Here is a 57,671-nt window from a genome sequence, read left to right on the forward strand (position 1 = left end):
TCTCTGCTCATGCTTGAGGCGTTTATTTATTCGTCTGATTTTTTGTGTTTTGTTGATGTTTTTGTAAACATCTCCATTGCTGATGATCGCAAAATCTTTAATCCCTAAGTCAATCCCGATCCCATAAGGCAAAACTCCCATACTTTGTTCAAAATCTTCATCGACTAAGATGCTGACATAATATCGTCCGGCTTGGATTGAGATTGTTCCACTCATTACTTTTGAATTTGTTGGAATATAACCCTTTTCTTTTAACCGGACAAACCCAAAAGTTGGAATTTTTAACCGATGACGTTCAATTGTCCAGTCTGTCTTGTTATTTTTAGGGAAATAGGCTTTAACATTGCTGCTTCCTTTTTTCTTGAATTTTGGAAAGCCTGATTGCTTTTTGAAAAATCGCCTGAAAGCTGTGTCAGCATTCATGATTGATTGCTTGACTGCCTTGCTGCTGACTGACTTGATCCACAGATATTCAGGATTATTGGGAATAAATTCATTGTTAAGCCATTTTGAAAAATTATATCCAGACACAAAACGTTGTTCTTTTTCATATACTTCTTTGTTGTGAGCAAGGTAAAAGTTGTAAATAAAACGGCATACTCCAATGGTTTGACGGATTTTTAGTTTTTGTTCTTCCGCTGGGTTGATTTCTGTTTTATAGGTTCGCATAATCCTTCATCCTCCTTGATTTTGGATTTGTATTTACGAAGGCCATATATTCGACAGCTAAAAACATGAATGATGTTGATTAAGTCTTGAACCATTTCTTCTTCAGGAGAAAGTTTTTCATAATATACTCCTTCTTTAATAAATAAGCACATTATGCCACATTTGAACACATTTGTTAATACGTTTTATTGCAGTTTAGGATCTCCTTTATATATGCTTTTAATCCGTTGACGAGGGCATCGATGTCAGTGGTTTCATTAAAATAACCGATTCCGATACGGCAGGTGCCGCGAGTGACGGTGCCGATCAGGCGATGGGCACTGGGGGCACAGTGCAGGCCGGAGCGAATCATCACATGGCATTCCTGATCCAGGTAAAAGGCGATTTCTTCCGGCAGGTGGCCGGCGATATTAAACGGGATGACGCCAACTGTTTTGGCTGAATCCTGAGGGCCATACAGTTCGATACCGGGGACTGTTCTGAGTGCATTTAAAGCGTAGTCCACCAGGCGGTCCTCTTTACGGCGAATGTTTTCCAGTCCTTCGGTTTCCAGAAATTCCAGGGCGGCTCCGAGACCGATAATCCCGCTGACATTCAGTGTGCCGGCTTCCAGATGATTGGGATAATAATCGGGTTGGTATTCATAAGCGGAGTCACCGCCAGTTCCGCCCGAGATCAGGGGATGAATATCCACCGCACAGTTTACAACCAGCCCGCCGGTTCCCATGGGACCCAAAAGGCTCTTATGTCCGGTGAAGGCCAGCAGATCAATCTGCTGAGCCTGAACATCAATGGGGAGAACCCCGGCGGATTGAGCGGCATCGACAAGAAACAGGATTTTTCTGCTGCGAGCCAGATCACCGATGGCAGCGATGGGCTGGATGGTGCCCAGAACGTTGGAAGCATGGGTAAAAACGATGAGCCGGGTTTCGGGCCGGATGGCGGCTGCGACATCTTCGATGGCTGTTTCGCCCTGAGCATTTGCCGGAACAATTGAAATTGAAATGCCACGATCGCGCTCCAGCGTTTTGAGACAACGCCAGACAGCATTGTGCTCTAAAGCACTGGTGACGACATGATCACCGGGCTTTAAAATACCCTGCAGGGCAAGATTTAAAGATTCGGTAACGGATGAAGTAAAAATGACGGTCTTTGGATCGGGATGGTTAAAAAGTCCGGCTAAACGTTTGCGAACCTGGAAAACCAGTCCGTCAGCCAGCATGGCTTTTTCGTATGCACCTCTTCCGGAAGTACCACCATTGTTGACGATGTAATCATAAATTCGATTAGGGACGACTGATGGCTTGGGATAGGTTGTTGCAGCATTATCTAAATAAACATCCATTTACAGGCTCCTTTTATAACAATATAATGATATACTTAGCTACTGCTTTAATCATAGCTTTCGTGGCAGCATTCGTCAATAAAATAAGGGGGTAGATTTTTGCTGGAAATAACGGTTGACAAAAACAATTGAACGGAATATCATATGAGCATAAAGTTATGTGATTGTTTAGGAGTGTGAAAATATATGACAGCAGTTGAACTATTTAAAATTTTATCCGATACGAATCGCCTGAGGATTTTGAATCTTCTCTACGCGGATGAATTGTGCGTATGTGAGCTGGAGTATCTGTTGGGCATTTCCCAGTCAAACTTGTCAAAGCACTTGCGACTGATGAGTGACGCGGGAATTCTGGAAAGCCGGCGACAAAACAAGTTTGCATATTATAAAATTAAAGATGAAGAGATAAAGAAACACGAATTTTTAAAAAGTGTCTTTGAAATCGAACTGAAAAAAGAAGATTTTTTAACAGAAGAATTGGAAAAACTAGGTCAATATCAGCAGAGTGATATCACCTGCCAGAGTATTACAGCTTTGATTTGTGAAAAGGCAAAAAGTTAATCATCGGTTTGCCTTTAATTGACTGCCGCCTGAAAGGTGAACAATTCACCCAAGGCGTTGTTTATTGTTGAAAAAAATGAGAATGAGTAATGAGGGGGAAGTATGAAAATTCTGGAAGAACAGATGAAAGCCCAAAAGGCCGGAATGCCGTATGCACTGTTGACCGTCACCGAAACAGAAGGCACATCGCCCTGTAAAGTTGGCAAGAAAATGTTGCTGCTTAAGGACGGTACAACATTTGGGACCGTGGGCGGTGGTGAATTTGAACGACAGGCGATTGAAGAGGCCAAACAGGCAATTAAAGACAGAAAGAGTTTTTATAAGCGGTATGCGCATTTACCCACCTATGAAGCAACGGGGCTTGGGTGCACGTTTAACACAAGCTTGTTTGTGGAAGTCGTCAGCCCCAGATTGCAGCTGGTGGTCTGCAATGGCGGTCATGTCGGCAGTGCGGTACTCCATTTTGCAAAACTTCTTCATTTTGAGACGACACTGATTGATACCCGCTCGCCAGAGCAGATACCGGACAAGATCGCTCTTGCAGATCATTTTGTTTCGTGCGAGACATTTGAAACCGGTATACTGGAGACAGATATCCCTGATGGTGCCTATTATATTTGCTGCGCATCAACGCATACCCAGGATAAATCGGCACTCAAAGGGGCAATGCAGAAGAAATTTGCCTATGTCGGGATGCTGGGGAGTATAAAAAAGACAAAAGAAATGTACCGGCAACTGGAAGAAGAGGGGATCACCAGGGATTTGCTTGAGCAGGTCCACACCCCGGTCGGTTTGGACATCGGCGATCCGTCGCCGGAAGAAGTCGCTTTTTCCATATTGGCCGAGATCTTGATGATAAAAAATGGCGGAACGGGAAAACCCTGCCGCGAGCGCAGGCATTAGCGATCAGCAAAGTGAACCGAAAACGGCCGGTGGCGGATGGATAATGAAACCCTGAAATCTTGATAAATTAATGTTCAGTAATCCCGTTTTGAAAGGGCATATCGTCTTGGTGACTAATCGTTACGAAACGATATGTCCTTTTTTCGAACGGTACAGAATAATTGATGATCAAAAAATAAGCGAATGGTCAAATTACGAACATCTTCAAACGACAAGAATGCTCAAAATATAAACACACTGATGATTCGCAGGATCAAGAATCGCCGGAATTTGGCTTTTTAAATGTTGGCACAATAATTGCTAAATATTAACACACAGAAGCGTGACATCATAAAGATTTGTTATTGTATTTTGCCCAAACCTTGTTTTACTGCATTCCTGAGAGAATGAAAAGTTAATGAAACATGAAATTTTTGTGAAAGAATTAGTTTACAATGGTTTCGTTTAGAAAAACAGGGTAATAATAGCAGGTAATGAATTTTATGGTCGCCGAACCAGTGTAAATTCACAGAGACGATGCGGGCAGGTTGTTATGACTGCAAAGGGTTTCTGAATGGATGGTTCGCCAAAAGTTAAACCTGGAAATTTGTTCAATTGTGAATTTGGCAAGGGTGAACTTTTAGGCTTCCCAAAGAGGTTTATTGTATCCAATATTTTAAGGAGGTATTCAACGTGGAAAAAAAGACTTTGTTTATTAATGGGATTCAGAGGACTGTGATTGACGATCCTGAAACAACCCTGGCAAATGTAATCAGAAAACAACAGGGTTTAACAGGAACAAAGGTAGGTTGCGGTAAAGCAGAATGTGGCGTCTGTTCAGTCATATTAAATGGCAAGGTGGTACGATCCTGTGTTACAAAAATGAAACGAGTTGATGACGAATCTCAAATCATCACCATTGAAGGCGTGGGAACAAAGGATAATCTTCACCCATTGCAGTTGGCATGGATGATTAATGGAGCTGCTCAGTGTGGATTCTGTACACCTGGTTTTATTGTTTCGGCAAGCGCTTTATTGGAAGAGAATGCTGATCCGACTCGACAGGAAGTAAGAGACTGGTTCCAGAAACATCGTAATGTCTGTCGTTGTACCGGATATATTCCGATCATTGATGCCGTTATGGATGCGGCCAAATTAATGCGTGGCGAAGTTAAAAAAGAAGATCTTTGGTACCAGTTAAAAGAAGGCGATTCCATCATGGGATCGAAGATGGTCCGTCCTTCTGCGCTAGCAAAAGTTACAGGAACATGGGACTTTGGTGCGGATTTAGGCTTAAAATTACCAGCAAATACCTTGCACATTAAACTGGTCCAGGCACAGGTATCTCATGCAAACATTATTTCTATTGATACCTCTGAAGCGGAAAAAATGGAAGGCGTTTTCAAAGTATTAACCTATAAAGATGTTCCGGGAACAAACCGTATTAATGGTTTGGCGTTTCCAACGAATTTAGGCGATGGACTGGAACGACCGATCTTATGCGATAAGAAAATCTTCCAGTTTGGGGATGCAATCGCCATGGTATTGGCCGACACACCTGAGCAGGCTGAAGCAGCAGCCGCAAAAGTTGTTGTAGAAATCGAAGAACTACTTCCTTACATGAGTGCTCCGGCCGCCATGGCAGATGATGCCATCGAAATTCATCCGGGAACACCAAATGTTTATTTTAAAACAAATGTTGTCAAAGGCGAAGAAACAACTCCATTTATGGAAAAACTTCCGAATATTATCGAAGGCGACTTCTATGTTGGCCGACAACCACATTTGCCATTGGAGCCAGACGTAGGATTTGCATACTTCGATGAAGAAGATAATTTGATGGTTCATTCCAAGAGTATTGCTCTTCACTTCCATCAGTTAATGACAGCAGAAGCCATTGGCGTGGATCCAACCAAATATTTCATTGTTCAAAACCCAACCGGTGGAACATTCGGTTATAAATTCAGCCCAACCATCGAAGGTTTATTGGGTGTAGCGGCATTAGTTACTAAAAGACCAGTTTATCTGGAATTCAATATGTACCAACAGATTACCTATACCGGAAAACGTTCGCCGTTCTGGATGAATGTCAAAATGGGTGCGGATGAAAATGGTATCCTGCAAGCGATGGAAACCGACTGGTCTTGCGATCATGGTCCATACTGTGAATTCGGTGATCTGGTAACCACCCGTGGTTCTCAGTTTATCGGTGCCGGTTATGATATTCCGAACATTCGTGGCGAAGGCCGCACCGTTGCCACCAATCATGGCTGGGGATCAGCATTCAGAGGTTATGGTTCACCACAGAGTCTGTTTGCCTCAGAAACATTGATTGACATGCTGGCAGCGCAAATGGGCGAAGATCCATTGGAACTGCGTTACAAGAACGTATATCGTGAAAACAGAGGATCGACAACACCAAACGGATGTAAACCGGATGTTTATGTTCTGGAAGAAGCAATTGATAAAATCAGACCGATTTATAAGGATGCCAAAGCAAAAGCCGAAGCGTTGAATGCCGAAGGCGGCGATATCAAACACGGTGTTGGTATTTCATTGAACATCTATGGTTGCGGACTTGACGGCCCAGACTCTGCCGAAATGTGGATTGAATTAACCAAAGATGGTGTGACTGTCGGCGATTCATGGGAAGATCATGGTCAGGGAGCTGATATGGGTACATTAACCTTTGCTCACGAAACATTAAGACCATTAGGAATCAAACCAGAACAGATTAAACTGGTTATGAATAACATGAAGCTGACTCCAAACAGTGGACCAGCCGGCGGTAGCCGATCGAATGTACTAGTTGGTAATGCCATCAAAGTCGGTTGTGAAAACTTACTAGCCGCCATGAAAAAAGCAGACGGCAGTTTCAGAACTTATGATGAAATGGTCGCTGAAGGTTTGCCATTACGATATGATGGCGTCTGGACAGCACCTTGTACCGCACCATCGGTTGAAACAAGTCAGGGAAATCCATTCCCGGTTTACATGTACGGTGTGTTATTGTCAGAAGTTTCTGTCGATACGACAAACGGAAAAACACATGTCGATAAATTGACCCTGGTTTCAGACTGTGGTACCATTACCAATAAGATCGTTCTTGACGGTCAGTTGTGGGGCGGCTTGACTCAGGGGATTGGTCTGGCATTGAGCGAAGACTTTGAAGATCTGAAAAAACATACAACTTTAACCGGTTGTGGCATTCCGCAGGTCAAAGATGTGCCTGACGAAATCGTTCTGATTCATCAGGAAACACCACGTCCGCTGGGACCATTTGGAGCTGCCGGTTCTGGAGAAATGCCATTGTCGGCACCGCATGCATCGATCTGTAATGCGATTTATAATGCCTGTGGCGTACGTATTACACATTTGCCGGCTTATCCGGAAAAAGTGCTGGCAGGTTTAAAAGATTTACAAAAGTAGTCTGAACATTATAACAAAGGGGCTGTTGCAAACTCGAAAAGCCGATTAAAGGTATCTACTCAAATCGGTTAATTGTCCGAACTTGCCAATGATCCACCACGCGCTGGAGCGAATATCCAAACGGGTATCCGCTCTCATGCCGGGCGGAAATGCTGGCTGGGTGCGATCAATTAAAACGGAGTTTTGTAACAGCTCTATTTTAAATTAGAAGGGTAGCAGAGAAAATGAATTTAGACAAGCTATTGGAAACGGGGGATCGGTGCATTTTTCTGGAGCCTCCAACTTGTACGGCCAATTGTCCGGTTCATCTGGAAATAATAGAATTCATATCAGAAATTGAAAAAGGGGACTTTCAAAAAGCCTATAAGCTGATGGAAAAGAAGCTTCCGTTTCATAAAATTATCGGTCGGATTTGTGATCACCCCTGTGAATCAGTCTGCGTCAGAAATGAGGCCGGTGGAGCCATCAGCATTTCCGAACTGGAAAAATCAGTTCTGGAATACGGCGCTGCCAAACCTAAAAAAGTATGGCCGGTTCCTAAGAAAAAGGGTAAAATTGCGGTAGTTGGCAGCGGTCTGAGCGGGCTCACGGCGGCGGTTGATCTCGATAAAAAAGGGTATGAAATCGTTCTTTATGAAAAAACCGACCGTCTGGGTGGGCGTCTGTGGAATCATATTGGTGATTCGCTGAAAGAAAAAACCCTGTCAGAAGAGCTAAAGCAAGTAGAAGACAAGGGCATCAGCATTCAGTTCAACCGGTTGATCGATGAAAACAGCTTATCGGATTTGCTCTCGGAATATGATGCGGTGTATCTGGGTGCCAGTGATTGGACTGCGCCGCTGGAAATCGATAAAATAACCTTCCAGGTGGGAGAATTAAACCTTTTTGCTGGCGGTGCAATGGTCACGCAAAACGACTCGGTTATTTTTTCGGCCAGCTCAGGAAGACGAGCTGCCCTCTCCATCGAACGCTTTTTATCAAAGGTATCCCTGACTGATTCGCGAGATCGAGAAGGCATTTTTGAAACGCCGCTCAAACAGGATGTAAGTGAAACCGACGTTTTGCCAAAGGTTGAAAAACAGGCTTCTGTATACAGCCAAGAAGAAGCAATCCAGGAAGCAAAACGCTGCATCAAATGCCAGTGCCGAAAATGCATGGATGGATGCAACCATCTGAGAAAATATGACATCTCACCCTATGCCTATATACGCCAGATCAACCACAGTGAGCGGATTATCTTAGGAACCCATTATGCCAATAAAATGATCAATTCCTGTACCGAGTGCGGGTTGTGTCAGGAAGAATGCTTTTTAGATATCAGTATGAAAGATGTGATCCAGGAAACGAGAGAAAGCATGGTGGAAAGAAATAAAATGCCGGTCAGTGCCCATGATTTTGCCCTGAAAGATATGGCGTTTTCAAACAGTTCACGCTTTTCACTGGTTCGCAAACAACCCAGTAAAGAGGCATCCAAAGATCTGTTTTATTACCCGCTTATTTCCTTTTCCGATTATGTGAAAGGTTTGTATCATGGTACCGGAAAAACCGAATATCTCTTTTACCCGGGCTGTCAGCTGCCGGCATCCTATCCCGATGACATCAAGGGAATTTACGAGTATCTGGTCGGACATATGAAGGGAGACGTCGGTATTTATCTCGGATGCTGTGGTGCTCCGGCAGACTGGGCCGGCCGGCAGGATCTGATGGGCGAGAACGTCGCAGCCATTAAAAAAGTCTGGGAAGAGATGGAACGGCCAACCTTTATACTGGCATGCTCCAGCTGCATCCGCGTTTTTGAGAAGTATTTACCGGAAATAAAAGTCCGGTCGCTCTGGGATATTTATCTCGAGAAGGGTTTGCCAAACAAAAACTGGATTAAAAGCCCACAAACATTAAGTGTTCATGATGCCTGTGGAACGAGAGAGAACAGCGAACTCCAGGAGAGTATCCGAAAGATTGCTGAAAGCCTGGGTTATACCATCGAAGAGATGAAATACAGCAAAGAAAAAACAAAATGCTGCGGGTATGGTGGCCTGGTCTACTACGCCAACCGCGAACAAGCGGACGGTTTTGTCGCCGAACGGATTCAGGAAAGCCCGCATGATATTTTGGTATACTGTACAATGTGCAAGGATTTATTCGTTTCCGGCGGGAAAAGAACCTATCATTTGTTGGATCTGATTTATCCCAAAGACAATGAGGATGGTGCGGTAAAAAAAATGCCAACCCTGTCAGAGCGTCATCAGAACCGAAGCCTGGTAAAACGCTCACTGTTGAAAGAAATTTGGCGGGAAGATGTCGACGAACCAGTGCCAGATGATTATCAGCTTGTTATCCCAGAAACAGTTCGCCAGAACATGGAGGACCGCTATATTCTGCTGGAGGACGTTCAGGCTGTTATCAAAAACGCTCAGGAGATCAGAAAACGTTTTTATAATCCGGACAGCGGCGACTATTTAGCGAGCTTGAAAATTGAACATGTCACTTTTTGGGTGCAGTATGCTCAGGAAGATGACAAGTTTTTAATAAAAAGCGTCTACAGTCATCGCATGGAAATAGTGGAGGAATAAAATGTATCAAGAAAAAGAAGACTATCAATCCTGGATCTGTGATAAATGTCAGAAAGAATTGGAATTGTCAAAAGTCAAAGTCCGCTATTTGGAAGGAGAATTTGAAGTGGAGCTGCTGAATTGTCCGACCTGTCATCAGGTGTTTGTCAACGAGTCCCTGGCTTTGGGCAAAATGCTGGAAGTTGAACAGGGACTGGAGGACAAATAGTTGTCGGGGAATTGTGCTTACGAAAGTCCCGCGATGTCCTGCCTTCTGGGCGGAACCCTGCGGCCGGGTGGATTTGATCTAACCGAAAAAGGCATTGAATTTTGCCAGTGGACCAAAGCAGACCGGCTGCTGGATTTGGGCTGCGGACAGGGTGCAACGGTGGCTTATCTGTCGGAAAAACATGGCCTGAAAGCGGTGGGGATTGATCCGTCGAGGGTTCTATTGGAGATCGCCCGGGAAAATAATCCGGAGCGGGAATTCCATCTCGGCCGGGGCGAATCCATTCCGTTTGAGGATGCTTCTTTTCAGGGCGTCCTGTCTGAATGCACCCTGTCCCTGATGGATGATCTGAAAACAACATTGAAGGAAGTGCATCGGGTTCTCAAAAAGCAGGGGTGCTTTTTCATTACGGATGTGTATGCCAGAAGACCGGAGTTCCTTCATTTGTTGGAACCCTATGCCTTCTCCAGCTGTATGCGGGGTTTGTATGATATCCGGCAGCTGGAGACTGATCTGGAAAACAGCGGTTTTGAAATCATGCTCCTGGAAGATCATAGCGACTTGCTGAAACAGCTGCTGGTGAAAACCATTTTTGAGCATGGTTCGATGAAGGCGTTCTGGCAGAAAACGACGGGTTCCGGGGCAGCGGATTTTCAGGAGCAGTTGCAGCGGTGTAAACCGGGTTATTATATGATGATAGCCGGAAAGGTGGAATAATTAATGAATGAAGGAGCTTTTGAACTATTTAAACTTGTTTCAGATGGCTTTTGTTGCAGTCAGATCATGATGAAATTGGCGCTGGATATGGAAGAAAGCGAAAATGAAGATCTGATTCGTGCAATGGGCGGCTTTTGTGATGGTATCGGGGGTACCCAGAAGGAATGCGGAGTTCTCACCGGTGGAATCGGCATTATCGGTTTATACGCCGGAAAAGGTAAAGCAAAAGAATGGACAAAAGAAGATTATGGCAGCATGGTGAGAGAATATATGGACTGGTTCGAGGAGCGCTTCGGCAGTTTGGAATGTGTGGATCTGATTGGGGTTTATCGTTTTGAGGATGAAAACAACCGAAGTTATCCGGTAAAATGCGGGGATACGATACTGGAGAGCTTCGGCAAAATTCAGGAAATTCTCCAGGAACATGGTTATGAACTTGGCAGCCGGGAATAGCATGAAGCGTGTCATTGCCAAAACAGAAAGCCTTTGTCCGGTTTGTTTAAAAAAGATACCGGCGATAAAATGGAACCGGAATGATGAAACCTATATGGAAAAATCCTGCCCCGAACATGGCCGGTTTACAACGCTGCTCTGGCGGGGCAGCACCCCAATGGAAAAATGGGTGCGAAATAAAGTGCCGGCCAGGATTAAAAACCCCAATACACCAGTTGATCAAGGCTGCCCCTATGATTGCGGCTTGTGTGCGGATCATCGCCAGCATACCTGCACGGCGCTGATCGAGGTGACGCAGAACTGTAACCTGAAATGCGCATTCTGCTTTGCCAGTTCGGAAGGCAGCCATCAGGAAGACCTTTCGTGGGAGACCATTGAGGCCATGTACCGAAGTGTGATGGCAACATCCGGGAAGTGCAACATCCAGCTTTCCGGTGGCGAGCCGACCTTAAGAGATGATCTGCCGGAGATCGTCAAAATGGGGCATGAAATCGGATTTCCCTTTATTCAGGTCAATACAAACGGGATTCGTTTGGGTGAAGATGAAAACTATGTTAAACTGTTGAAAGAAGCCGGGCTGGATTCGGTTTTTCTGCAGTTTGATGGAACAAACGATCAGATTTTCCGAAAACTAAGAGGAAAGCCGCTATTCGAAATAAAAATCAAAGCACTGGAAAACTGCAAAAAATACGGGATCGGCGTGGTGCTGGTGCCAACCCTGGTTTCCGGTATCAATGATCAGGATATCGGAAACATCATTGATCTTGCGCTGAAATGGATGCCCACGGTAAAGGGTGTACATTTTCAGCCGGTCAGCTATTTTGGACGAATCCCCGGTTTTCCGGAAAATGAACAGCGCTTGACCCTGGGAGAAGTCATGGACAGGATTGAAGAACAGACTCACGGCAAGTTCAAAGTGAAAGATTTCAATCCGCCGGGATGTGAGAATGCCCTCTGTTCGTTTCATGGCAATTATATCTATCAGAAAAATAAAGAACTGATCAGTTTAAAAAGAAATGTTTCCTGCTGTGGCAGTGAAAAAGCTGAAGCGGGCGCGGATAAAACCAAAGCCTACGTCGCCCGCAAATGGTCGGGCGATCAGGAAACAACTGATCCGTTTAAAGAAAAAAACAAAACCGAGGAGCTTATTGCCCAGGGCTTTGATGAAATTCTCGATCGGATCAACCGCTATTCTTTCAGTGTTTCGGGCATGGCTTTTCAGGACGCCTGGAATCTTGATTTGGAACGCGTCCGGGACTGCTGTATCCATGTCGTCAACACCAGGGGGCAGTTAATACCGTTTTGCATGTATAATCTTACAAACAGAGAAGGGCAATCGTTATATCGAGGTCAGTGAGGCATAAAATGAAAAAAACACCACTTGAAGACTGGATCGTCAACCGAACAGGCATAGCGGCAGGTAATCAGGCCGAACTGGAAGCCTATCAATTGAAAAAAATCCTGGAAACAATGGACTATGCCAGAAAAAACAGCGCTTTTTATAAAAATCATCTGGCGGTGATCGGACCGGGCACCATTAATTCTCTGGATGATGTAAAAAACATCCCCTTTACCACTGCTGAGGCGTTACAAAAGGCGCCATATTCCTTTGTCTGTGTGCCGCAGCAAAAAATCGACCGGATTGTAACCCTCAATACCTCTGGTACCAATGGAGAAAGAAAACGTCTTTTCTTTACCGATCAGGATCTGGAAAGAACCGTTGATTTCTTTAATTACGGTATGCGCTCACTGACCGACCGCAGCGATCGGGTCCTCGTTTTATTGCCGGGAAACACCTATGGCAGCATCGGTGATCTACTCAAAAAGGCACTGGCACGGTCCGGCGTGCCCTGCACGGTATTCGGTCTGCTGACCGATCTTGACGAAGTGGAAAAAACCATTGAGGCGAATCAGATCACCTGTATTGTCGGAATTCCGATTCAGGTTTTATACTTAAGCCGCATGAAAAGTGATGTGTTTAAAAGGCGGATAAGAAAGCTCTTGTTAAGTACGGATTATGTACCGGCTGCGATGGTCGATGAGCTGCATCTGAAGTTCAACTGCCAGGTATTTACGCATTACGGCATGACCGAAATGGGGTATGGCGGCGGCGTCGAGTGTGAGGCTCAAAACGGCTATCACTTGCGTGAAGCCGATCTGTATGTTGAAATAGTCGATCCTTATTCAGGAGCGCCGGTGGAAAACGGGGAATATGGAGAGGTTGTTTTTACCAGCCTGACCCGGGAAGCGATGCCGTTAATCCGATACCGTACCGGTGATATTGCTGCATTTTCTGAGAAAAGCTGTCCCTGCGGTACATTTTTAAGAACGCTGAAAAAAGTGGAAGGGCGATTTAACAATCGGATAGAACTTGATGATGACGCTTTTATTGAGCTGAAACGGCTGGATGAAATGATTCTCCGGTTCGAAGAAATTGTCGATTATCAGGCGGTTCTGGATGATGATAACCGTCTTAATATTGAAATAGCGCTTTATAATGAAAGCCATGATGCACACATCAAAGAAAAATTAAGCACCATGATACAGGAATATATAAAAAACAGCTTTTCAATTACGCTTGAAGTGAATGTGAGTGCAAATCAGGAAAAAAAGCCCAATCAGTTAAAAAACAGTATGTTTAAAAGAAAGATTTACGACATGCGAAAGGAAAGAAGAAATGAATGACGTTTTAATGTCTGCAAAAAGGATCATTGACAACCATGAAAGCCTGGTTCTGGCAACGATTTTGAAAAAGTCCGGTTCTGCTCCCCGTGGCGAAGGAAGCAATATGATGATCAGACCGGACTTTACCATTGAAGGAAGCATCGGCGGCGGGCTTGTTGAAGCGATGATCATCAAATCGGCGGCGAAAGTTTTTAAAGATAAATCATCCTGCGTCGAGAATTTTCTTCTTTCGACTGAAAATGTTGTCAACGTCGGAACGAAAGGTAACGGCAATCTGAAAATCCTGTTGGAATACATCGATTGTCAGGATCAGCTGGCGAATGATTTTTACGGTGAAATAACCAAGTCAATGGAAAAGAAAAAGGATTTTGTGATTATAACAAAAATCCCGGAAGCAAGCCAAAAAGAATCAGGCCTGAAAAAATGGATTTGTACCGAAACCGGATTGTTCGGAGCAGAATGCGATGAAATAATCAGCCTGATCCAAGAAATCAGAGAAAATTTCCACGAAATGAAACACCGGGAAGCTTACTTCCATGACGATACGTATTTCATCGAGCCTTTTTTTACGACTGAAAATGTTGTCATATTCGGAGCCGGACATATTGGCAAAGTGCTGGCGGATCTTTGCAAAGTGCTGGGGTTCTATGTGGTCGTTGTCGATGATCGTAACGAATTTGCCAATGCCCAGCGCTTTGAAACGGCCGATGAAGTGATTGTGGCTGATTATTTTGACCGGGTAACGGATCGGGTGAAAATTGATCAGCATTCGTTTGTGATCATCGTCACAAGAGGTCACATCTACGACAAAGAGGTATTGGCTCAGATGCTGCTGACAGACGCTCAGTATATCGGGATGATTGGCAGCCGGACCAAACGAAATGAAGTGTATCAGAGTCTGCTGGAGGAAGGTTTTACATTTAGAGATCTGGAGCGGGTTTACAGTCCGATCGGCCTTCCCATTCACGGCGAAACACCGGAAGAGCTGGCGGTCAGCATTGCGGCGGAGATGATACAGGTCAGGAGAACACCTAAAAGATGAAAAAAAACAAGATTGCCGCAATCATCATTGCAGCTGGCTATTCGTCTCGGATGGACGGGTTTAAGCCGCTGCTCAAATTTGGAAATGACACAGCGGTTGAAAGAGTCGTCAGCGCGTATCAAGCAGCCGGCGTTGACCAGATTATCCTGGTGATGGGATATCGAGCCGAGAAAATCATCCCATATTTTAAAAACACATCCGTTCAGGGGATTATTAACGAAAACTTTGAGCAGGGGATGTATACTTCCATTGTTAAAGGACTGACTCTGCTGGAGGATTCCATCGATGCATTTTTTATTCATCCGGTGGATATCCCGCTTGTCAAAGAGCGGACCATCAGACGGCTGATGGCATCGTTAGAGGACCTTGATAAAGGCATCATTTATCCCGCTTTTCGGGGAGAACGGGGTCATCCGCCATTAATCCGCCGACGATATCAAAAAATCATCCAGGACAATGACCAGGATGGTGGACTGAAAAGGTTGCTGGATATTTATAGAGACGATGCGGCGGATTTGGCACTCGAGGACGAAGCGATTCTGCTGGATATGGATACGCCGGATGATTATCAAGCACTGCAACGCTATGATTCCCAAACGGCACTTAATCTAAAAGAATGTGCGGCTTTACTGGAAATCTATCAGGTGCCGGAAAATATCAGAAAGCACAGCGAGAAAGTGCTGGAAGTATCGCTATTTCTGTTAAGCAAGCTAAAAGAAAAAGGTGTTACGCTGGATCAAGAATCCGTGCAGGCTGCAGCACTGTTGCATGACATCCGGCGCCGGGAAAAACATCATCCGCAGAAGGGTGAAAGCCTGCTCAAAGAACTGGGGTATCAAAAAACCGGAAATATTATTTCCACCCATATGGATATCATCGTCGCTGAAAAGGGCGGCATTACGGAAAACGAACTGTTGTATCTGGCCGATAAGCTGGTTGCTGATGATCAGGTGATTTGTCTGGAAAAAAGAGAGCAGCAGACAGTGATGAAGCATAAAGAAAATCCGGCGGTGCTTGAAAAGATCGCGAGACGCTTTGAAAATGCCAGACTGATTATGAGGAAGATCGAAGCAATAACCGGGGAAGGGCTGCCAGATGGTAAAACAGATTTATTTAATTAGGCATGGAAAAACAGTATGGAACGGGGAAAAGGCCTATATTGGACAAACCGAGCTGCCATTGAGCGAAGAGGGGATTGAACAGTCTGAAAAACTAAAAGATTATTTTTCGGACATCCCGCTGGACAAAGCCTATACCAGTCCGCTAAAGCGCTGTGTGAATACCATGGAGATCATCTTGGCAGGCCGAGCGATTCCTAAAATCCTTGTGGATGAATTCAAGGAGATCAATATGGGAGACTGGGAAGGCATACCCTTCTCTGAAATCAAAAGAACCGATCCAGCTGCCTATGAAAAAAGAGGGCTGGAAATAGATTGCTTTACACCGCCGAATGGAGAGAGTTTTTTTGATCTGCAGCAGCGCGTGATGCCGGCCTTTGAGAGAATTGTCCGGGAGGAGCCGACGGAAAATATTCTGATTATCGGACACTCGGGCGTTAATCGGGTGATTCTCAGTGCAATTTTGGGATTGGATCTGCGCGATATTTTAAAACTAAGCCTGCCCTACGGATGTGTTAGAAAAGTTTGGTATGATCCGGAAAAAGAAAGCTGGAGCTGTGAAATTGATGAAAAAGGACAAAAACAATGAATACTAAAATTTATCATGAACAAATTAAAAGTTCGCTGGAACGATGTGCCAAATTGGGAATAACGGAAGACCAAGTCTACAGCAAAAAAATCATTGATCATGCTGAATTGCAGGATGTGTTTTCAAAAAACAGAGATTTGATCTTAACCGCATCGCCATATATTGAACACCTGATGAGTATTGTGCGCGGGAAAAACTTTTTCGTGCTGCTGACAGACCGAGAGGGCTGTATTCTCAATGCCCTTGGGGATGAAAAAATACTGTCGGAAGCATTCAACCTGAAAATGATTGCCGGTGCCTATATGAATGAAGAATCCATCGGGACGAATGCGATGTCCCTGGTTATCAAATCGGAAGCGCCGGTACAACTGTCAGGAAAAGATCATTTCATCAAAGCCTATCACCGCTGGACCTGTTCCGGAGCGCCTATCAAAGACGTCAGCGGCAACCTGATCGGCGCACTGAATTTGACCGGCTATTCAGATTCGGTCCATCCCCATACACTGGGAATGGTCATCGCTGCCTCCAATGCCATTGAAGAGATGCTCAAGGTAAAAGAATTTAACCGCCTTCAGAACATGACGAACAGACACATCAAAACGATTTTCAATTCCATGCCGGTCGCGATTCTGACTTCTGACTTGGACGGCAATATCAAAATACACAATCAGCGGGCGGTCGATTTATTCGGCAATAAATACAAACAATTGACGGCGACGAACGTCAGTGAAATTATTGAAGAGTGGAGCAGTGTCAAGGAAGCCATTAACCGGGAAAAAAATGTGACCCGGTTTGTGAATATCAGGGCCTTGAGAAATCATTTCCCCTGTGCGATGACAGCCAGCCCCATCTACAATCCCCAAGATGACAGCATCGAGGTGGTGTTTATTCTGAGAGAAGATAAGTCGAAGACAAACAAGAAACAATATCAACCCTATTATACGTTCGACAAAATAATGGGACAAGATGAGAGCTTTGTGAATACCATCGAGTATGCCAAGAAAATCTCAAATAACCGGTCGACTATTCTGATCTCGGGAGAAAGCGGCTGCGGGAAAGAAGTATTTGCCCAGGCCATTCACAATTATAGCAAGCGAATGGATGAACCGTTCATTGCGCTGAACTGCGGCGCCATTCCCAATCAATTGATTGAATCGGAGCTGTTTGGTTACGAAGAAGGCGCCTATACCGGGGCCAAAAAGGGCGGAAATATCGGGAAATTCGAACAGGCAAACAACGGAACCATCATGCTGGATGAGATTGGAGAAATGCCTCTGGATATGCAGACCCGGTTACTGAGGGTGCTGCAGGAAAACATCATCACCCGAATCGGCAGCCAGAATCCGATTCCGATCGATGTGAGAATCATTGCCGCAACAAACAAGGATTTAAAAAAGGAAGTTGAACTCGGCCGCTTCCGCAAGGATTTGTTTTATCGACTGAATGTGCTGCCGCTGTATCTGCCGCCATTAAAAGAAAGAAAAAGCGATATCGATCTGCTTTTTCAGTATTTCATGAAAAATATCTCGGAAAAATACGGCAGAAAAGAAATTGAAATTTCAGCAGAATCGCGTAAGATACTGGAAAATTACAACTGGCCCGGTAATGTCAGAGAACTGGAAAATGTGGTCGAGCTGATCATCGGGACCGAGTCGTTTCCCGGCAAATATTTCGCTAAAAATTCAAGTCAGGATATTCAGTCGTTATCTGATCATGCAACAGATGATCAGTCGGCAATCGCTGCCAGTGAGCGTTTGGAAAACTTGGATCCATCACGATTGGATATGAGCTATGTTGAAAAAGAACATATAACCAAGGTTCTGAAACTGTTTCAGGGAAATATCAGCCAGGCATCTCAGGCTTTGGGAGTGCAGAGAAATACCTTGTACAGTAAGATCAAAAAATATCGGATTGTTGTCTGATTTCTGATTGTCGATATACTGAAGTCGGCCAATTGTTGCAAATTCATAGCCGCGGATGCGACCAGTTGAAAATGTTATAGCATTTTCAACTTTTTTCTATGCAAACGGTAATCAATTATATATAATGTAAATCGTAAGAATGATTATAATCAATGTTAGTTCTTAAAACAAGAAACAAACCGGAGGAGAATAATGGAAAAACTGGTAGAAAGCTACAACGCTTATGGAAAAGACAAGCCCCAGGAAGAACAGCCGCTTTATCATATGAATTGCGCAGAGACCCTGCTTCGGGCCGCCAATGACAAATATGATTTCGATCTGAGTACGGAAAGCTATAAAATGCTGCAGGGCTTCGGCGCTGGATTTTATTCGGAAAAAACATGCGGGGCTTTTTCTGGTTCATTGGCAGCACTGGGATTATTATATGCAGAGGAGCGGCCAACCGATCAGGCGAAAATCACGAAGGCGGCCAAACTTCTGGTTAAAGAATTTGAAGAAGAGTTTGGCAGCATCGATTGCGCTTACATCAAGAAATACCATCGAGATCCGGTTGCGGCATGTAACCCGGTTAAAATTCGGGCAGCTCAGGTTTTAAATCGCGTGGTGGAAGCCATGGAGAAAGAAGAAAATTAAAAAGGAGGTTTTTAGATGAATCAAAGTGATGTGAAGTCCTTTGGTGTGGATATGCTTGAACGTTCATACGGCAAGTGGTGGCTCATGCTTCTGGATGGGCTTTGCTATATTGCTTTATGTGCGTTGTCGATTATCTACGGCAGTCAGGCGCTGACGCTATTGGTATTAATTTTTGGTATTTATCGTGGATTAATGGGCGCCCTTGCTATCATTTCTGCTCTGATCATCCGTAGTAAATATGGCTCAAGTGTAAGTTTTGGCATTGCTCGAGGAATACTTGATTTGTTGATCGCTGTATTATTTTTAACAAATCCAAGTTTTGTCATTAAATTTATTGTTTTCATCATTGGTATGTGGGGAATAATCAGCGGTATTATTTTATTGATCGCATCTGGAAGATCAGGAAGTGCGGCTAAGATCGTGAAAATTGTAATCGGGATTCTTTTAATCGCCTTTGGAATTTTTGCTTTTGTTAATCCCATCGGACTGGCTAACTTTTTTATGATGATTATCGGTTTATTCCTCGGGGTGAGTGGTATTTTTCTTGTGGTGCAGTCAATTAATATGAAGAAAAATGATTCGCAAATCAAGCACGAAAAACAAGGCTACGATGATTACAAAATTGAATAAAAGAGCGTTTGAATGATAAAAAAACAGCCCCAACGATAAATCGTTGGGGCTGTTTTAAATAATGAAATTATGCAACTGAAACGTTTGTAGCCTGTAAGCCACGGTCAGTTTTTTCAGTATCGAATGTTACACGTTGTCCGTCAACAAGACTTTTACGTCCGTCAGTATTGATTGCTGAGAAATGTACGAATACATCTTCGCCGCCATCCACTGAAATAAAACCAAAACCTTTTTCGTCGTTAAACCATTTTACTGTACCATTATTCATTTTTGGTACCTCCTAAATTTTAATATAAATCGTGATGCAAAAAAGAAAAACACATATTTTTGAAAATCATTTAAACGTAAAAATGACTTTCAAAAATATGTGAAATCAATAAATACACTTTAATTCCTCTTCAGTATACAGCATGAAAAGTGTTTTGTCAAATGGTTTCATAAAATGCTTTATTGCACTTAAGTAACAAGAAGAATTCAGCGGACAGCTGGATTCTTCTTAAAAACCAAGCCAAAATCAAAATCAGAGTATGGCCGTTGGTGCGGATGCCAAAATCAATCCAAAAAAAGCAGAACTCAAGATTTATGTGGTACAATAATTATTGAAGTCAATAGATTCATAATTTCGTTTCAAAAGTTCTTTGGCTTCTTTGATAACTTCTTTTTCTGAAATCGGAAGTCTTATCTCACGTATTTCAATAATTTTAAAAGGCTCATCCCGAACGGATTTAGTCAATGTATAACCACCATAAATTTTGGGAACGATTTTTACTTCGAAATTGCCGAAGGAAACTAAGGTGTTGTGGCCATCAGATGTTAATTTTTCAAACATGGTAACACTTCCTTTCTTTAAGATCAATCAATGTTTAAATAGTATTATTATTATACCAAAGTTAACCGGTAAATAAACAGGAAAATATAAAAAAAAGATTATTTTAAGACAAAACAACTCAGGTGAAAAACAATGTATGACAAAAACAAACTAAAGGACCTGCCACAGAGTCCGGGTATCTATATGATGAAGAACAACCAGGGAGAGATTATTTATGTCGGCAAAGCGATCAACCTCCGTAATCGGGTACGCCAGTATTTTCATTCGCCGCATAACCTGACATCCAAAACGGCGGTGCTGGTTTCACATATCGAAACGATCGAAACGATCGTGACGGGCTCCGAAATGGAAGCGCTGATACTGGAATGCAATTTGATCAAAACACATATGCCCCGGTATAACATCCTGCTCAAGGATGACAAAAGTTATCCCTGGATCAGAGTAACGACGAATGAAGAATATCCAAGAATCATGATGACACGAGAGTATAAAAAGGATGGCGGCAAATATTTTGGCCCGTTCACGAGCAGCTTTGCGGTAAAAAACACCATCGAAGCCATTCTGAAGATCTATCCGCTGAAAACCTGCAGCCGTCAGGTGATATCCGGGAAAAAAAATGGTCGCCCCTGTCTGAACTATCATATCGGTCAGTGTCAGGCGCCTTGCCAGGGAAATGTATCCCGGGAAAAATACCGCCAGGATATTCAGGCCATTCTGGATATTTTAAATGGCCGGCACCCCAATCTGATCAGAAGCCTCAAAGACAAAATGAAGGCGGCATCGCTGAATCTGAATTATGAAGAAGCCGCAAAGTATCGGGACCAGATAGCGGGCATTGAACATATTGTGGAAAAGCAGAAAATCATCTCCAATTCCAAACAGGATCAGGACTTCATTGCAATGGCTACGGAGGATGAGATTGGCTGCATTCAGGTGTTTCATGTCAGAGAAGGAAAACTCATGGGACGTGATCATTTCTTTATGGAAGGTATTAAAGAAGTCGCTGTTTCCGAAGTCATGGAAAGTTTTGTCAAACAGTATTATGCCAGCTGCGGATTTATTCCCAAAGAAATTATTCTGAAGGAAAAAATCGACGATAGGGAAACCATCGAAGCCTGGCTTAATTTAACCGCCGGAAAAAAGATTGAAATTCAAATATCCCAAAAAGGAAAAAAGATGAAGATGCTGGAGATGGTAGAAGAAAATGCCGACCTGGCGCTGAAGCAGCATCTGCTCGAGAAAAGACAGAAGCTGGAGCGCTCCCAAAGCCGTCTGGACGGCCTGGCTGATCTTCTTAAGCTGGAAACAAAACCAAAGCGAATTGAAGCGTATGATATTTCCAATATCAGCGGGACGAACAATGTCGGTGGGATGGTTGTCTTTGAAGAGGGCAGACTGAATCGGAATGCCTGTCGTCGCTTTAAGATCAAGTCGGTTGAAGGTCAGAATGACTATGCAAGCATGCAGGAAATGGTGTTTAGAAGAATGGAACGCGCCATGAAAACCCAGCTGCCAAACACTTTTTTGCCGCTTCCGGAAATCATGATGATCGACGGGGGCGTGGGACATGTTGCTGCGGTGGAAAGCATCGTCTCGCTGTATCCGGTGAGCATTGCGGTCTGCGGCCTGGTAAAGGATGATCACCATCGTCTCCGCGGAATTCATTTCAAAGGGCAGGAATACCCGCTGAAAAAAGCCACACCACTGGGGGTGTTCCTTTTTGAAATATCCGAAGAAGTCCACCGGTATACCCTCGGGTATCATCAGGTGCTCAGAAAGAAAGAAATGCTGACATCACGTCTGGAAGAAATACCGGGCGTGGGTAAAAAACGTCGGGAGGTGCTGATGGCGCATTTCGGTAATATCAACGCGATAAAAAGAGCGAATATGGAAGAAATAATGACAATCCCTGGGATGCAGAAAAAAACAGCCCAGGCAATCGTTGAATATTTCCACAGAGAGTCGTAAAGACGCTTTCTGGCAACAGAACTTTGAGGTGGAATAGTTGGGTAAATTAGTCAGTAATAAATTTATGAAAAGAGAAAAGAAGCGAATGAATGGAAAAGTAGATCTGGACGAATTCTGCAAAGAGCTGAATTTAGAAAAAATATATTATGAATCAAACGAATTGAACTTGGGCGACAGCGGCATCAATCGACCGGGACTCCAGCTGCATGGCTATTACAATTATTTCGACAAGGATCGGATTCAGCTGATCGGAAAGGTGGAAACCGCCTATCTGTGTGACCTTGATATCGAAGTGAGAAAGCAGCGCATCGATGATTTCTTTGCTTATGAATTTCCCTGCTTTATTGTCTGCTGGGATTTGGACGAGGCCGATTTTTTCCTGGAAGCCGCGAAAAAATACGGCCGCACGCTTTTAAAAAGCAAGGAGCATACCAATTCTCTTTTTTACCACCTGGTCAACTATCTTGATGAACTGACGGCGCCAACGGTCAGCCTGCACGGCGTACTGGTGGAAGTTTTCGGTGTCGGCGTTCTGATTACCGGGCCCAGCGGCATCGGAAAAAGTGAAACAGCGCTGGAAATTGTAAAACGGGGCCATTGTCTGATTGCCGATGACGTGGTCGAAGTCAAACGCATTCGCGACAATCATCTGACGGGCACGGCACCGGAACTGCTGCAGCATTTTATGGAGATCAGAGGAATCGGGATCATCGATGTCAAGACGCTTTATGGCGCCAGAGCGGTTAAACGTGTGGTGGAAATCGATATGGTGATCCGGCTGGAAAATTGGGACGAACGGTCTCCCTACGACCGCTTGGGACTTGATGAAGAAAAACTCGATATTCTGGGAATCGAAGTCCCCAAAGTCATGATTCCCGTATCCGGCGGCCGAAACCTGGCCTGCATCATTGAAACAGCCGCCATCAATAATCGCACGAAACAATATGGCTATCATTCTGCCCAGGTATTCTGCGACCGCGTTGCCCATCAGAACGAACTCGAAGTGGAAAAACGGAAGTTGAAGAAAAAGCAAGCGGAAGAGAAGCAAAACAGGGAGGAAAATGAAAAATGAGAAATTATGTATTGGACGCACACACCCATACTCTGGCCTGCGGTCATGCCTACAGCACCGTCCTGGAACTCATTGATGCCGCGGCCAAAAAGAACCTCGAATTGATCTGTATTACGGAGCATGGATCGGAGCTGCCGGGAGCACCCACGCCGCTGTTCTTTGCCAATTTGCGGGTTATTCCCGGGAAACTGAACAATGTCAAAGTGCTCAAGGGGATCGAGAGCAATATCATGGATACCGACGGCAATACGGATATTCCCAGGCAGTATCTCGACAGAATGGAGATCCGATCGGCGTCGCTCCATACGCCGACCTTTAAACCGAAAACCAAAAATGAAAATACCAGTGCCGTATTAGGTGCCATTGCCAATCCCGAGGTCGATTTTATCTGCCATCTTGGCAATCCGACCTATGAGCTGGATTATGAAGTGATTCTTCAGGATGCAAAAAAACACAACACACTGATTGAAATCAACAATGGCTCATTCATCGTCAGAAAGGGATCTAAGCCGAACTGTGAATGGATTGCCAACCGCTGCAAAGAACTGGAGATCCCGGTCATTCTCGGCACCGACACGCATTTTGCAACCGCAATCGGCGATTTCACCTATGCGGATAAAGTGTTGGATAATGTGGATTTTCCGGATGAATTGATCATCAATCTGGAGACAAGCCGTCTGATCAAGTATCTGGAAAACAAAGGCCGAACACTTTTTGTCGATCCGAAGAAATGTGCGCAAGATTTGTTTTTGAAAAATGATCAAACTGTGATAGAATAAAAAGATCAGATTATTTTAGAAATAGTTAGAGGTATAAAAATTGTTGTAGCGGATATAAGAAAAACGACCGACTTTTGTAAAAATTAATTCCCCGTAAGAATAGATAATTGCGAAGATTCAAAAGAACGAACAATTGTTGCTTTGATGGCGGTTTACACAAACAATTTTGTAACGTGTAGGCGAACAGTTCGGAGAACTGTCCGCCGTACAGTGTAAAAATTGTTTCGTGTAAACCGGCAGCGAAGCTTGCAACCGTTTCGCAATTGCCTGTAAAAAAATAAGGAGCAATATGTTAGATAAACTAGACTTTCTGGCAGGTCAATATGCCGAATTAAATAAGAAAATCAGCGATCCAGAGGTGATTGCAGATCAGAACCAATGGCGGAAGCTGATGAAAGAACAGGCCCACATCGAACCGATCATTATGAAATACAATGAATATTCAAAAACATTGAATGGCATTGAAGATGCCAAAGAAATGCTGGCGGATAAAGAAATAGGCAAAGATTTCAAGGAGATGGCGGAGGCCGAGCTTGAAGAATTGACAGAAAAAAGCGCTCAGCAGGAAGAAGAGCTGAGAGTGCTGCTGTTGCCGAAGGATCCCAACGACGACAAAAACGTTATTGTTGAAATCCGGGCCGGAGCCGGCGGTAGCGAAGCCGCCCTGTTTGCCGGCGATCTGTTTAGAATGTATACGCGATACGCTGAACGTCAGGGCTGGAAAAGTGACATCCTCAGTTCGAGCATTCCCGATATCGGCGGGATCAAGGAAATTATTTTTCTGATCGAAGGTAAGGGCGCTTACAGCCGATTGAAATATGACAGTGGCGTACACCGCGTCCAGCGAATCCCGACGACCGAATCCGGAGGCCGAATTCATACCTCCACTGCGACGGTTGCCGTGCTGCCGGAAGCGGAAGATGTCGAAATTGATATCAATGCCAATGATTTGAGAGTGGATGTTTACCGGTCTTCCGGAAACGGCGGACAATGTGTCAACACCACCGATTCCGCGGTTCGGATCACCCATCTGCCGACCGGCATGGTGGTCACCTGCCAGGATGAGAAATCGCAGCTAAAAAACAAAGACAAAGCCCTGAAAGTTCTCAAATCCAGACTGCTGGAAATCGAACAGCAGAAGCAGGCCAGTGAAATAGCGGAAGACCGAAAAAGCCAGGTGGGCACCGGCGATCGAAGCGAACGGATCCGAACCTATAACTTCCCCCAGGGACGAATTTCAGATCATCGGATTGGCCTGACGGTCTACCAGCTGGAAGCCTTCCTGGATGGCGATATCGATGAAATGATCAATGCCCTGGTTACGAGTGATCAGGCTGCAAAATTAAAACAACAGTCGTAAAAAAATTCCGGGTGATGGATTGCGGATTTAAGCAGAGTGACATTTTATATGTGATACTGGTTAAATCGGGAGCAATCGGTCATCCGTTTTTATTTGCAGTTAATTACATAGCAAGACAAAATAAAACTGCGATTGGGGAGCAGGACAAATAATTTCATAAGTTTAATGAAAAACGTCAAACAACAGGAATTGCAGTAAAAATTCTCCAATACATTGACAATCTAAATTTTTCAAAGTAGAATGAATCATATGTTAAAATAAAAACAAATTCGAATTGGCCCTGAGGAGGAGTAACAATGAAAAAAGTAGTAGTAAAAGATCAAGAAGCATGCGTGGCATGTTTAGCATGTGAATTAGCCTGTGCAAATGCATTTTACAAAGAACAGGTTCCAGAATTGGCCTGCATCCAGATTACCACAAAAGAAGATGGCAGCTTAAAAACACTGACCTGTGTTCAATGCGGTAAATGTGCCAAAGCTTGTGAAAACGAAGCAATCACCAAAAATGCCAAAGGTGTTTACATGATCAGTAAAAAACTGTGTGTAAACTGTGGAAAATGCGTTGAAGCATGTCCATTTGGCCTGGTTGTTAAATCACCAGACAAAGATGTACCTTCAAAATGTATTGCTTGCGGAATCTGCGTTGAAGCATGTCCACAAGATGTTCTGGCAATTAAAGAATCCTAATCACAAACCAAAAAAGGCTCCGTTAGGAGCCTTTAGGTTCTCAGCAAAACACCGTACCGACAATTGTTAATCTGTTGTATGCTGCAGAATCGGACACTCTTCGAGATGTCCGCTCTGAGGCATACAACATGATGTAACAATTGTCGGTACTACGTTCGTGCTGCCTTTAAAGTCTGTAGGCTCCGTAAGGAGCCTTTTTTATTTGCTTAAAATTCGATGCGGGTTGCGATATATTGAACGACTTCGTCGATAGGAACGCGGACCTGGACCATGGTGTCACGGTCTCTTAGAGTGACACATTGGTCTTCCAGGGTATCGAAATCCACGGTCACGCAGAATGGCGTGCCGATTTCGTCCTGACGGCGGTAGCGTTTTCCGATGCTGCCGGCTTCATCATATTCAATCATGAAATTTTTGGACAGCAGCTCGTAGACTTCCGTCGCTTTGTCGCTCAGTTTTTTGGAAAGCGGCAGTACGGCAGCTTTGTAGGCGGAAAGGAAAGGATGGATGCGCATGACATTCCGTTCTTCAGTTTTATCGCCAGTGGTGATTTCTTCCTTTTCCATGGCGTTGCATAAAAAGGCCAGGAAAACACGATCCGCGCCCAGCGAAGGTTCAATGCAATAGGGAATGTATTTTTCATTGGTGACGGGATCGGTATAGCGCATGTCTTTGCCGGAGTGGGTCTGATGCTGGGTCAGGTCGAAATCCGTTCGGTCCGCTATTCCCCAGAGTTCGCCCCAGCCAAACGGGAAGCGGAATTCAACGTCGGTGGTGGCATTGCTGTAATGGGAAAGTTCTTTCTGTTCATGATCCCTGAAACGGATATTTTCATCCTTCATGCCCAAATCGAACAGCCATTTTCGGCAGAATTCTTTCCAGTAGTTGAACCATTCCATGTCGGTGCCGGGTTCGCAGAAGAATTCAAGTTCCATCTGCTCAAATTCACGGGTTCGGAAGATGAAGTTGCCGGGGGTGATTTCGTTGCGGAACGACTTGCCAACCTGTCCAATACCAAAAGGCACTTTCTTGCGTGCGGTTCGCTGGACATTTTTGAAGTTGACAAAAATACCCTGAGCTGTTTCTGGTCTTAAAAAAATCTCACTGGCAGTATCTTCGTTGACGCCCTGAAACGTTTTAAACATCAGATTGAATTGGCGGATATCGGTATAATCCAGTTTTCCGCATTCTGGACAGACGATATTGTTTTCGTTGATGAAAGTCAGCATTTGCTCATTGGACCAGCCATCAACAATGACATCCTCGCCCTTTTCAAAAAAGTAGTCGGCAATCAGTTTATCAGCCCGAAAACGGGATTTGCAGGCTTTGCAATCCATCAGCGGATCATTGAAACCGCCGACATGGCCGGAAGCAACCCAGGTCTGGGGATTCATCAGAATCGCAGCATCCAACCCAACATTATAGGGAGATTCCTGAATAAATTTCTTCCACCAGGCTTTCTTTACATTGTTTTTCATCTCGACGCCAAGCGGACCGTAATCCCAACTGTTGGCAAGACCATCGTATATTTCTGAACCAGGGAAAATAATTCCCCTCATTTTTGCAAGACTGACAATTTCAGCCATCGTAAATTCTGACATTTTTTCCTCCTAAATTAATACAATATTGCTTTATGCGTAGTTTTACGCGAACCAATTTTCGCACTGTAGGGCAGACAGTACGATGTAGATGAACTGGCTTGAAGACAAAATGCTAACGTAGTACCGACAATTGTTACATCGTGTTGCACCCTAAGGGGCAGGCTCTATGCATCATGGCGGACATGGCGACAGCCTGTCCGATCTTGCGGCATACAACTGATTAACAATTGGTCGGTACGGGTTTAACACCAAACCCGCTCGTAAAGCTTACAGCATTTTGTTGATTAAAAAAATAAAACCGTCTCTTGTATTTACACAAGGGACGGTTATTCCGCGGTTCCACCCAAGTTGTCCGCCAAAAGCAGACCACTTTCTTCTATAACGAGTTTCACGTCAAACATTACTCTGAATAACGAATAATGCCTGCAGCTCCAAAAGTGCCATTGCTCAGGTTTGAATACAGACCTTACACCATCATCTGCTCGCTTTAAACATGGACCCGACAATCATATCTTTTTTCAACGCTTTTTTTATTTTCTTGTAAACACAAGAAAGAATATCAAAAATGAGGAATGTTGTCAAGTGCAACTTGAAAATGAATGAGCCGAAATGAAAAAATCAAGCAGCGTTCCTATAACCTGTAAATACCGGTAAACCATGGTATTGACCGGTATTTAATTTATAAATGCTTAGAAGCGCCTTTTTTATATTGACAGCAAGAGACTTATAAAGTAACATGATTACAATGAAATATCGGCATACTTACTGAAAAGTAAGGACGCAAAACTATAGGGTCTAACTAAATTTATTTACATGACAGCCAGTTGCAGATTGAGATGTGCTAAAGCCATTAATGCAACGACTGAACCGTCGTTTTTTTTATGTTTCAGGTTTCAGTATTAAAGCGTGGCAAACCGGTTGTTGCAGGATCATAAAAAATTGTTTAAATGCTTTTAAATGAGTTGCATTATATTAAAGGCTTAATATATAATAGAGACAAGCGAAAAAATTTATAAAAATAGAGTTTTCTATAATATAAACGATAATATCAACGATGATGGTTACCAAATTTAATCTCAATTATACCAGTCAATTTTGACTGTTATATATTTGGAGTGATCGAAAGCATTGCTCCGGTTTTTAAAAAACAAAATATTATTGATGAAAGGAGGAAAATAATGAATTTAGAGTTTCATTCAACGGGTAATTCAGCAATGAAAGGATTACTCAACGTTGCCGCAAATGTAGGCAGCAGCAAATTGGAACAAAAAGGATTCAGTGAGAAGCGTACGCAGTTTAAAGATCTGTTCAATCGTTCCAGGAGTGACATGGCTCAGAATGGGATAAACGATCAGGATTCACAACCGAATAAAGGACTCGCAAAAGCAGGGCAACCGGAAAAAGTTGAGACTTCAAAAGAAGCTGTTTCGACGAAGATAGACAATGAAAACAGCGATCCAACGGTTGAGCAAAGCCAGGAAAGTGCGGCAACATCAATTGGAAATGATCTGCTCAGTATGGTGCAGAACTATCAGACAGCGCTGGCGGCAGTCATACCAAATACTGATCCAGAAAATGACGGGAACCAACTCGGTAAGGAAATCAGCACCCTGTTAGCAGGCATGGGGCAGCATCCAGCTACAGACCAGACCAATCAGGCAGTGAATAGCCTGGCACAGGACAGCATCCCGGTTCCTGACGAAAACAGCAATGGTATGCTACTGAATTTTCAGGAAATCACCGGACAGAAACAACAAATGGCGGCAGCCGGCGAAGCTTCAGAAGTTTTGCAACCGACTGATCTTAATGGACAGAATCAGACAAGTGCAGCAGTTCAAGCGATGCAACAAGCCGGATTTAATGGTCAGAATCAGAAAATCATGGCAATGACTGAAAACACAACAGGGGCGCAGACGGCAGGACTTGACACACAGAAAAAGACAGCGACAAATGAAATAACAGCTGGGCAGAGCAGTCAACAGACTATACTTAACGGAGAAGGTCAGACAACAACCGCAGCAGGTGAAGCGGCAGCCATGCTAAACAACGCAGACAATTCGCAAAATGCTTTAAGCTCACCGGAAGATGCCGCCACAAAAACGGGTTTCTCGACATTGAAGGAAGCCGCGTCGGAACTAGGCATTTCCGAAGGATCAGAAAATGATGACGGCTTAAGCGGGTCAGACAACAATGCTCAGATTGGTCCGATGGGGGTTGCAAACGTCAGTAAGGAACAACCGGTGCCGACCACTCCCAAAGTGGCATTAGCTCAGCAGGTTGAACAGAAAGTGCTGCAAAACTACGATGCCAGCAAACCGGTCAGCTTTACAATGACCCTGTCACCGGAGAATTTAGGTGACATTGACGTTCAAATGAAGTACGACCAGGGTAAACTCGTCATTGATATTATGGCGGTGAGCAAGGAAACACAGAAATTGCTGGGAAAAGAAATTAACCAGTTGGTGCGAAGCCTGGCACTTCAGAATGTTCAGGTCGACAGTGTTCATGTCAATACACCAGTGGAACAGACCACAAGCAGCAGCAACCAGAACTCAGCATCGCTGATGAACGGGGGCTCCGATTTTGCACAACAGCAGCAGAACGATGCGCAGCTCCGTGAGAGTTTGATCCGCAACAGCAGGATCTTCAACAGTCTGAAGCAGGCCAGTGACGAAGATATGAATGTCACAATTCCGCAGAACTTGCTGAATAATGGCAACTACAGAGTTAATTATTTGATATAAGGAGGAAAAACCATGGCAACCGATGCACTTAGTGCCTATGCCGCCAGTACGGCCGCAACCACGGCAACCAGTACCGCAAAGACAAAAACCAATGCGATGGATATGGACGACTTTCTGAAGTTAATGGTCGCCCAGCTTCAAAACCAGGATATGTATAATTCAACAGACAACTCGGAATTCATGGCCCAAATGGCTCAGTATTCGATGGTTCAGTCGCTGACAGAATTGACCGAGCAGTCCAAAACTGCTTACAGCGTCAGCCTGATTGGAAAAGATGTGACCCTGAAAGAGGCGGGAACTGATGGTTCGCAGAATATCATCATGGGGAAGATTGATGGGGTGAGCCTGTATAACGGCGAAACAAAAATAATCGTCAACGGCAATTCCTATGATATGAGCGATATTCTGACAGTTTCGCAGTCAGAATAAAAATAACAGCCTTTTGAAAGCTGGGGTGATAAAATGGCTGATGCAATCAACACAAACTATTACCGTTTGAATGATGCAATCATTCGCCAAACGGAAAGACTGACATCAACACCTGAGCAGAAAACAACAACCAGTGCGACGAAACAATCGGGGCAGAGTTTTCAGCAAATACTTGAGCAGCAGATCAGCAATACCGTCACTTTTTCGAAACATGCCAATATCAGAAAAGAGCAGCGGAATATCGAAGTGACACAGAGTGATCTGGAAAAACTGGGTAATGCCTGTGATCAGGCTCAGGAAAAAGGAATCGGCAATGCGCTGATCATGATGGACGATTCGGCATTTATTGTGAATGCGACGGATAAACGGGTCATAACGGTAATGGATAAAAACGAAATGAAAAATAAACTATTCAGTGATATTGATGGTGCCGTATTTATATAGTTGGCCCTCTATGAGGAAACTAAAAAGCTTTGACTGACAGATAAGCTTTTAAGCGGTACAATAGAAAGGATTAAAAAATGTTAAGAGCAATGTATTCGGGGGTGTCAGGAATGGCCGCCCATATGACGAAATTAAATGTAATCGGTAATAATATCGCGAATGCCAATACCTATGGATTCAAATCCAGTCGGGTGGTTTTTACCGATGTGCTTTACCAGAATTTGAGCTCCGCGGCCGCCGGTGATACCGAAACAGGCGGCATCAATTCAAGCCAGCTGGGCTATGGTGCCAAGGTTGGCAGCATTGATGTGAACAACGGCATCTCTTCCGGCGCCGACACCGGTCGCGCTCTGGATGTCTACATCAACGGCGAAGGTTACATCCCGGTAAAAACGAATGAAGGAGCGATCAGATACACCCGGGTTGGTGATCTGCGCTTTGATACGGAAGGCAACCTGACCGACGGCAGCGGCAGCCGGGTGCTGGGGATTCCGACTAAAGACGGCAAACTTGATCTGAAAGATGATGGGACCATAAAAATCGAGAATCTGGCGGCAATCCATGTTGACCCGGCCGAGCTGGAAAAATACACCGGCATTGCGATTGGGCCAACTGGTGAAATCACCGGGATCAAATCCGGCGATCCGGTAGCGGCCTTCAATGCCAAAGCGGTGGGCGTGACGTCGGGTGCGGTCGATAAAGAATCGAATTATACCGGCGATATCAAAATGACCACGACGATTAAGGATAACAAGGTGAAATTCACAGAGGAGACAGTTGCTACTGATCCGGCAATAACATATCAAGATGATATTGCTGCTGAGGATATAAATCTTATTGGCGACCTAACAATGACAAAAGCCACCGATACGAATGGGAATATCACCTACACCTTGACAGGGAAAAAGCAAGATGGAACCGATACTTCGATTCCCGGGACAGAAGTATCAGGAACGGTGAGTTTTCCATTAAAAAATGTTGCTGGTACGGTATTAACAACACTAACTTTTAGTGTTGTCGTTACTACTGCTCTGGCTAATGGCAGTTACAAACTTGGAACGGTAACTGCGGAAAAGATGACGGTTTCAGCAACCATTAAAGACAAGGGCGGCACAGACCATGTTGTTACCGGAGACTGGAATGGAACGGATACAGAGATTAATCTAGCAAGTGCAGATGCAGATACTAAGAGAACACTATCATTGAATGTTGATAAAGATAAATTTGCTACAATTGGAACGCTGTCAAATGTCATCGTCGGTACCGTTAAAACGGATGATGCGCCGCAGAAGATTGGGCAGATGGCGGTTGTGAAATTCGCCAATCCCGACGGTCTGAGCCGGGAGGGTGATGGCTACTATGCACCGGGAGCAAACTCTGGTGATCCGATAGCGACATCGCCGGGAAAAAATGGAACCGGCAGCCTTAAGTCGTCTTCGCTGGAAATGTCAAACGTCGATATCGCGGCGGAGTTTGCCGAAATGATCACAGCGCAGCGTGGTTTTCAGGCCAACACACGACTGATCACTGTATCGGATTCGATCCTTGAAGAACTGATCAATCTTAAACGATAAAATTTGAAATAGCAAGGCCGGCCCGAAGGAGAAAAACTCCTTCGGGCAGTGCTGTTTAAAACTTCAAAAGGGTGGTAATATGATAGAATTAACCAAATTGACAAAAAAAGGCAATGAGAAGTTTTATTTGAACTGTGATCTGATCGAAGTAATTGAAGAAAAGCCCGACACAACCATTGGATTGGTCAATGGCAAGCACTATGTTGTGATTGAAAGCTCGGCGCAGGTTATTTCCAAGATTATAGCCTTTAAAAAAAGCATTTATAATCGCTACAATTGAAAATCAAGCCATGGCAATCGCAAGAATCATCGACGATGTTCTGGTTGTGTAACCATTTTATCAAAAATAGCTTTAGCTACAGAAATTTGACTTTACGACAGTTGGTATTAAAAGTGGCAGTCAAGAAGCAGCACAAACCATGGTACGGAATTAGAAGACAATACTAGGAGATACGATTATGGCAGAAATTCTTTCGCAAAGTCAGATTGACAGCCTTTTAAGCAGTTTAATCGGCGGAAACGATGAAGCGGATACTCAAACAACACCTGAAAAGAAGGTGAAAGATTATGACTTCAGAAGACCGAAGCTGTTCACCCGCGAGCAGCTCAAGCATCTGTTCAGCATTTATGAAAACTATGCAAGGCTGCTGTCTTCTCATATTACAGGGGTTCTGCAAACCTATAGCCTGATCGAAATTGTCGAAGTCGAAGAAATGCAGTTTTATGAATTCAACAATGCGTTGCCAGACTCCGTACTGATGGGACTCATTGATTTCGACATTAAAGACAGCGATGATGAAGAAGACCTGGTCATCATGGACATGTCCAAAGAAATTGGCTATGCCTGTTTTGACCGATTACTGGGCGGACCGGGGATTCCCCTCAAAGAGGACCGGGAATACACCGAAATTGAAATCGGCGTGCTGGACTATCTGATGAAGGGGATGATCAACCTGATGAAAAATGTCTGGTTTGATTATCTGGAGATCGCGCCCCGATTAATGAAAATAGAAACAAATTCGAGAATTCTACAAGGTGTCGGCGCAGATGAAAATGTCGTCATCATTGTAATGAGTATAAAGGTCAATGACACCATGGGAAAAATAAACATCTGTATTCCCGCGACAACACTAGATATGCTTTTCAAAAAGAAGGTGTCGCAAACAAAGAAGAACATCAAAAGAGGGGACCATCTGGCTGAAGAACAGCGAAGATTGAAAATTATTAACGAAATCAGACAGACAAACCTGGAAATTAAAGGCGTTTTAGGCGATACTGTGGTATTATCTCAAGATATCTTTGAATTGGAAGTGGGAGACATCATCAAGCTGAATAAAGCGGCGAACTCACTGGTGGATATTGTGGTGAATGACGAGGTATGGTTTAAAGGCGAAATGGGAGCGTATAAGAACAAAATGGCCGTCGAAATAAAAGAGCTTACTGAGAGAGGAAGTGAACCAATCTGATGACAAGTGCAGAAACGAATAACGATAAATTAACAAACATGGAAGTCGATGTCATAGGAGAGGTTATGAACATCAGTATGGGAACAGCGGCTACGGCCATGTCCACCATCCTGAATACGAAAGTAAACATTACCACCCCGAAGATTGAAACCATCGGGGTTGAAGAGTTCGAGTTTACAGATCTGGAACCGGTTATTGGCGTATTGATCAATTACGTTGAGGGGATTGAAGGTGCCAATGTACTGTTGTTAAAAGAAACAGACATGAAAAAAATCCTGTCTCAGTTATTTGATATGGAGACCAGCGACGACATTGAATTTGATGAAATCAGCAAAAGTGCAATTGGCGAGATCATGAATCAGATGATGGGTGCGGCAGCTGGGGCACTCGCTTCATTTTTAGGAAGGGTCGTGAATATTTCACCGCCGGTACTTTTAGACACAACCAATAATAAAAGCATCAAAGAGCTTTTTTCCCTGAAGGGAGAAAATCTGGTCAGCATTAACTTTCATTTGAGCATTGACGGGTTAGTGGAGAGTGAATTTATCAGTGCGATGGAACCCGCCCTGGCTCGAGAAATAGTGGAAATGTCGATGGGGGTCAGCGGCATTGATGAGGAAGAAGAAGTCCCGGCACCGCCACCGGAAGCTCCGCCGCAACCAGCTCCCGTTCAGCCGGCACCGGCGATGCAGGAAGTGCCATACGAAGCACCACCGGTACAGGCGCAGCAAGCGCCGCCGCCGCAACCGCAACCGGCACAGCCGGTCAATCGGGTGGTGAAAAACGAACAGGCAGCCGCTCAGCCGGCCATGAACGCTTATGCACCGCCTCAGCAACCGGTTCAGGTTGCGGCATATGAATACCGGCCACTTGGCGGCGAACAGAGAGCCGAAACGATTTCCGGCAACAACCTGGATTTGCTGATGTCGGTGCCGATTGAAATAACCGTCGAACTGGGGAAGACAAGGAAAAAGATAAAAGACATTGCTGATCTGACCCTGGGGAATATCATCGAACTGGATCGACAAGCTGGCGATCAAGTTGATGTCATTGCCAACGGCCGCTTGATTGCCAAGGGGGACGTTGTTGTTGTTGATGACAATTACAGTGTTAAAATCACTGAAATTATAAAAGTTAATGAAGCTCAGGAACTAAAAAAATAACCAGGACACGAATGGATAGAAGGAGAAAATAATGGACAAGATATTAATCGTTGATGATGCCGCATTTATGCGTATGATGATCAAAGACAGCCTGAAAAAGGGAGGCTATTCAAATTTTATTGAAGCCGAAAACGGAGAAATTGCCCTTGGAGAATACAAGGAGAATCATCCGGATTTAGTACTGCTGGACATTACCATGCCGGTTATGGATGGCATCGAAACACTACAGGCGATTAAAGCCATAGAACCACAGGCCAAGATTATTATGTGTTCGGCCATGGGGCAGGAGGGCATGGTAGTGGAAGCCATCAAGAACGGCGCACTTGATTTTATTGTCAAACCATTTAAAGCAGACAGACTGCTGCAGACCGTTAACAGTGCCCTTGGGAAATAGAAGAAAGAAGGTCCAAAGTGAGTAGCGGCGATACCTTTTCTGTAGTTTTAGCACTTTTTGGAACCATTGGCGTGATTATTTTAACTTATTACGGCAGCCGATGGTACGCCACCCGTTTTGCCAAAACCCATGGATCCTTAACTGGCGCAAAACACATCAAAGTGGTGGACAGACTGATCGTCGGAAAAACAGGATCAATTGTAATCATTGAGGTTGCGGGGATTCAATACATGGTTGGTGTCAGTGAACAGAACATCCAGATTCTGACGCAGCTGGAAGAACCGATTCCGGAAGAAAAAAAACAAGAAATATCAAAAGAAAGCTTTTTGAGTGTCTTTAAATCATTTACTCAAAAGGAAAAATAGTATGAATTTAAGAAAAAAAGCAATTCACAAAGGAAAGGTGCTTTTCACAAAAGCCCTTGTCATAATGCCTGTTCTTACCTTTTTGTTTTTTCTCACCATGACAAAAGCGTATTGTGCAGATTTTTCGATTGAAAGCCTGCTGGCTGGAGAAAGCTCGGATACGGTCAAGATCATCGTGCTGATGACGCTGATTGCCATAATTCCTACTATTTTACTGATGATGACCTGCTTTGGCCGGATCGTGATCGTGCTTTCATTTCTGAGAAATGCACTGGGACTGCAACAGACACCACCGAATCAGGTTCTGGTTGGGTTGGCGTTGGCCATCACCTTCTTTGTGATGTCACCGGTATTTATTCAGATCAACAACGTTGCTTTGCAACCCTATAACGCGGGAACCATCAACACGACGCAGTTTGTTGATTTGGCGTCATCGCCGATCAAGGAATGGATGCTGAAACAGACAACAACAGAAGACGTGGATTTGTTCAAGACCCTGTCGGTCCAGGCCGGCCAAACAGAGGTGGCAAACCTGACCGCACAGAATCTGCCTTTGACGGTGGTTGTTCCGGCATTCGTAATCAGCGAGCTGAAAAGGGCATTCATTATTGGCTTTCTGATTTATATCCCATTTCTGCTCATCGATATGATTGTGGCCAGCGTATTGATGTCCATGGGGATGATTATGCTTCCGCCGGTTATGATTTCTTTACCCTTTAAACTGATGTTATTTGTCGTCGTGGATGGCTGGGGACTTTTAGTCAAAACGCTGATCATGACCTATAACTAGAGAAAGGAGAATCAGATTGGGAACAGCAGAATTAATTGAGATTTTCAGAGACGCAGTGATTACCGGATTAAAAGTATCGGCGCCGATTCTTATCCTGACCATGCTGATCGGCCTGATCATTGCCATCATCCAGGCAGCAACCTCGATCAATGAACAGACCATGACATTTGTGCCAAAACTGGCGGTCGTTGCAGTTGCCCTGGTATTGTGTGGGGGCTGGATGCTGCAGCAGTTGATGGATTTCACCATGCGGATTTTTGAGTTGATTGCCACACAAATTTAAAAGACAATAAAATGGGTGACGCGCGTGACGTTTGATATGAATCTATATTTGATATTTCTATTAGCCAGTTGCAGGGCAGCCGGAGTGATCTTCTTCAACCCGATTTTCGGAAGAGGAAGTGTTCCTAATGTGCTCAAGATCGGGTTGTCTTTAGTCCTGGCAATGTTCTCGGTTTATCAAATTGGAAATACTCAGGTCATCGACTATTCAATCATCGAATTTGTCGGCGCAATGCTTCAGGGCTTTGCAATTGGTTTGTTGATCGGTTTTATCATGCAGTTCTTTCTCTCGGCTTTTCAGATCAGTGGAGAATTGATCGATATGCAAATCGGATTGAGTATGGCATCGATGTATGACCCGTCAACAAAAGCGAATATCACCTGGACGGGAAACATGTTCGGAGCGATGTACGTGTTACTGTTTTTCGTTTCCGACTGTCACATTGCTTTGTTCAATGTCGTTATCAAGTCCTATCAGGTCATTCCCGTTGGTTTGGGAACCATCGACCCGCACGTTGGGGTCTTTTTTGTCGAACTCATCAGTTATATTTTTTTATACGCCTTGCAGGTGGCAATGCCGATCGTTGTGGTGGAACTGATTGCCGAGTTTGCAGTGGGAATCATGATGCGGCTGGTGCCGAATATCAGCGTATTTGTTATCAATCTGCAGCTTAAAATCATCATCGGCTTGATTATAATTCTGACAATTATTCCGACTCTGGCAGGTTTTATGACTAAAATGAACATGATCATGATGGAGAAAATCACGCAGATGCTCTCGTTCTTCATGTGAGAAATTTAATAATCGGAGAAAAATATGGCAGGCGGAGAAAAAACTGAAAAAGCGACCCCGAAAAAGAAAAAAGACGAGCGAAAAAAAGGGAATGTCTTTCAAAGCAAGGATGTTGTCAGTGTCGTCATTCTGTTTGCGGGCTTTTTTTTAATCACTCTGCTGGTGCCGTTCACCTATCAGCAGGTCAAGCATTATTTCATTTTTCAGGTGGATAAGATTGCTGATGTACAGACGTTGACAGTCACAACCTGTGGTCAGATTTTTCGGGAAGTGCTGGAAGTTTATTTCATCTCAGCGTTGCCGGTAATGCTGGCCATCGGGGTGCTGATGATATTTATGGTTGGCATTCAGACCGGTTTTCTCGTTTCGGGAGAACTGCTCAAGCCCAAATTCAATAAGATTAACCCGTTTACGGGAATAAAGCGCATGTTCTCACTGCGTTCCCTGGTTGAGCTGTTCAAATCGATCATTAAGATCACCCTGATTCTGGTAGCCATTTATACAACGGTAAAAAGCCTGATTCCGCTGGCGCCGGATATGATGACGACAGAGCTGGCTGAAAATGTGGCCTTTATTATGGATCAGACCATGTCGATGGTCAAAACGATCTGCATGGTTTTTATTGCCGTAGCCATTTTCGATTTCGCCTATCAAATGTTTGATTATAACAAAAAACTTAAAATGGACAAGCAGGAAATAAAAGACGAATACAAGCAGATGGAAGGCGACCCGCAGGTCAAGGGCCAGCGCAGAAATATGCAACGGCAGATGAGCATGAACCGGATGATGGCGGCAGTGCCGGAAGCCGATGTAATTGTCAGAAATCCAACCCACTATGCGGTCGCACTGAAATACGATATGGATCAGGATGTAGCGCCCATCGTCGTCGCAAAAGGAAAAGATCTGATTGCGCTGCGGATTGTGGAAATCGGCGAAAAAAACAATGTGCCGATCCAAGAAAACAGACCGCTGGCACGCGGCTTATATGAAATGACAGATATCAACGACATCATCCCGGCAGAGCTTTACAAAGCAGTCGCAGAACTGCTGGCATGGGTCTATGGTAATAAAAAGAAGGATAAAATAATCACATGAAAATCATAAACAACTTGGTTGCTATTTTTGTAGTAATCGTAATCGCTTTTATTATCATACCGTTACCGCCATTTTTTCTGGATTTCATGTTTATTCTGAATATCTCATTTTCACTGATGATTCTCTTGACAACCATGTATATTAGAGGTCCGCTGGACTTTTCAATATTTCCATCGATGCTGCTCATCACGACGATCTTGAGGCTGGCACTGAATATATCGTCCACCCGTCTCATTTTATCAAACAGCGGACAGGCCGGACAGGTTATTGCCACTTTTGGCAGCTTTGTCTTAAGTGGCAATGCAATTGTCGGTTTCATCGTATTCATTATTATTCTGGTTGTTCAGTTTATTGTTATTACCAAAGGTGCAGAACGTATTGCAGAAGTATCAGCCCGCTTCACATTGGATGCAATGCCCGGTAAACAGATGTCCATCGATGCTGACTTGAACTCCGGTGCCATCACCGACATCGAAGCGAAACAGCGCCGAAAAGACATTCAGAGTGAAGCAGAATTTTATGGCGCGATGGATGGGGCGACTAAGCTCGTCAAAGGCGATGCCATCGCATCGATTATCATTTTTCTGGTCAACTTGCTGGCCGGCAGCGTCATTGGTATGGTTCAGGGCGGCATGGCGTTTAATGAAGTTTTGACCGTTTACACGATTGCATCAGTTGGTGATGGTCTGGTAAGCCAGTTGCCGGCGTTGATGATTTCAGTCGCCACCGCGATGGTGGTTACCAGAGCAGCCTCTGAAAGCAATCTGAATGAAGACCTGAAAAGACAGCTGCTGTCCCAGCCGATTGTATTAATCATCGCCGGCACAACGATTGCAGCCATGTCTTTGATTCCTGGAACCCCAAAAATTCAGGTCTTATCAATCGCCATTCTGTTAGCCGGTTTCGGCATTATTCTGATCAGAAAAGCAAATGTTAAGGTACAGGTGGAAGAAGTCGACCAGATGACCCAGCTGGTCGAGCAGGAAACCAGTGAAGTTGATTTCTACCGCAATATCGATAACGTCTATAACATCATCGGGGTTGAACCCATCGAAATGGAATTCGGTTACTCGCTGCTCCCGATGGTGGACGAGTCAAGTTCCGGCAATTTTATCGACCGGATCGTCATCTTCAGAAAACAGTTCGCGATGGATATGGGCGTCGTCATCCCGACGGTCAGGCTTCGGGATAACGGTCTGATCAATCCGAATCAGTATATCATCAAGATAAAAGGGGAAGAAATTGCCAAAGGGGAAGTACTGGTCGGTTACTATCTGGCCCTGGACCCCGGTGACAATAACGAACCCATCGACGGCATTGAAACCATTGAACCGGCCTACGGCATCAAGGGAAAATGGATTACCGAAGATCAGAAAGAAATGGCGGAAGTATTCGGCTATACCATAATCGATTCTCTTTCCGTGATTGTGACCCACATGACCGAAGTCGTCAAGAAATACATCCATGAGCTGCTGAGCCGCCAGGACATCAATACCTTGCTGGAAAATGTTTCCAAAACAAATCCGGCCATCGTCGATGATGTCATCCCGAACATCGTTTCGATTGCAGATTTCCAGAAAATACTGGTTAACCTGCTGCGTGAAGGCATTCCGATCAGAGATCTGGAAAGCGTGCTGGAAACATTGGGAGACCACGGCGCCAATATCAAAGACACCGATATGCTCACTGAATACGTGAGACAGAAATTAAAGCGAACCATCACCAGAAAATACACCGATGGCAACAGCATCAAGGTGATTGCACTGGATCAGGAAATTGAAAACATCATTCTCAACTCGGCCAAGAAAAATGAACATGGCACTTACCTGGCAATTGATCCTCAGGTGGTGCAATCCATTGTTGAGAAGGTGACGGAACAAATTGAGAAACTCAAGGAGCTGGTCGATCATGCGATTATTCTGACATCCCCGATTGTGCGGATCTACTTCAAGCGGCTGATCGAACAGTTCATGGCAGATTTGACCGTGCTGTCCTTCAATGAAATTGATACAAACATCCAAATTCAAGTGATTGGTATGATTAAACTGGAAAAATAAATTTGTTTGCAGGTCGGAAACGAACCCAAATGTGTTTCTTTCGGGTAAAGTCCTTTAGAAAACAAGGAGTGTCAAAATGAATCATGCAGAACAGAATAATGTAGCCGAAATTTCTGAAGAGAATATTATGGATCAATGGCAACTGTACAAGGAAACCAGGAGCACGGAGATCCGAAATGAGATCGTCCTTCAATACACCGGTCTGGTGAAAAAAATCGTTTTCCGCTTCAAGGGCAGCTACAATAATTTCGGCCAGATGGATGACATGGTGAACCAGGGGATGATTGCCCTGATTGATGCGGTGGAGAAATTTGAACCGGCAATGGGAAACAAGTTTGAAACCTTTGCGACCTTGAAAATCAGAGGCGCGATTATCGATTTTATGCGCAAGCAGGATTGGGTGCCCCGGAGTCAGCGGAGTCTGTCAAAAGTACTGGAAGAGACGTTCGGCGAGTTGTATGTGGAACTGGAACGGGAGCCAACTAATCAGGAGATTACCGAAAGAATGGGCATATCAGAAGCAAATCTCCAGAAGATTCTGCAGCAGCGGCATAATTCAATTGTCCTTTCTTATGAAGAAGCCATCAATGAAAAAATGATGGAGGTATCCCCCCTGATTACGGAGGAAAGATCCGATGATTCGCCGGAAGCCACCATCCTGTTTGATGAACTCAAGTCAAAACTGGCGGAAGCCATCGACCAGTTGAAAGAAAAAGAGCGTCTGGTGGTCTCGCTGTATTATTACGAGAATCTGAAACTGAAAGAAATTGCCGAAGTAATCGGGGTTACCGAATCGCGGGTATCGCAGATACATTCCCAGGCCATGATTAAAATGAAAAACAAACTGATTAACTATTAATACGATGAAAAAAGAGGTAAAATGATGGAAAGAGGATCTTATTCAGCTGCCGCCGGTATGCTGTCGGGACAGAAAGCAATCAATGTTTTATCCCAGAATGTAGCCAATGTCAATACCGCGGGTTATAAAAGCCAGTCCACGATTAAAGGAAGTTTCGGGGAATACCTCGTTTCAAGAATGAGCATGGACCCGGACATCGCCCAGGATGGTATCGGAACAGGCACCTATATTACAATCAACGATGACCAGCTCACCGATTTCACCCAGGGGAGTTTTCAGGCAACCGGCAGAAGTGTTGATGCCGCGATCCAGGGACAGGGGTTCTTCGTCGTTCAGAATGCAAATTATGGACAGGTGCTGACGCGAAATGGACAGTTTGAACTCGACGCGACTGGCAATCTGATTCTGCCCGGAGTCGGCAATGTGCTCAACAGTGCCGGTCAGCCGATCAACCTTGCCGGCAGCGATTTTACCATCAGCGCCAACGGCACCATCACCCAGAATGGCGCAGAAGTCGGACAACTCTATATTGCCACTGTCGCAAACGGCGATGATCTTACCCAGGTTGGCGAAGGTTTTTATCAAAGTCAGGCCGGAATTCAGGCCGCTCAAAACGGAACCTACAGCATTATGCAGGGGACGATCGAACGATCAAATGTCGATATGACAGAGGAAATGAGCGATATCATCGCGATGCAGAACAACTTCTCATCCTGTTCCCAGATGCTCAAAATATTCGACAGCATCGCAGAGATCGCCGCCAACAAAGTCGGAAAACTCGGTTAATTCAAAAACGATCAAGGCAATTGCTTTACTACCGTGAGCTTCGCTGCCGATTTACACGAAACAATTTCTACACTGTACGGCGGACAGTTCTTTGAACTGTTCGCCTACACGTTACGAAATTGTTTGTGTAAACCGACATCAAAGCAACGATTGTTCAATTATTTTGAATTTTGCAGTTGTTGTATCGTCGTATATACGAAAGGAAAAAAAGATGATCAGAGGTTATTATGCAGCAAAATCAGGGATGCTGAGCCAGCAGACCTACCTTGACACGATTGGCAATAACATTGCCAACGTCAATACAAATGGCTTCAAACCACAGGTTACCGCATTTTCATCACTCTTGTATGAAAATATCGATGGCGGAGCAGGCACAGAAATCGCAACCGGACACGGTTCAAAAGTTGAGAAAAACGGGATCAATTTCGCAGGTGTCGGCTTGCAGAGAACCGATCAGGAAATGGACTGTGCCATCGACGGCGACGGCTTTTTCGGGATTCAGAACAAGGGTACGAATACCGTCACCTACACCCGGGACGGCGCATTCAGCATCAGCGTCGAGGGCGACCGGCAATTTCTTGTCAACAGCCAGGGAAATTATGTCGTCGGGGCGGACAATAACCCCATCGATATTACCGCTGGTTTTGATGCTGACGCCATCGGATTATTTAACTTTTCCAATCCCTACGGTCTACAGTTATTGGGGAGCAACCAGTATGCGGCAACCAATGTGTCCGGTCAGGCCGTGGCTGATACCGAGAGCACCATTGAAACCGGCTATCTGGAACCGTCCGGAACCGATGTGGCAACGGAGATGGTGAAAATGATTGAAGCCAATAAAGCATTTTCATTTAATTCAAAAATACTTCAATCGACAGATGAAATGGAAAAGACCGTCAATCAACTAAGATAGGAAAAACAGGCAAACTGAAGACGAATACACTTAAATAAAAGAGTGGAGATTGATTATGAGTGAAGAGAAAACTGTAAAAGAGGGATTACCAAACACAATCGAAGTGATTGTGGATGACGACAAAATGGCCGGGTTTGTGAAATTTCTGAAAACGGAAGAAAGTACACCGACTTTTTCAAAAGAACAAATCATCGATGAGCTGAAACAGAACAGCATCGAGTTCGGCATCAATGAAACGGCGATTGACAAACTGGCCAAACGGCCGATCTATAACATCAAGATGAAAGTGGCCGAAGGCCGCGCCGTGATCGATGGAAAAGACGGTTCAGTTGAGTATTTTGTCAAAAAGGACGCCGAATATCATCCCGAGTACAACGATGACGAAGACCAGAAAATTGACTATAAAAATCTGAATTATTTTCAGATGGTGAAAAAAGACCAGGTATTGTGTGAGATCACAAAAGAAGAAGATGGCATTGACGGGATGGATGTTCACGGTCAGGTTATTGCCGCGAAAAAAGGCCGAGTACCGTCAGTTCCTACCGGGAAAAACACCGAGCTGACACAGGATAAAACCAGATTGATTGCAACCTGTGACGGAATCGTCAAATTCATCGGCAATACCATTCATATCAATGAGATGCTTCATGTGACATCCAATGTCGATTTTTCAACCGGCAATATTTCCTTTACAGGGGATGTGACCATCGATGGCGATGTATGCAGTGGCTTTTCCGTTAAATCAGGTGGAAACCTGATTGTGAAAGGCGTTGTTGAAGAGGCGAAAATTGAAGCGGCCGGAAACGTTCTGATATCCAAGGGCATTTTCGGGGGGCAAGCCGGTGAGGTCAACGTCGGCAATAATCTGAAGTGCAATTACATCGAAAAGGCCCACATCAGCGTTGGCGGCGATATAACCGTCGACTACATTATTGACGGGCAGATAACCTGTCAGGGCAACATCAATCTGGCCGGCACCCGGGAAGTCATCATCGGCGGCGAAATACAATGCAAAGGGACGCTGGTGGCCAAAGAAATCGGCAATGAACGGGAGATTCCCACCTGTATCCGGATTCTGGGCGACAAAATAATCGATTCAGCCGGCATTGAAGCGTCACAGAAAAAGCTGGAAGAAGCTACAACACAACTGGGAGTCGTCCAGGAACAGCAGAATCAGGTAAAAACAATGCTGCTCAATCTGGAAAGCAAGCATAGCCGGAGCGATGTCGCTGCAATCGAAAAACTGGAAGACGTAAAAAAAGAACTGGCGAAACAGAGTGAACAGCTGCAAAGCAATATTGATCAAGCCAAAGCGGAAATCGAAGCAATTGAAAAACAGAGCTATACCGAATATTACGGATCGGTAGCCGTCAAAAGAAAACTCTACCGCGGCGTCAAGGTCTATTTTGGCGATACCCTGTTCCAGCATGAACTGGACAACCTGGAACACTGTAAACTATACTGGAGCGAGGATAACATTGTCAACGGTGCATTCTGAATCATCGGTATATAAGGTAAAATAAGGAGAAAAGAGGTGCAGATTTGTTTAACAATTATGAAGAACTGAGCGATATGCAAATCGACGTGTTGCGGGAAATAGGAAATATCGGTGCCGGCAATGCGGCAACGGCCCTGGCAACAATTCTGGACGAAAAGGTGGATATGAGTGTCCCTAGCGTAAAAATCACCGGGTTTGATGAAGCGGTGCAGGCGTTGGGCGGAGCAGAGACCATGACGGTGGCGGTGCTGGTGAATTTCAGCGGCGACGGCAACGGGATGATCATGTTTTTACTGAATGTGGAAGATGCGAAAAGCATCATGGACATTCTAATCGGCGAAGACGACAGCGATGAACTCAGTGAAATGAAGATATCCGGAATAAAAGAAATTGGAAATATTTTAGGTTCATCCTATGTCAATGCCATTTCCGCATTAACAGGGCTGAACATCCACGTATCGGTACCCTACATAGCCATTGATATGGTCGGGGCCTTAATGAGTGTACCCATTATTGAGTTTGGGGCAATTGGTGATAAATTAATGTTCATTGAGGAAAATTTTAATGGTGAAACCAACGATTTGAAAAGCAATATGATCATGTTTGCAGAAATCAACACCTTAAAAATAATTATGCAAAAATTAGGACTGGAAATATGAGTCAATTAATCGTCGTGGGAATATCGGATTATAAATTTGCAAAAGAACCGGAAGTAATTGTCACCTATGCTTTGGGCTCTTGCGTCGGAGTCTGTTTATACGACAAAGTTACCAAAATTGGCGGTCTGTCCCATGTGATGCTGCCGGACAGTACCAGCTTTTCGGCCAAAGACATCAATCGGAAAAAATTTGCCGATACAGCGCTGGTTGACCTAGTGCAGGATTTAAAAAGAGCCGGCGTGGGCAACAACCGCATGGTTGCGAAAATTGCCGGCGGGGCGCAGATGTTTGAAGTTCAGCCGGGCAGCAAACTGGGAGCAATTGGAGAAAGAAACATCATCTGTGTCAAGCAGGCCTTAAGTCAATTGCGAATTCCGATTATTGCTGAAGATACCGGGTTGAATTTTGGTAGAACTCAGTACTTTGATCTGGCGACCGGCACGATGAAGATTCAGTCGCTCAACAGAAGAATAGAGGAATTTTAGTCGCGTCACAAGATTTTTTAACCGGTGGACAGTTTTGTTCAGCGGTTTTTATTTCAGTAATAAAAATTTCCGAAAATTATAAACTAAATGAGTACAGACCGGCGAAAAAAGGGTATAATAAAAAAGATTACTTGAGGCTAATCTATAAAGTATTGATCAGGAATGTCGAAGTAATAATGAACACCATAAATTTAATTCAAAGAGATTTATGGTAAGCTATGAAATCATAAGAAAAAATTCAAATAGAAGGAGAAATAAAATGGCAGAGAATGTTTTAGAAAAAGACTATATGGAAGAAGACACCCAGCATGGCAGATATTTAACTTTTTCATTAGAGGACGAAGTTTTTGGCATTGAAATTAAATATGTGACTGAAATCATTGGCATGCAGTCCATTACCAAGGTGCCGGAAGTTCCCCCTCATATTAAAGGGATCATCAATTTGAGAGGAAAGATCATCCCCGTCATCGATGTCAGACTGCAGTTTGGCAAAGAACCAGTTGCCTACAATGACCGCACCTGTATTATCGTCATCGATATCGATTCGGTATCGGTCGGACTGATCGTGGACAATGTCGAAGAAGTACTGAGCATTGACGATGAAATGATTTCTCCGCCGCCATCGACCAAAACCGGCTTTGAAAATCGCTTCATGAAAGGGATTGGCAAAGCGGCCGGAAAAGTTCAACTGCTTCTGGATTGTGAAAGACTGCTCAAAAGCGATGATTTAGAAATAGTGGAAGAGTTGTTCGAAGAAAAATAGAAAGAGGGTCAGAGATGAGGCTTAAACAAAAGATAAAAGTGCTGATCGTTGACGATTCACTCTTATTTAGAGAAACGTTATCAAGAGAAATATCAAAAGACCCGGATGTGGAAGTTGTCGGGACGGCAGCAGACCCTTACATGGCCAGGGACATGATCATAAAATTAAAACCGGATGTTTTAACACTGGATGTGGAAATGCCGAAAATGAATGGCATTGAATTCCTGAAAAAACTGATGCCGCAATACCCGTTGCCGGTTATTGTCGTGAGCTCAGTTTCCAAAAACATTCTGGATGCATTAGATGCTGGAGCAGTAGAGTTTGTAACAAAGCCCAATTTAAGCCGGGTCGGTGGAATGGATTCTTTTGTCAATGAGCTCATCGTGAAAATAAAAATTGCCTCGACGGCGAAAGTCGGCAATTTGAAAAAAGACTATGCCCCCAGCAATGCCGTTGCTGGTACCGGTGTTAACACCCTGAATACGGTCATCGCAATTGGTGCCTCGACCGGCGGCACCGATGCTATCTATGCCGTGGTATCGCGACTGCCAAGGGACATGCCACCGATCCTGATCGTGCAGCATATGCCGCCGGTTTTCACCAAACTCTATGCGGACCGCCTCAACAACACCTGTCAGCTTGAAGTGAAAGAAGCACAGGATGGCGATGAACTCAGACCGGGGCGGGTACTGATCGCCCCGGGAAGTTATCAGATGCGTCTGGCCAAACGCGGAAGTGGCTATTATGTCAAATGCACGCAGGAAGAAAAAGTTAGTGGACACTGTCCGTCAGTGGATGTGCTCTTTACATCCGTTGCAGAAGCCGCGGGAAAACAGGCCATTGGCGTCATCCTGACCGGTATGGGCAGGGACGGTGCAGATGGCTTGCTGAAAATGAAGAAAAAGGGCGCCTACACCATCGGCCAGGATGAAAAATCATCCATCGTCTACGGCATGCCCATGGTTGCCTACAATATCGGCGGTGTCGAAAAGCAGTTGCCCCTGGACCGAATTTCAGACGAAATCGTCCGGTATTTATCAAAATAAAACCGTATCAGTTTAACAACAACGTCCAGCATCATCCCGTAGGGGCGCTTATCAATCGCCCGCCACGCCAATACTCAAACAACCGCAACCAGCCGGCAATACCCCCAACAGTTTTACAATAACGTACATCATCATCCTGTAGGGGCGATTATCAATCGCCCGCCACGCCGATACCAAAACAACCGCAACCAGCCGGCAATTCCCCCCATAATAATTTCGCAACGCATGCATTCTTTTGCTTAAAATAAAAACAAAAAAGAACGCATGCGTTTTACTTTTTTTATTTCTTTTTCTAAAGTTATTTATTATAATGACGATATGTATTACAGAAGAAAAAAATGACTTAAATATAGAAAAAATAAGAATTTAAGAATAAGCCAATATAATAAGAAAAAGGAGGGTTTAGTCATGAAAATAGGATTGGGAAATAACAACACCACGGTCCAGTCAAAGATCGGCCAGGAAACAGCAACCGAATCGACACGTAAAGCGGATCTCAAAGAAAATAAAACCAGCATTGCAAAAACCAAAACTGACAGTACTGAAATATCAAGCAATCACAATACATCTTTTGAAGACAGCCGCATCAACGTTGCCAAGTCTGCTGTTTTATACGATGTTACCGTGAAAGAATCAGATCGTCTGAGTGAGATAAAAAAAGCAGTTCAGAACGGAACCTACCATGTCGCTGCCAGCGAGATAGCAGATGCGATTTTAAAATAAAAAAACTGATTTTTGAGGAGGCTTAATATGTCTGAAAATAAAAATGACAAACAAATAGTGGAAGATTTTTACAATTACATTTTCGGGGTTATTAAGCTTCATCGGGAATTGACACCAAAATTGAAGGATGAACTCATGCTGATACAGAGCAATAGTTTGGATGAACTCAATCAAAACCTCAATTACCAGCAGACATTTATCTATCAGATCAAGAATTTCGATGAAAAAGTCGCTGATTACATGAAAAAACTGAATCTGAGCGGAAACAATCTTTCAGAGGTCATCAAACAGCTGCCCCAGGACGAACAAGAGCGGTTTGATGGCCTTCTTCAGCAATTCAGGGAAACCAGCAGAGAAATGCAGTTCTATAAAGAAAAATGCAAAACGCTGCTTGAGACAAAACTTTATGTGGTCAATAAGAACATTGCCCAATTTGATTTAAAAAGTGATAAAATCACCTATCAGGAAGATGGAACAGAAACGAAAAAAACAGAAATTATAAGGACTTTTGAGAAAAGCATTTAACGAAAAAAGGAGAACGAAAATATGAGGGGATCTTTTGAAGCATTTCAGGTAGCCAGCAGAGGCATGGCAGCGAGTCAGGCAACGATCAATGTAACTGGAAATAATGTTGCTAACGTCAATACAGAAGGTTACACCAGACAACGCGTGGACGTCAATTCAGTAACAATCAGCGGGGCTGTTCAAAAATACGCAAATCCGCAGATCTCCTCCGGCCTTGGAGCAGAGGCAGTGGGAACCAGCCAGTCAAGAGACCCCTATGTCGATACCCGTTTTCGCGCGCAAAATGCAGAAACGAGCACCTATAATACCATGAAGTCAAGTTTGACTAATCTTGAGGATGTTTTTGACGAAGCTGAGAATGAAGCGCTGCAGGGGCAATTATCCGACTTTACCAATACTTTGCAAAGTCTTTCAAATGCGACCTCCAGTTCAGATATTTCTCAGGTGGTGCGCTCAGCTGCTCAAAAAGTGACGCAGTACATCAATATGTATGCAAATCAGCTTGAAGACGTCAGAGCAGAGCAGACGGAAGACCTCAATATTGTAACAGACAATTTCAATGTCTATGTGAAGAATATTGCCAATCTGAATGATCAGATACAGAAAGAAGAAATATATGGCAATACACCGAATGAACTCTACGATCAGCGAAATCTGCTGATCGACAAGCTCTCGGCCGTGGCCAATATTAAGGTTACGACCAAAGCGCAAAAGGTCGAGGGATCAGAGAATTTAACCATTTCGCATTTATCGATAACGCTGAATGATGTCACCGATAGTGATGATAATCCAATTACGATTGTTGATAATGACGATTTTGCCTCGCTGACTATGGTTGAAGTAACGACAAAAGTTGACGGAAAAGATGTCAAAACCGGAGAAGTCAGTCTGACTTTGGAGGATGCCAAGGGTGTGATTAATAAAAATGCAGAAAAGGCGATTAGCAATGGCTCGATCAAAGGCTATCTGGACATCATCAATGGGAAAGGAAGCTTTGCCGATATAAGCAAAGGCGAAAGCGATGCAAAAGGAATTTCCTACTATTCAAAGTCAATGGATATTTTCGCCCAGACCTTTGCAAAAACGATAAACGATATTAATGCACTTTATACACATACCGATACTGCCACAGGTACAATCACTCATGGGACTGCTTTGTTTACCAGTACAGATGGTACTTCCACAACTGACATCACGGCAGCTAATATTCGCGTATCAACGGCATGGTTAGATGATCCAACTAATATTAAAACAACAAGTACGGATGCAGAAACGACGACCGGGAAACCTGACAATGTCCTCAGGATGATTTCAGAAATGAACAGCACCGAGCATGACTATAAGAAACCGGACGGGACAGATTACGGCAGTAAGAGAAGCTTCCATGAATACGTAACCGGACTGCTGGGTGAGCTTTCCACAGACGTCGGACTCTATACAAATTTTTCCAAAACAGCCAATGGTGTCCTCGATACGATTTCCACGATGAGAGATGAAACCTCAGGTGTTTCGCTTAACGAGGAAGGGGTCAATCTGACGGCTTTCCAAAAAGTTTATAATGCCACCATCCGGTATTTTAACGTACTGGACGAAAACCTGGATAAGGTCATTAACTCGATGGGTGTTTAATTCGACGATTTGATTTATCAAAGCGCCAGAAATTGAAAGGAATCACAAAAATGAGAATCACATATAAAATGATGACAAACCGATATACCAGTAATCTGAATACGATCGGTACCGATCTGGATAAGCTGAACAATCAGGTTGCATCAGGTCGAAAATTTTCGAGAACATCGGAAGATGTGTCATCGGCAATGAAAGGCTATCAGATCAGAAAGAACATCTATAAGGTGGATGGCTACCAGGATAATATCAGCCATGCCCAGGGCTTTTTAACCAATTCGGAAACCACTTTGGGGGGGATAGAAGACTCTCTTTCAGAAGCGGTTAATAAAGTGGAACAGGGAGTGAATGGAACCCAAAGCGATAACGAAAAGAAGATCATTGCCACCGAGCTGAGAAGCATTCAGAAGGAATTACTGGCAGAATTAAATACGTCTTCATCGGGTGTCCATATTTTTGGAGGCAGCAATACGGATTCAGAACCGTTTACTGTGGATAGTACAACTGGAAAAATGTCATATAATGGTATTGATCTTGATACCCTAACGGACGCAACTACAATAAAAAAACTACAACAGGATTCGTTGTATGTTGATATCGGTTTAGGCGTTTCCGTTGACCCGATAACAAAAGAGATAGACCGTAATACCGTATTTGAATATTCAATACCGGGGATTAGTTTTGCCGGAAATGGAACGACAACACTTAAGGATGGAACAGTAGCATCGAATAATACTTATAATTTAATTGGCCAAATTGCCGAAGCTCTTGAAACAGGCGGCAATTCAACCGATATGACCGATAAGATCGAAGCCTTGTTTGGGCATCTGCAGGAATCGACACAGAAAGTATACCAGAAAACAACAGAAATTGGCGCCAAAACCAATTATCTGGATTTTATGACCGAACGGTATGAAACTCAGGATTACAATATGGAAGAAAGACAGACGCAGGTTGAGGGGGTTGATGCAGCTGCTGTCTATATCGATTTTCAGACACAGAAAGTTGCATATCAGGCGGCTCTGCAGATGGGACAAAGCGTCATTCAGCAATCCGTGTTTGATTATATGTCCTAATAAAAACATCTTAGGAGCAATTCCAGCAAGGAGGAGAGATGGAACCTTTAATCAAAATAGAAACAATCCCAATCGAGATAAAATATGTTGAGAAGGAACCGAAGCGGTCATCATCAGCGGGAACAGCGGAGATCAGCGTATCGCAGCAGGACGGACTGCAGAGCATCCGTTCCAACCGGATTCAGATTCCCGTTCAGGATTATTTTGAAACCAGTTCCGCATTCAATTGGAGTCATCCGACCTATACGGCAACGGCAGATTATGGTGAAGACGGAAATCTGAACCTCAGTATTCAGATGGAAGACGAAGAATCCCGGGCGATCCGTTTTCAGCAATCAACCAGAAGCATTGATTCCATGGCACGGCTGGTCGCAACCAATACGCAAGATAATAACCGAGCGGGTAGTATGGAGATCAGTTTCAAAATACCGGGACTCCAGAGCGGAAAGTCATCCGCCGATAATCTGGATACCCAGTTTTATCCGCCGGATCTGGAATTGGTCGTAACCCAGAGACCAGAAGTGATCATAACCTATATTGGCGGGCCGATCTATGTGCCCCGCAGCGCCGATCCGGATTACAAGCCGACGGAAAGCGATGCCCCACTTTATTTTCCGCAAAGCGCCGACCCGGATTACAAGCCAGTGGAAGATGAAGGGCCACTTTATTTTCCGCAGAGCGCCGATCCAGATTACAAACCGGTGGAAAATGAAAAACCGATTTATTTTCCCGAGAGCGCAGACCCCGATTACAGATCAGAGCCCGAAATTGAAGCCGCACAAAAAAAAGAAGGTTTGAAGCTGGATCAGAGTGTATAAAAGCAGATAAAAATTCTTTGAATCATCAGATTGAGATGGTTTGAAGAATTTTTTAGTTTCAGCATTTAATTGAATATAAAAGTTGAAATATTCCTAAAGTATTGTAATGAGCAGTCGATATTAATAGCAAGATAGAATAAGTTGGTGGGCAGGCATTATTATATGCCGGAAGTCCCAATGGTTTATCGATCAAACAGGAAATTAAGATTAAAAAAATAAAAAAAATTCTAAAGTATCCTGAGTGATGGTCGATATTAATTACAGAAGCGAATCAGCTTAAACATTTGGCAGAACTTGCGTACGAAGGAAAGCCTAACAATTCCCCAGGTCGAGGGTAAACGGCCAATAAAAAAACGGAGGAATAAAAAAATGAGAATCAATCATAATATCGCAGCATTAAACACCTATAACAAATTATCGGCAAACCAGTCAGCAACATCTAAGTCACTGGAAAAATTATCATCTGGTTTAAAAATTAACAAAGCTGGAGATAATGCAGCAGGCCTGGCAATTTCTGAAAAAATGCGTGGTCAGATCAACGGCCTAAATACTGCATCAACTAATGCCAGTGATGGTATTTCACTTATCAATACGGCTGAAGGCGCTTTAAGCGAAACCCATTCTATTCTGCAGAGAATGCGAGAACTGGCTGTTCAATCTTCAAGTGATACCAATGCGACTAATGACCGTGCAGAAATCCAGAAAGAAGTCGATCAGTTAGCAAAAGAAGTTACCCGAATCGGTAATCAGACTGAGTTTAATACGAAGAAACTGTTGAATGGTGGAGCTGGTTTGACTACAGAATTTACTAGTGAGACAGTTAATGGTACTACTCAAGACTGGATCAGTGTGGTTGGTGGAACGGCTGAGACACAGGGCAGTGGAACGATTCATATATCAGGTGCTGTTTCCGCAACAGCCGCAACGCATATAGTAGATGCGGTAGCAGCTGGGTCTGGTCAAGTGCATACGCTGACTATCAACGGCACTGATATTAAGTATACGACCGGTACGATCGACTCCGGAAACGCTCAAGCAGCAGCTGCTGCTATTAATTCAGCTGCTGACAAAACGGGCGTAACAGCAAAATCTAGTGGTGCTAGTTTAATAGTATCAACTAAAGACGTTGGTTTGTCGTCTAAATTAGTATTTGCATCAGACGCTAATAGTGTAAACGCTGCAGCTATTACTGCTGCTTCAGGTACGGATAATGGATCAAATGCAACCATAACCTCTACATCTCTAGGTGCTACTAGCTTTATTGCTACGGGAAATACCATTACAGTAGCTGATGGTATCTATCAAGGGCTTGAATTTAAAATAGGCAGCAATACGGATACGACTACTAGTGGTAATAACCTAGCGGATTTCAAAATTACAGGGAATGGAAGCTTAACTCTTCATATCGGCGCGAATGAAGGCCAAACGATGGGTGTTAGCATTGGTGATATGAGGGCTGAAGCATTGGGAATTAATGCTTTAGATGTCACAACACAAGCAGGTGCAGAGTCTGCAATCACAACGGTTGATAACGCTATTATTAATGTATCCTCTGAACGTGCCAAATTAGGGGCATACACCAACCGTCTGGAACACACCATCAACAACTTATCTACTTCTTCAGAGAATACAGCTAGTTCTGAATCTCGAATCCGTGACGTAGATATGGCAAAAGAAATGACTGAGTTCACTAAGAACAACATTCTTTCTCAGGCTGCTCAATCAATGCTTGCTCAAGCTAATCAACAACCACAGAAGGTTCTTTCATTATTACAATAATAAAGAAATTCTTATTCAATAAGATCAGAAATTCAAAGCCACCTTCGGGTGGCTTTTTAGATGTAAATTAACAGTTCACGATCTGGAGTTAACGAATATAAGGCTGGACAATCGAACTAAATCCTTCTATACTTATTGCATAAGGTTTTAGAAGCGACTAGAATCAAAATACTAAATATTAGTTGTGTTTTGACGATATGTACAATGTAGTATGTTATTTGAGTTGAAGTTAGAAAGAAGGTAAGTGATGATAATCCACATTCAGGAAGAGTCTTTGGAATTCGAAAATGATCCGAAGATGATTGAAAAATATTTCGATACAATCAATGAAATACTGAAAAAAAAGGATCTACAGTTTTCTCATCTGATAATCGATGGGGTGCCGATCTATGAAGATTTTATGAATTATTTTACGGATCATATTGATAGGATAAAGAAGGTTGAGGTTGCAGTTCAGACAATCGAAAATCTGCTAAATGACACGATTTTATCGACATACGATTATATACAAAATGGTATAATCGTTATAAAACCGTTGGCTGAAGCGTTTTATCAGAGGCCCGACAGCGAGAGCTGGAAAAAACTGACTCAGCTTTTCGAAGGTATTCAATGGATCATCGAAGTGTTGGCCCGGATCGATGCCATCAGAAATCTGGACAGCCTGGTAACAAACTACGGTGTCTGGAATGAATATGTTCAGGCAGCAGGAGAATTAAGCAGCATCATGCCAGTTATCGAAGAAGCCATGGTCAATAAAGACAATGTACTGATTGGAGATGTGCTGCTGTACGAAATCGTTCCGATCTTCAAGAAAATGAAAGAAAAACTTCAGTTCTTAATCCCACGAAAGGGGAGTATCAATGTTAGCTGATAATATTGTATTTCTTAGAAATAACTATCCAAGTCTTTATGAAGTTCTGAATCATTGGAAAGAAGATAATAAAGAAAAATTCTTTATTGTTGAAGAGTCCAAAAACAATAATAAAATCATTAGGTTTTCAAATGAAGAGAAGAATTTGTATCTGCACAGTAAGTATGATCCCAAAAGAGAAGCGGAAGCAATCATTGATAAAACAACAGAAAATGAAGAAATTGATGAAAATACGCATGTCATATTTTACGGGATTGGATTAGGCTATCATATTGAAGCGTTCATCAATCGTTTTCCGCAAACATCTTTTACGCTTTATGAACCTTCAGTAGAAGTGTTTAATCACTTTCTGGATCATGTTAATTTAAAAAAAATGAAAAACATAAAGGATATTATCTGTGAATATCATGTGGATGTTATGACAGATTACTTCTCTAACATTGTTAGACATATTGACAAACGTACGGTTATCATTGATTTGCCTGTTTATTCAAATGTCTTTCCAACTCAGTATGATCAGTTCATGATGGGCTTTAAAAAATTCATACAAAATACAAGAAGTTCGATCAATGTTGATTATGCATTCAAAAAAAGATGGATAACAAACAGTGTAGATAATTTTAAAGAAGTATTGCATTCCCCCAATATCATGGAATGCAGTGATGACGTTTTTAAAGGAAAGACTGCTATTCTGGTATCAGCAGGTCCCTCTCTGGATTTTGAAATCGAAAATTTGCGGCAGATAAAAGAGAACAGGTTGGCTTTTATATTTTCAGTAGGTTCTGCAATCAATACACTTATTTCTAATGACATTTTTCCTGATGCAATGTGTACTTATGATCCTTCTGAAAAGAATCAAATAGTTTTTAAAAAAGTCAATGAAATGGAGATTGCAAGTATTCCAATGATATTCGGTAGCAGTGTCGGCCATGAAGTCTTGCAGCAGTATCACGGCCCCAAATTTCATATGATTACCAGTCAGGATAATGTATCCAGCTTTTTATTGAAATTGGAAGATGAAAAAGAGCTGAGAACCGTTAATGATGCACCTTCCATTGCGGTTGTCGCACTGGAATTGCTCAATAAATTGCAGTTTTCACAGATTATACTTGTAGGTCAAAATTTGGCATACAGTGGTGTTAAGCAATACGCTGGTGGGATTGATTATTACAAAGATGGTATAGCAGAACAAATTAAAGATGAAAAAGACCTGCTTAAAACAATCGATGTTCTGGGCGAAGCAGTCGTTACGACGGATAGTTTTAATCGAATGAGAAACCAGATGGAAGCTTACATAAAAATGTATAACATTTCGGTTATCAATACAACAAAAAACGGTGCTCATATAGAAGGGTCAACTTTCATACCCCTGGAAACTGTGATTAAAAATAACTTGAAGGCAAAAATTGTTATTGGTGATGAATTCGAAAAGCTCAAAAACACATATCAATATGATCACACGTATCTGGAAGCTCAGTTCAATCAGCTGCAGGAAAAGTTTGAGATTTACAAGAAATTACTGACTGATATAAGAAAACAGCTGAAAAAGCTAGAAGAAGCAATCAATAACAATATAAAACAAATATCGACAATTCATAAAAAGTTGGATGGTCTGATTGAAAAAATGGAAGAGAATGAATATTTTATAACGATAGAAATGCCGCTAAATCGCGTGGAATATCAACTTCTAGTGAACACCGCACAACGAGTCAGGTTAGAAAAAAGTGCACTGTCAAAAGCACAGGGAGTCTTAAAACCAACGGTAACGTTTTTTAATCTGCTATATTTGGACAGTGATTTAAATCAGACGATCATGACAGTATTGACGAGTACCGTAAATAATTATTTGAATGAGAGCAGAAGATGAAAAAAATACTAGTAACCGGTGCGGACGGCTTTA

The 57,671-nt window shown here is 43.6% G+C and carries 57 protein-coding genes, 1 pseudogene, 1 riboswitch and 1 other annotated feature (1 of these 60 running past the window's edge); of the genes and pseudogenes, 51 read left to right on the plus strand and 7 right to left on the minus strand.

Annotated features, from left to right (window positions below):
- The 3 genes and pseudogenes from GH808_RS11035 to GH808_RS11040 form a co-directional block, all read right to left on the minus strand.
- Positions 1–648, minus strand: a 648-nt coding sequence (locus GH808_RS11035) for an RNA-guided endonuclease InsQ/TnpB family protein (RefSeq protein WP_420797527.1), incomplete at its 3' end; no start/stop codon positions are given.
- Positions 617–788 (minus strand): annotated as a pseudogene (locus GH808_RS15410) (IS607 family transposase); the annotation flags it as partial. The pseudogene GH808_RS15410 and the gene GH808_RS11035, both read right to left, overlap by 32 nt.
- A 56-nt stretch (positions 789–844) precedes the next feature.
- Positions 845–2,014: a cysteine desulfurase gene (locus tag GH808_RS11040; RefSeq protein ID WP_186842852.1), complete on the minus strand. Its 1,170-nt coding sequence runs from the start codon at positions 2,012–2,014 to the stop codon at positions 845–847.
- Positions 2,015–2,200: 186 nt separating this feature from the next.
- Here GH808_RS11040 and GH808_RS11045 point away from each other — a divergent pair, with 186 nt between their 5' ends.
- The 15 genes from GH808_RS11045 (at position 2,201) to GH808_RS11115 (ending at position 19,453) form a co-directional block, all read left to right on the plus strand.
- Positions 2,201–2,575, plus strand: coding sequence for an ArsR/SmtB family transcription factor (locus GH808_RS11045; RefSeq protein ID WP_186842853.1), 375 nt, complete (start codon positions 2,201–2,203; stop codon positions 2,573–2,575).
- 102 nt (positions 2,576–2,677) lie between these two features.
- Positions 2,678–3,478: an XdhC family protein gene (locus tag GH808_RS11050; RefSeq protein WP_186842854.1), complete on the plus strand. Its 801-nt coding sequence runs from the start codon at positions 2,678–2,680 to the stop codon at positions 3,476–3,478.
- A 672-nt stretch (positions 3,479–4,150) separates the two neighbouring features.
- On the plus strand, positions 4,151–6,886 hold the full coding sequence (locus GH808_RS11055; RefSeq protein WP_186842855.1) for a molybdopterin-dependent aldehyde oxidoreductase: 2,736 nt from the start codon (positions 4,151–4,153) through the stop codon (positions 6,884–6,886).
- A 203-nt stretch (positions 6,887–7,089) separates the two neighbouring features.
- Positions 7,090–9,456, plus strand: coding sequence for a pyridine nucleotide-disulfide oxidoreductase/dicluster-binding protein (locus tag GH808_RS11060; protein ID WP_311135784.1), 2,367 nt, complete (start codon positions 7,090–7,092; stop codon positions 9,454–9,456).
- Position 9,457: 1 nt separating this feature from the next.
- Positions 9,458–9,664, plus strand: a complete 207-nt coding sequence (locus GH808_RS11065) for a DVU_1557 family redox protein (protein WP_186842857.1) — start codon at positions 9,458–9,460, stop codon at positions 9,662–9,664.
- Positions 9,665–10,381 carry a DVU_1556 family methyltransferase gene (gene trsM, locus GH808_RS11070; protein ID WP_243166194.1) on the plus strand — a complete coding sequence of 239 codons (717 nt, stop codon included), beginning with the start codon at positions 9,665–9,667 and terminating at the stop codon, positions 10,379–10,381.
- A gap of 3 nt (positions 10,382–10,384) precedes the next feature.
- Positions 10,385–10,834 carry a DVU_1555 family C-GCAxxG-C-C protein gene (locus GH808_RS11075; protein WP_186842858.1) on the plus strand — a complete coding sequence of 150 codons (450 nt, stop codon included), beginning with the start codon at positions 10,385–10,387 and terminating at the stop codon, positions 10,832–10,834.
- A 1-nt stretch (position 10,835) separates the two neighbouring features.
- Positions 10,836–12,191: a radical SAM (seleno)protein TrsS gene (gene trsS / locus GH808_RS11080; RefSeq protein WP_186842911.1), complete on the plus strand. Its 1,356-nt coding sequence runs from the start codon at positions 10,836–10,838 to the stop codon at positions 12,189–12,191.
- Positions 12,192–12,199: 8 nt separating this feature from the next.
- Positions 12,200–13,519 carry a DVU_1553 family AMP-dependent CoA ligase gene (locus GH808_RS11085; protein WP_186842859.1) on the plus strand — a complete coding sequence of 440 codons (1,320 nt, stop codon included), beginning with the start codon at positions 12,200–12,202 and terminating at the stop codon, positions 13,517–13,519.
- Positions 13,512–14,561: an XdhC family aldehyde oxidoreductase maturation factor gene (locus tag GH808_RS11090; protein WP_186842860.1), complete on the plus strand. Its 1,050-nt coding sequence runs from the start codon at positions 13,512–13,514 to the stop codon at positions 14,559–14,561. Before GH808_RS11085 ends, GH808_RS11090 begins: the two co-directional genes overlap by 8 nt.
- The gene (locus GH808_RS11095; protein ID WP_186842861.1) at positions 14,558–15,682 is read left to right on the plus strand and encodes a DVU_1551 family NTP transferase; all 1,125 of its coding nucleotides are present in this window, start codon (positions 14,558–14,560) and stop codon (positions 15,680–15,682) included. The genes GH808_RS11090 and GH808_RS11095 overlap by 4 nt, the downstream gene beginning before the upstream one ends.
- A complete protein-coding gene (gene cobC, locus GH808_RS11100) occupies positions 15,657–16,268 on the plus strand; it encodes an alpha-ribazole phosphatase (RefSeq protein ID WP_186842862.1) in 612 nt (203 codons plus the stop codon). Before GH808_RS11095 ends, cobC begins: the two co-directional genes overlap by 26 nt.
- Positions 16,265–18,190 carry a sigma-54-dependent Fis family transcriptional regulator gene (locus tag GH808_RS11105; protein ID WP_186842863.1) on the plus strand — a complete coding sequence of 642 codons (1,926 nt, stop codon included), beginning with the start codon at positions 16,265–16,267 and terminating at the stop codon, positions 18,188–18,190. The genes cobC and GH808_RS11105 overlap by 4 nt, the downstream gene beginning before the upstream one ends.
- A gap of 192 nt (positions 18,191–18,382) precedes the next feature.
- On the plus strand, positions 18,383–18,823 hold the full coding sequence (locus GH808_RS11110) for a C-GCAxxG-C-C family protein (protein WP_186842864.1): 441 nt from the start codon (positions 18,383–18,385) through the stop codon (positions 18,821–18,823).
- 15 nt (positions 18,824–18,838) lie between these two features.
- Positions 18,839–19,453 (plus strand): HdeD family acid-resistance protein, encoded by a 615-nt coding sequence (locus GH808_RS11115; protein ID WP_186842865.1) that lies wholly within the window; start codon positions 18,839–18,841, stop codon positions 19,451–19,453.
- Positions 19,454–19,520: 67 nt separating this feature from the next.
- Here GH808_RS11115 and GH808_RS11120 read toward each other — a convergent pair whose 3' ends face one another.
- Complete coding sequence (locus GH808_RS11120; RefSeq protein ID WP_186842866.1) at positions 19,521–19,721, minus strand: cold-shock protein; 201 nt, start codon at positions 19,719–19,721, stop codon at positions 19,521–19,523.
- Between the two features lie 312 nt (positions 19,722–20,033).
- Positions 20,034–20,282, minus strand: a complete 249-nt coding sequence (locus GH808_RS11125; protein WP_186842867.1) for a hypothetical protein — start codon at positions 20,280–20,282, stop codon at positions 20,034–20,036.
- Between the two features lie 132 nt (positions 20,283–20,414).
- Between GH808_RS11125 and uvrC the strand changes: the two genes are divergently transcribed.
- The 5 genes from uvrC to GH808_RS11150 all read left to right on the plus strand — a co-directional run bounded on the left by uvrC (position 20,415) and on the right by GH808_RS11150 (position 26,147).
- A complete protein-coding gene (uvrC, locus tag GH808_RS11130; RefSeq protein WP_186842868.1) occupies positions 20,415–22,250 on the plus strand; it encodes an excinuclease ABC subunit UvrC in 1,836 nt (611 codons plus the stop codon).
- 85 nt (positions 22,251–22,335) lie between these two features.
- A complete protein-coding gene (hprK, locus tag GH808_RS11135; protein WP_186842869.1) occupies positions 22,336–23,322 on the plus strand; it encodes an HPr(Ser) kinase/phosphatase in 987 nt (328 codons plus the stop codon).
- Positions 23,319–24,101 carry a phosphatase gene (locus tag GH808_RS11140; protein WP_186842870.1) on the plus strand — a complete coding sequence of 261 codons (783 nt, stop codon included), beginning with the start codon at positions 23,319–23,321 and terminating at the stop codon, positions 24,099–24,101. The genes hprK and GH808_RS11140 overlap by 4 nt, the downstream gene beginning before the upstream one ends.
- Before the next feature lie 289 nt (positions 24,102–24,390).
- Entirely contained in the window at positions 24,391–25,461 is a 1,071-nt protein-coding gene (gene prfA / locus GH808_RS11145) for a peptide chain release factor 1 (RefSeq protein ID WP_186842871.1), read from the plus strand.
- Positions 25,462–25,757: 296 nt separating this feature from the next.
- Positions 25,758–26,147, plus strand: coding sequence for a 4Fe-4S binding protein (locus GH808_RS11150; RefSeq protein ID WP_186842872.1), 390 nt, complete (start codon positions 25,758–25,760; stop codon positions 26,145–26,147).
- A gap of 206 nt (positions 26,148–26,353) precedes the next feature.
- On the opposite strand, the gene GH808_RS11155 is transcribed toward GH808_RS11150, so the two are convergent.
- Positions 26,354–27,748, minus strand: coding sequence for a glycine--tRNA ligase (locus tag GH808_RS11155; RefSeq protein WP_186842873.1), 1,395 nt, complete (start codon positions 27,746–27,748; stop codon positions 26,354–26,356).
- Positions 27,749–28,063: 315 nt separating this feature from the next.
- Positions 28,064–28,279 (minus strand) — a binding site (T-box leader).
- 214 nt (positions 28,280–28,493) lie between these two features.
- Positions 28,494–28,580, plus strand: a riboswitch (cyclic di-GMP riboswitch).
- Positions 28,581–28,926: 346 nt separating this feature from the next.
- On the opposite strand from GH808_RS11155, the gene GH808_RS11160 reads away from it, so the two are divergent.
- The 22 genes from GH808_RS11160 to GH808_RS11265 all read left to right on the plus strand — a co-directional run bounded on the left by GH808_RS11160 (position 28,927) and on the right by GH808_RS11265 (position 48,353).
- On the plus strand, positions 28,927–30,492 hold the full coding sequence (locus GH808_RS11160; RefSeq protein ID WP_186842874.1) for a flagellar hook-length control protein FliK: 1,566 nt from the start codon (positions 28,927–28,929) through the stop codon (positions 30,490–30,492).
- Between the two features lie 12 nt (positions 30,493–30,504).
- On the plus strand, positions 30,505–30,921 hold the full coding sequence (locus GH808_RS11165) for a flagellar hook capping FlgD N-terminal domain-containing protein (protein WP_186842875.1): 417 nt from the start codon (positions 30,505–30,507) through the stop codon (positions 30,919–30,921).
- A 33-nt stretch (positions 30,922–30,954) separates the two neighbouring features.
- Positions 30,955–31,365: a TIGR02530 family flagellar biosynthesis protein gene (locus tag GH808_RS11170; protein WP_186842876.1), complete on the plus strand. Its 411-nt coding sequence runs from the start codon at positions 30,955–30,957 to the stop codon at positions 31,363–31,365.
- A 77-nt stretch (positions 31,366–31,442) separates the two neighbouring features.
- Positions 31,443–32,939: a flagellar hook-basal body complex protein gene (locus GH808_RS11175; protein WP_186842877.1), complete on the plus strand. Its 1,497-nt coding sequence runs from the start codon at positions 31,443–31,445 to the stop codon at positions 32,937–32,939.
- A 79-nt stretch (positions 32,940–33,018) separates the two neighbouring features.
- On the plus strand, positions 33,019–33,219 hold the full coding sequence (locus GH808_RS11180) for a flagellar FlbD family protein (protein WP_186842878.1): 201 nt from the start codon (positions 33,019–33,021) through the stop codon (positions 33,217–33,219).
- A gap of 178 nt (positions 33,220–33,397) precedes the next feature.
- Positions 33,398–34,405 (plus strand): flagellar motor switch protein FliM, encoded by a 1,008-nt coding sequence (locus GH808_RS11185; protein WP_186842879.1) that lies wholly within the window; start codon positions 33,398–33,400, stop codon positions 34,403–34,405.
- Positions 34,405–35,568, plus strand: coding sequence for a flagellar motor switch phosphatase FliY (gene fliY / locus GH808_RS11190; protein WP_186842880.1), 1,164 nt, complete (start codon positions 34,405–34,407; stop codon positions 35,566–35,568). The genes GH808_RS11185 and fliY overlap by 1 nt, the downstream gene beginning before the upstream one ends.
- A gap of 31 nt (positions 35,569–35,599) precedes the next feature.
- On the plus strand, positions 35,600–35,962 hold the full coding sequence (locus GH808_RS11195) for a response regulator (RefSeq protein ID WP_207722314.1): 363 nt from the start codon (positions 35,600–35,602) through the stop codon (positions 35,960–35,962).
- 17 nt (positions 35,963–35,979) lie between these two features.
- Positions 35,980–36,327: a FliO/MopB family protein gene (locus GH808_RS15415; protein ID WP_186842881.1), complete on the plus strand. Its 348-nt coding sequence runs from the start codon at positions 35,980–35,982 to the stop codon at positions 36,325–36,327.
- Position 36,328: 1 nt separating this feature from the next.
- Entirely contained in the window at positions 36,329–37,117 is a 789-nt protein-coding gene (gene fliP, locus GH808_RS11205) for a flagellar type III secretion system pore protein FliP (protein WP_207722315.1), read from the plus strand.
- A gap of 16 nt (positions 37,118–37,133) precedes the next feature.
- A complete protein-coding gene (gene fliQ, locus GH808_RS11210; protein WP_186842882.1) occupies positions 37,134–37,400 on the plus strand; it encodes a flagellar biosynthesis protein FliQ in 267 nt (88 codons plus the stop codon).
- A 36-nt stretch (positions 37,401–37,436) separates the two neighbouring features.
- Positions 37,437–38,192, plus strand: coding sequence for a flagellar biosynthetic protein FliR (gene fliR, locus GH808_RS11215; protein ID WP_186842883.1), 756 nt, complete (start codon positions 37,437–37,439; stop codon positions 38,190–38,192).
- A 24-nt stretch (positions 38,193–38,216) separates the two neighbouring features.
- A complete protein-coding gene (gene flhB, locus GH808_RS11220; RefSeq protein WP_186842884.1) occupies positions 38,217–39,287 on the plus strand; it encodes a flagellar biosynthesis protein FlhB in 1,071 nt (356 codons plus the stop codon).
- Positions 39,284–41,344 (plus strand): flagellar biosynthesis protein FlhA, encoded by a 2,061-nt coding sequence (gene flhA / locus GH808_RS11225; RefSeq protein WP_186842885.1) that lies wholly within the window; start codon positions 39,284–39,286, stop codon positions 41,342–41,344. Before flhB ends, flhA begins: the two co-directional genes overlap by 4 nt.
- Positions 41,345–41,420: 76 nt before the next feature.
- Positions 41,421–42,203, plus strand: a complete 783-nt coding sequence (locus GH808_RS11230; RefSeq protein WP_186842886.1) for a sigma-70 family RNA polymerase sigma factor — start codon at positions 41,421–41,423, stop codon at positions 42,201–42,203.
- Positions 42,204–42,224: 21 nt separating this feature from the next.
- Complete coding sequence (locus tag GH808_RS11235) at positions 42,225–42,989, plus strand: flagellar hook-basal body protein (RefSeq protein WP_186842887.1); 765 nt, start codon at positions 42,225–42,227, stop codon at positions 42,987–42,989.
- Positions 42,990–43,200: 211 nt separating this feature from the next.
- Positions 43,201–43,902, plus strand: a complete 702-nt coding sequence (locus GH808_RS11240; protein WP_186842888.1) for a flagellar hook-basal body protein — start codon at positions 43,201–43,203, stop codon at positions 43,900–43,902.
- Between the two features lie 55 nt (positions 43,903–43,957).
- Entirely contained in the window at positions 43,958–45,400 is a 1,443-nt protein-coding gene (locus tag GH808_RS11245) for a FapA family protein (protein WP_186842889.1), read from the plus strand.
- A gap of 44 nt (positions 45,401–45,444) precedes the next feature.
- A complete protein-coding gene (locus GH808_RS11250) occupies positions 45,445–46,059 on the plus strand; it encodes a chemotaxis protein CheC (protein WP_186842890.1) in 615 nt (204 codons plus the stop codon).
- Positions 46,056–46,544 (plus strand): chemotaxis protein CheD, encoded by a 489-nt coding sequence (locus GH808_RS11255; protein WP_186842891.1) that lies wholly within the window; start codon positions 46,056–46,058, stop codon positions 46,542–46,544. Before GH808_RS11250 ends, GH808_RS11255 begins: the two co-directional genes overlap by 4 nt.
- Before the next feature lie 259 nt (positions 46,545–46,803).
- A complete protein-coding gene (locus GH808_RS11260; protein ID WP_186842892.1) occupies positions 46,804–47,307 on the plus strand; it encodes a chemotaxis protein CheW in 504 nt (167 codons plus the stop codon).
- A 14-nt stretch (positions 47,308–47,321) separates the two neighbouring features.
- On the plus strand, positions 47,322–48,353 hold the full coding sequence (locus GH808_RS11265; RefSeq protein WP_186842893.1) for a protein-glutamate methylesterase/protein-glutamine glutaminase: 1,032 nt from the start codon (positions 47,322–47,324) through the stop codon (positions 48,351–48,353).
- Between the two features lie 51 nt (positions 48,354–48,404).
- On the opposite strand, the gene GH808_RS11270 is transcribed toward GH808_RS11265, so the two are convergent.
- The gene (locus tag GH808_RS11270; RefSeq protein WP_186842894.1) at positions 48,405–48,575 is read right to left on the minus strand and encodes a hypothetical protein; all 171 of its coding nucleotides are present in this window, start codon (positions 48,573–48,575) and stop codon (positions 48,405–48,407) included.
- A 186-nt stretch (positions 48,576–48,761) separates the two neighbouring features.
- Between GH808_RS11270 and GH808_RS11275 the strand changes: the two genes are divergently transcribed.
- From GH808_RS11275 to GH808_RS11315, 9 genes are all read left to right on the plus strand, one after another.
- Entirely contained in the window at positions 48,762–49,076 is a 315-nt protein-coding gene (locus GH808_RS11275; protein WP_186842895.1) for a flagellar biosynthesis anti-sigma factor FlgM, read from the plus strand.
- A gap of 27 nt (positions 49,077–49,103) precedes the next feature.
- Positions 49,104–49,601 carry a flagellar export chaperone FlgN gene (flgN, locus tag GH808_RS11280; RefSeq protein WP_186842896.1) on the plus strand — a complete coding sequence of 166 codons (498 nt, stop codon included), beginning with the start codon at positions 49,104–49,106 and terminating at the stop codon, positions 49,599–49,601.
- 21 nt (positions 49,602–49,622) lie between these two features.
- Complete coding sequence (flgK, locus tag GH808_RS11285; protein WP_186842897.1) at positions 49,623–51,230, plus strand: flagellar hook-associated protein FlgK; 1,608 nt, start codon at positions 49,623–49,625, stop codon at positions 51,228–51,230.
- 50 nt (positions 51,231–51,280) lie between these two features.
- A complete protein-coding gene (locus GH808_RS11290; protein ID WP_186842898.1) occupies positions 51,281–52,303 on the plus strand; it encodes a flagellin N-terminal helical domain-containing protein in 1,023 nt (340 codons plus the stop codon).
- Positions 52,304–52,341: 38 nt separating this feature from the next.
- On the plus strand, positions 52,342–53,121 hold the full coding sequence (locus GH808_RS11295) for a hypothetical protein (protein WP_186842899.1): 780 nt from the start codon (positions 52,342–52,344) through the stop codon (positions 53,119–53,121).
- Positions 53,122–53,490: 369 nt separating this feature from the next.
- Positions 53,491–54,900 (plus strand): flagellin N-terminal helical domain-containing protein, encoded by a 1,410-nt coding sequence (locus GH808_RS11300; RefSeq protein ID WP_186842900.1) that lies wholly within the window; start codon positions 53,491–53,493, stop codon positions 54,898–54,900.
- A gap of 247 nt (positions 54,901–55,147) precedes the next feature.
- Positions 55,148–55,771, plus strand: a complete 624-nt coding sequence (locus GH808_RS11305) for a hypothetical protein (RefSeq protein ID WP_186842901.1) — start codon at positions 55,148–55,150, stop codon at positions 55,769–55,771.
- On the plus strand, positions 55,761–57,638 hold the full coding sequence (locus tag GH808_RS11310) for a motility associated factor glycosyltransferase family protein (RefSeq protein WP_186842902.1): 1,878 nt from the start codon (positions 55,761–55,763) through the stop codon (positions 57,636–57,638). The genes GH808_RS11305 and GH808_RS11310 overlap by 11 nt, the downstream gene beginning before the upstream one ends.
- A protein-coding gene (locus GH808_RS11315; protein ID WP_186842903.1) for an NAD-dependent 4,6-dehydratase LegB crosses the window boundary here: on the plus strand, positions 57,635–57,671 show its beginning. It continues 944 nt past the right edge of the window; 37 of the gene's 981 nt are visible here — the first part of the coding sequence; it begins with the start codon at positions 57,635–57,637; the stop codon falls past the right edge of the window. Before GH808_RS11310 ends, GH808_RS11315 begins: the two co-directional genes overlap by 4 nt.

The sequence above is a fragment of the Acetobacterium fimetarium genome (assembly GCF_014284475.1).
In the GTDB taxonomy this organism is placed as follows: Bacteria; Bacillota; Clostridia; order Eubacteriales; family Eubacteriaceae; genus Acetobacterium; species Acetobacterium fimetarium.

Excerpts from the sequence above, each read along its gene's own strand:
- GH808_RS11040 (WP_186842852.1), bottom strand. The coding sequence starts at position 2,014 with ATGGATGTTTATTTAGATAATGCTGCAACAACCTATCCCAAGCCATCA.
- GH808_RS11045 (WP_186842853.1), top strand. The coding sequence starts at position 2,201 with ATGACAGCAGTTGAACTATTTAAAATTTTATCCGATACGAATCGCCTG.
- GH808_RS11050 (WP_186842854.1), top strand. The coding sequence starts at position 2,678 with ATGAAAATTCTGGAAGAACAGATGAAAGCCCAAAAGGCCGGAATGCCG.
- GH808_RS11065 (WP_186842857.1), top strand. The coding sequence starts at position 9,458 with ATGTATCAAGAAAAAGAAGACTATCAATCCTGGATCTGTGATAAATGT.
- GH808_RS11075 (WP_186842858.1), top strand. The coding sequence starts at position 10,385 with ATGAATGAAGGAGCTTTTGAACTATTTAAACTTGTTTCAGATGGCTTT.
- trsS (WP_186842911.1), top strand. The coding sequence starts at position 10,836 with ATGAAGCGTGTCATTGCCAAAACAGAAAGCCTTTGTCCGGTTTGTTTA.
- GH808_RS11085 (WP_186842859.1), top strand. The coding sequence starts at position 12,200 with ATGAAAAAAACACCACTTGAAGACTGGATCGTCAACCGAACAGGCATA.
- GH808_RS11090 (WP_186842860.1), top strand. The coding sequence starts at position 13,512 with ATGAATGACGTTTTAATGTCTGCAAAAAGGATCATTGACAACCATGAA.
- GH808_RS11095 (WP_186842861.1), top strand. The coding sequence starts at position 14,558 with ATGAAAAAAAACAAGATTGCCGCAATCATCATTGCAGCTGGCTATTCG.
- cobC (WP_186842862.1), top strand. The coding sequence starts at position 15,657 with ATGGTAAAACAGATTTATTTAATTAGGCATGGAAAAACAGTATGGAAC.
- GH808_RS11105 (WP_186842863.1), top strand. The coding sequence starts at position 16,265 with ATGAATACTAAAATTTATCATGAACAAATTAAAAGTTCGCTGGAACGA.
- GH808_RS11110 (WP_186842864.1), top strand. The coding sequence starts at position 18,383 with ATGGAAAAACTGGTAGAAAGCTACAACGCTTATGGAAAAGACAAGCCC.
- GH808_RS11115 (WP_186842865.1), top strand. The coding sequence starts at position 18,839 with ATGAATCAAAGTGATGTGAAGTCCTTTGGTGTGGATATGCTTGAACGT.
- GH808_RS11120 (WP_186842866.1), bottom strand. The coding sequence starts at position 19,721 with ATGAATAATGGTACAGTAAAATGGTTTAACGACGAAAAAGGTTTTGGT.
- GH808_RS11125 (WP_186842867.1), bottom strand. The coding sequence starts at position 20,282 with ATGTTTGAAAAATTAACATCTGATGGCCACAACACCTTAGTTTCCTTC.
- uvrC (WP_186842868.1), top strand. The coding sequence starts at position 20,415 with ATGTATGACAAAAACAAACTAAAGGACCTGCCACAGAGTCCGGGTATC.
- hprK (WP_186842869.1), top strand. The coding sequence starts at position 22,336 with ATGAATGGAAAAGTAGATCTGGACGAATTCTGCAAAGAGCTGAATTTA.
- GH808_RS11140 (WP_186842870.1), top strand. The coding sequence starts at position 23,319 with ATGAGAAATTATGTATTGGACGCACACACCCATACTCTGGCCTGCGGT.
- prfA (WP_186842871.1), top strand. The coding sequence starts at position 24,391 with ATGTTAGATAAACTAGACTTTCTGGCAGGTCAATATGCCGAATTAAAT.
- GH808_RS11150 (WP_186842872.1), top strand. The coding sequence starts at position 25,758 with ATGAAAAAAGTAGTAGTAAAAGATCAAGAAGCATGCGTGGCATGTTTA.
- GH808_RS11155 (WP_186842873.1), bottom strand. The coding sequence starts at position 27,748 with ATGTCAGAATTTACGATGGCTGAAATTGTCAGTCTTGCAAAAATGAGG.
- GH808_RS11160 (WP_186842874.1), top strand. The coding sequence starts at position 28,927 with ATGAATTTAGAGTTTCATTCAACGGGTAATTCAGCAATGAAAGGATTA.
- GH808_RS11165 (WP_186842875.1), top strand. The coding sequence starts at position 30,505 with ATGGCAACCGATGCACTTAGTGCCTATGCCGCCAGTACGGCCGCAACC.
- GH808_RS11170 (WP_186842876.1), top strand. The coding sequence starts at position 30,955 with ATGGCTGATGCAATCAACACAAACTATTACCGTTTGAATGATGCAATC.
- GH808_RS11175 (WP_186842877.1), top strand. The coding sequence starts at position 31,443 with ATGTTAAGAGCAATGTATTCGGGGGTGTCAGGAATGGCCGCCCATATG.
- GH808_RS11180 (WP_186842878.1), top strand. The coding sequence starts at position 33,019 with ATGATAGAATTAACCAAATTGACAAAAAAAGGCAATGAGAAGTTTTAT.
- GH808_RS11185 (WP_186842879.1), top strand. The coding sequence starts at position 33,398 with ATGGCAGAAATTCTTTCGCAAAGTCAGATTGACAGCCTTTTAAGCAGT.
- fliY (WP_186842880.1), top strand. The coding sequence starts at position 34,405 with ATGACAAGTGCAGAAACGAATAACGATAAATTAACAAACATGGAAGTC.
- GH808_RS11195 (WP_207722314.1), top strand. The coding sequence starts at position 35,600 with ATGGACAAGATATTAATCGTTGATGATGCCGCATTTATGCGTATGATG.
- fliP (WP_207722315.1), top strand. The coding sequence starts at position 36,329 with ATGAATTTAAGAAAAAAAGCAATTCACAAAGGAAAGGTGCTTTTCACA.
- fliR (WP_186842883.1), top strand. The coding sequence starts at position 37,437 with ATGAATCTATATTTGATATTTCTATTAGCCAGTTGCAGGGCAGCCGGA.
- flhB (WP_186842884.1), top strand. The coding sequence starts at position 38,217 with ATGGCAGGCGGAGAAAAAACTGAAAAAGCGACCCCGAAAAAGAAAAAA.
- flhA (WP_186842885.1), top strand. The coding sequence starts at position 39,284 with ATGAAAATCATAAACAACTTGGTTGCTATTTTTGTAGTAATCGTAATC.
- GH808_RS11230 (WP_186842886.1), top strand. The coding sequence starts at position 41,421 with ATGAATCATGCAGAACAGAATAATGTAGCCGAAATTTCTGAAGAGAAT.
- GH808_RS11235 (WP_186842887.1), top strand. The coding sequence starts at position 42,225 with ATGATGGAAAGAGGATCTTATTCAGCTGCCGCCGGTATGCTGTCGGGA.
- GH808_RS11240 (WP_186842888.1), top strand. The coding sequence starts at position 43,201 with ATGATCAGAGGTTATTATGCAGCAAAATCAGGGATGCTGAGCCAGCAG.
- GH808_RS11245 (WP_186842889.1), top strand. The coding sequence starts at position 43,958 with ATGAGTGAAGAGAAAACTGTAAAAGAGGGATTACCAAACACAATCGAA.
- GH808_RS11255 (WP_186842891.1), top strand. The coding sequence starts at position 46,056 with ATGAGTCAATTAATCGTCGTGGGAATATCGGATTATAAATTTGCAAAA.
- GH808_RS11260 (WP_186842892.1), top strand. The coding sequence starts at position 46,804 with ATGGCAGAGAATGTTTTAGAAAAAGACTATATGGAAGAAGACACCCAG.
- GH808_RS11265 (WP_186842893.1), top strand. The coding sequence starts at position 47,322 with ATGAGGCTTAAACAAAAGATAAAAGTGCTGATCGTTGACGATTCACTC.
- GH808_RS11275 (WP_186842895.1), top strand. The coding sequence starts at position 48,762 with ATGAAAATAGGATTGGGAAATAACAACACCACGGTCCAGTCAAAGATC.
- flgN (WP_186842896.1), top strand. The coding sequence starts at position 49,104 with ATGTCTGAAAATAAAAATGACAAACAAATAGTGGAAGATTTTTACAAT.
- flgK (WP_186842897.1), top strand. The coding sequence starts at position 49,623 with ATGAGGGGATCTTTTGAAGCATTTCAGGTAGCCAGCAGAGGCATGGCA.
- GH808_RS11290 (WP_186842898.1), top strand. The coding sequence starts at position 51,281 with ATGAGAATCACATATAAAATGATGACAAACCGATATACCAGTAATCTG.
- GH808_RS11295 (WP_186842899.1), top strand. The coding sequence starts at position 52,342 with ATGGAACCTTTAATCAAAATAGAAACAATCCCAATCGAGATAAAATAT.
- GH808_RS11300 (WP_186842900.1), top strand. The coding sequence starts at position 53,491 with ATGAGAATCAATCATAATATCGCAGCATTAAACACCTATAACAAATTA.
- GH808_RS11305 (WP_186842901.1), top strand. The coding sequence starts at position 55,148 with ATGATAATCCACATTCAGGAAGAGTCTTTGGAATTCGAAAATGATCCG.
- GH808_RS11310 (WP_186842902.1), top strand. The coding sequence starts at position 55,761 with ATGTTAGCTGATAATATTGTATTTCTTAGAAATAACTATCCAAGTCTT.